Source organism: Pelomonas sp. V22 (assembly GCF_030014915.1).
Taxonomy (GTDB): domain Bacteria; phylum Pseudomonadota; class Gammaproteobacteria; order Burkholderiales; family Burkholderiaceae_C; genus JAUASW01.
The window spans coordinates 167,625-222,724 of record NZ_JAGIXS010000008.1 but is presented as its reverse complement, the minus strand read 5'-3'; the positions used below and the strand labels follow the sequence as shown (position 1 = coordinate 222,724).

50 protein-coding genes (2 of these 50 cut by a window edge) are annotated in these 55,100 nt (G+C 68.9%); 25 read left to right on the top strand and 25 right to left on the bottom strand.

Features of this window, described 5'->3' with window-relative positions; all coding sequences use genetic code 11:
* The 4 genes from J7U46_RS21940 to J7U46_RS21925 all read right to left on the bottom strand — a co-directional run.
* A protein-coding gene (locus J7U46_RS21940; protein WP_282829364.1) for an ABC transporter permease crosses the window boundary here: on the bottom strand, positions 1–1,163 show its 5' portion. 25 nt of this gene lie to the left of the window's left edge; 1,163 of the gene's 1,188 nt are visible here — the first part of the coding sequence; it begins with the start codon at positions 1,161–1,163; the stop codon falls past the left edge of the window.
* Positions 1,160–1,945, bottom strand: a complete 786-nt coding sequence (locus tag J7U46_RS21935) for an ATP-binding cassette domain-containing protein (protein ID WP_282829363.1) — start codon at positions 1,943–1,945, stop codon at positions 1,160–1,162. Before J7U46_RS21935 ends, J7U46_RS21940 begins: the two co-directional genes overlap by 4 nt.
* Entirely contained in the window at positions 1,942–3,441 is a 1,500-nt protein-coding gene (locus J7U46_RS21930; RefSeq protein WP_282829362.1) for an alpha/beta hydrolase, read from the bottom strand. Before J7U46_RS21930 ends, J7U46_RS21935 begins: the two co-directional genes overlap by 4 nt.
* A 129-nt stretch (positions 3,442–3,570) precedes the next feature.
* A complete protein-coding gene (locus J7U46_RS21925; protein WP_282829361.1) occupies positions 3,571–4,032 on the bottom strand; it encodes a MaoC family dehydratase in 462 nt (153 codons plus the stop codon).
* Between the two features lie 169 nt (positions 4,033–4,201).
* Between J7U46_RS21925 and gstA the strand changes: the two genes are divergently transcribed.
* The 4 genes from gstA (at position 4,202) to J7U46_RS21905 (ending at position 9,252) form a co-directional block, all read left to right on the top strand.
* Positions 4,202–4,810, top strand: coding sequence for a glutathione transferase GstA (gene gstA, locus J7U46_RS21920; RefSeq protein ID WP_282829360.1), 609 nt, complete (start codon positions 4,202–4,204; stop codon positions 4,808–4,810).
* A 328-nt stretch (positions 4,811–5,138) separates the two neighbouring features.
* Complete coding sequence (locus tag J7U46_RS21915; protein ID WP_282829359.1) at positions 5,139–5,834, top strand: Crp/Fnr family transcriptional regulator; 696 nt, start codon at positions 5,139–5,141, stop codon at positions 5,832–5,834.
* 126 nt (positions 5,835–5,960) lie between these two features.
* Positions 5,961–7,499, top strand: a complete 1,539-nt coding sequence (locus J7U46_RS21910) for a methyl-accepting chemotaxis protein (RefSeq protein ID WP_282829358.1) — start codon at positions 5,961–5,963, stop codon at positions 7,497–7,499.
* The gene (locus tag J7U46_RS21905; protein ID WP_282829357.1) at positions 7,492–9,252 is read left to right on the top strand and encodes an EAL domain-containing protein; all 1,761 of its coding nucleotides are present in this window, start codon (positions 7,492–7,494) and stop codon (positions 9,250–9,252) included. The genes J7U46_RS21910 and J7U46_RS21905 overlap by 8 nt, the downstream gene beginning before the upstream one ends.
* Before the next feature lie 13 nt (positions 9,253–9,265).
* Here J7U46_RS21905 and J7U46_RS21900 read toward each other — a convergent pair whose 3' ends face one another.
* The 4 genes from J7U46_RS21900 to J7U46_RS21885 all read right to left on the bottom strand — a co-directional run bounded on the left by J7U46_RS21900 (position 9,266) and on the right by J7U46_RS21885 (position 15,974).
* Positions 9,266–10,852, bottom strand: coding sequence for a thioredoxin fold domain-containing protein (locus J7U46_RS21900; protein WP_282829356.1), 1,587 nt, complete (start codon positions 10,850–10,852; stop codon positions 9,266–9,268).
* Between the two features lie 100 nt (positions 10,853–10,952).
* Positions 10,953–12,380 (bottom strand): DUF3999 family protein, encoded by a 1,428-nt coding sequence (locus J7U46_RS21895; protein ID WP_282829355.1) that lies wholly within the window; start codon positions 12,378–12,380, stop codon positions 10,953–10,955.
* Positions 12,377–15,187 (bottom strand): DUF2339 domain-containing protein, encoded by a 2,811-nt coding sequence (locus tag J7U46_RS21890; protein WP_282829354.1) that lies wholly within the window; start codon positions 15,185–15,187, stop codon positions 12,377–12,379. Before J7U46_RS21890 ends, J7U46_RS21895 begins: the two co-directional genes overlap by 4 nt.
* Positions 15,188–15,221: 34 nt before the next feature.
* The gene (locus tag J7U46_RS21885; RefSeq protein ID WP_282829353.1) at positions 15,222–15,974 is read right to left on the bottom strand and encodes a helix-turn-helix transcriptional regulator; all 753 of its coding nucleotides are present in this window, start codon (positions 15,972–15,974) and stop codon (positions 15,222–15,224) included.
* A 118-nt stretch (positions 15,975–16,092) separates the two neighbouring features.
* On the opposite strand from J7U46_RS21885, the gene J7U46_RS21880 reads away from it, so the two are divergent.
* Genes J7U46_RS21880 through J7U46_RS21870 form a run of 3 tightly spaced genes read left to right on the top strand, consistent with a single transcriptional unit; the run spans position 16,093 to position 19,688 of the window.
* Positions 16,093–17,340, top strand: coding sequence for an amidohydrolase family protein (locus J7U46_RS21880; protein ID WP_282829352.1), 1,248 nt, complete (start codon positions 16,093–16,095; stop codon positions 17,338–17,340).
* A 6-nt stretch (positions 17,341–17,346) separates the two neighbouring features.
* Complete coding sequence (locus J7U46_RS21875; RefSeq protein WP_282829351.1) at positions 17,347–19,245, top strand: MFS transporter; 1,899 nt, start codon at positions 17,347–17,349, stop codon at positions 19,243–19,245.
* Positions 19,239–19,688, top strand: a complete 450-nt coding sequence (locus tag J7U46_RS21870) for a hypothetical protein (protein ID WP_282829350.1) — start codon at positions 19,239–19,241, stop codon at positions 19,686–19,688. The genes J7U46_RS21875 and J7U46_RS21870 overlap by 7 nt, the downstream gene beginning before the upstream one ends.
* 15 nt (positions 19,689–19,703) lie before the next feature.
* Here J7U46_RS21870 and J7U46_RS21865 read toward each other — a convergent pair whose 3' ends face one another.
* Together J7U46_RS21865 and tgt are read right to left on the bottom strand one after the other, a co-directional pair.
* A complete protein-coding gene (locus J7U46_RS21865) occupies positions 19,704–20,210 on the bottom strand; it encodes a hypothetical protein (protein WP_282829349.1) in 507 nt (168 codons plus the stop codon).
* 36 nt (positions 20,211–20,246) lie between these two features.
* A complete protein-coding gene (gene tgt, locus J7U46_RS21860; protein WP_282829348.1) occupies positions 20,247–21,374 on the bottom strand; it encodes a tRNA guanosine(34) transglycosylase Tgt in 1,128 nt (375 codons plus the stop codon).
* Positions 21,375–21,438: 64 nt separating this feature from the next.
* Between tgt and J7U46_RS21855 the strand changes: the two genes are divergently transcribed.
* The 4 genes from J7U46_RS21855 (at position 21,439) to J7U46_RS21840 (ending at position 24,531) form a co-directional block, all read left to right on the top strand.
* A complete protein-coding gene (locus tag J7U46_RS21855) occupies positions 21,439–22,245 on the top strand; it encodes a transporter substrate-binding domain-containing protein (protein ID WP_282829347.1) in 807 nt (268 codons plus the stop codon).
* A gap of 10 nt (positions 22,246–22,255) precedes the next feature.
* The gene (locus J7U46_RS21850; protein WP_282829346.1) at positions 22,256–23,005 is read left to right on the top strand and encodes a transporter substrate-binding domain-containing protein; all 750 of its coding nucleotides are present in this window, start codon (positions 22,256–22,258) and stop codon (positions 23,003–23,005) included.
* A gap of 91 nt (positions 23,006–23,096) precedes the next feature.
* The gene (locus J7U46_RS21845) at positions 23,097–23,900 is read left to right on the top strand and encodes a transporter substrate-binding domain-containing protein (RefSeq protein WP_282829345.1); all 804 of its coding nucleotides are present in this window, start codon (positions 23,097–23,099) and stop codon (positions 23,898–23,900) included.
* A 37-nt stretch (positions 23,901–23,937) separates the two neighbouring features.
* Entirely contained in the window at positions 23,938–24,531 is a 594-nt protein-coding gene (locus tag J7U46_RS21840) for a YigZ family protein (RefSeq protein ID WP_282829344.1), read from the top strand.
* Here J7U46_RS21840 and J7U46_RS21835 read toward each other — a convergent pair.
* Together J7U46_RS21835 and queA are read right to left on the bottom strand one after the other, a co-directional pair.
* A complete protein-coding gene (locus tag J7U46_RS21835; RefSeq protein ID WP_282829343.1) occupies positions 24,495–26,804 on the bottom strand; it encodes a hybrid sensor histidine kinase/response regulator in 2,310 nt (769 codons plus the stop codon). The genes J7U46_RS21840 and J7U46_RS21835 overlap by 37 nt on opposite strands.
* An 8-nt stretch (positions 26,805–26,812) precedes the next feature.
* Positions 26,813–27,862, bottom strand: coding sequence for a tRNA preQ1(34) S-adenosylmethionine ribosyltransferase-isomerase QueA (gene queA / locus J7U46_RS21830; RefSeq protein ID WP_282829342.1), 1,050 nt, complete (start codon positions 27,860–27,862; stop codon positions 26,813–26,815).
* A gap of 140 nt (positions 27,863–28,002) precedes the next feature.
* Here queA and J7U46_RS21825 point away from each other — a divergent pair, with 140 nt between their 5' ends.
* Positions 28,003–28,383 carry a hypothetical protein gene (locus J7U46_RS21825; protein WP_282829341.1) on the top strand — a complete coding sequence of 127 codons (381 nt, stop codon included), beginning with the start codon at positions 28,003–28,005 and terminating at the stop codon, positions 28,381–28,383.
* A 48-nt stretch (positions 28,384–28,431) separates the two neighbouring features.
* Positions 28,432–30,495: an ATP-dependent DNA helicase RecG gene (gene recG / locus J7U46_RS21820; protein ID WP_282829340.1), complete on the top strand. Its 2,064-nt coding sequence runs from the start codon at positions 28,432–28,434 to the stop codon at positions 30,493–30,495.
* Here recG and J7U46_RS21815 read toward each other — a convergent pair.
* Positions 30,485–31,429, bottom strand: coding sequence for an alpha/beta hydrolase (locus J7U46_RS21815; protein ID WP_282829339.1), 945 nt, complete (start codon positions 31,427–31,429; stop codon positions 30,485–30,487). The genes recG and J7U46_RS21815 overlap by 11 nt on opposite strands.
* Before the next feature lie 140 nt (positions 31,430–31,569).
* Positions 31,570–32,838 carry a cytochrome c peroxidase gene (locus J7U46_RS21810; RefSeq protein ID WP_282829337.1) on the bottom strand — a complete coding sequence of 423 codons (1,269 nt, stop codon included), beginning with the start codon at positions 32,836–32,838 and terminating at the stop codon, positions 31,570–31,572.
* 87 nt (positions 32,839–32,925) lie between these two features.
* Here J7U46_RS21810 and J7U46_RS21805 point away from each other — a divergent pair, with 87 nt between their 5' ends.
* Positions 32,926–34,578 (top strand): hypothetical protein, encoded by a 1,653-nt coding sequence (locus tag J7U46_RS21805; RefSeq protein WP_282829336.1) that lies wholly within the window; start codon positions 32,926–32,928, stop codon positions 34,576–34,578.
* 15 nt (positions 34,579–34,593) lie between these two features.
* On the opposite strand, the gene J7U46_RS21800 is transcribed toward J7U46_RS21805, so the two are convergent.
* The 5 genes from J7U46_RS21800 to panB form a co-directional block, all read right to left on the bottom strand.
* Positions 34,594–35,217: an ATP-binding cassette domain-containing protein gene (locus J7U46_RS21800; protein ID WP_282829335.1), complete on the bottom strand. Its 624-nt coding sequence runs from the start codon at positions 35,215–35,217 to the stop codon at positions 34,594–34,596.
* A 5-nt stretch (positions 35,218–35,222) separates the two neighbouring features.
* Complete coding sequence (locus tag J7U46_RS21795) at positions 35,223–36,293, bottom strand: hypothetical protein (protein ID WP_282829334.1); 1,071 nt, start codon at positions 36,291–36,293, stop codon at positions 35,223–35,225.
* A 12-nt stretch (positions 36,294–36,305) separates the two neighbouring features.
* Entirely contained in the window at positions 36,306–37,013 is a 708-nt protein-coding gene (locus J7U46_RS21790) for a peptidylprolyl isomerase (protein WP_282829333.1), read from the bottom strand.
* 36 nt (positions 37,014–37,049) lie between these two features.
* Entirely contained in the window at positions 37,050–37,877 is an 828-nt protein-coding gene (gene panC / locus J7U46_RS21785; RefSeq protein ID WP_282829332.1) for a pantoate--beta-alanine ligase, read from the bottom strand.
* A gap of 142 nt (positions 37,878–38,019) precedes the next feature.
* Complete coding sequence (gene panB, locus J7U46_RS21780) at positions 38,020–38,835, bottom strand: 3-methyl-2-oxobutanoate hydroxymethyltransferase (RefSeq protein ID WP_282829331.1); 816 nt, start codon at positions 38,833–38,835, stop codon at positions 38,020–38,022.
* Between the two features lie 119 nt (positions 38,836–38,954).
* Here panB and J7U46_RS21775 point away from each other — a divergent pair, with 119 nt between their 5' ends.
* The 4 genes from J7U46_RS21775 (at position 38,955) to J7U46_RS21760 (ending at position 44,062) form a co-directional block, all read left to right on the top strand.
* Positions 38,955–39,875, top strand: a complete 921-nt coding sequence (locus J7U46_RS21775; protein WP_282829330.1) for a hydrogen peroxide-inducible genes activator — start codon at positions 38,955–38,957, stop codon at positions 39,873–39,875.
* Between the two features lie 189 nt (positions 39,876–40,064).
* Positions 40,065–41,213 (top strand): trypsin-like serine protease, encoded by a 1,149-nt coding sequence (locus J7U46_RS21770; RefSeq protein WP_282829329.1) that lies wholly within the window; start codon positions 40,065–40,067, stop codon positions 41,211–41,213.
* 156 nt (positions 41,214–41,369) lie between these two features.
* Positions 41,370–43,523 carry a catalase/peroxidase HPI gene (gene katG / locus J7U46_RS21765; RefSeq protein ID WP_282829328.1) on the top strand — a complete coding sequence of 718 codons (2,154 nt, stop codon included), beginning with the start codon at positions 41,370–41,372 and terminating at the stop codon, positions 43,521–43,523.
* Between the two features lie 38 nt (positions 43,524–43,561).
* Positions 43,562–44,062, top strand: a complete 501-nt coding sequence (locus J7U46_RS21760) for a Dps family protein (protein ID WP_282829327.1) — start codon at positions 43,562–43,564, stop codon at positions 44,060–44,062.
* A gap of 6 nt (positions 44,063–44,068) precedes the next feature.
* Here the strand turns inward: J7U46_RS21760 and J7U46_RS21755 are convergent, their stop codons facing one another.
* A complete protein-coding gene (locus J7U46_RS21755; protein ID WP_282829326.1) occupies positions 44,069–44,722 on the bottom strand; it encodes a LysE family translocator in 654 nt (217 codons plus the stop codon).
* A gap of 84 nt (positions 44,723–44,806) precedes the next feature.
* On the opposite strand from J7U46_RS21755, the gene J7U46_RS21750 reads away from it, so the two are divergent.
* A complete protein-coding gene (locus tag J7U46_RS21750; RefSeq protein WP_282829325.1) occupies positions 44,807–45,778 on the top strand; it encodes a YafY family protein in 972 nt (323 codons plus the stop codon).
* Between the two features lie 101 nt (positions 45,779–45,879).
* Positions 45,880–46,359: a nuclear transport factor 2 family protein gene (locus tag J7U46_RS21745; protein WP_282829324.1), complete on the top strand. Its 480-nt coding sequence runs from the start codon at positions 45,880–45,882 to the stop codon at positions 46,357–46,359.
* Between the two features lie 3 nt (positions 46,360–46,362).
* Here J7U46_RS21745 and J7U46_RS21740 read toward each other — a convergent pair whose 3' ends face one another.
* Together J7U46_RS21740 and J7U46_RS21735 are read right to left on the bottom strand one after the other, a co-directional pair.
* On the bottom strand, positions 46,363–46,767 hold the full coding sequence (locus J7U46_RS21740) for a tetratricopeptide repeat protein (RefSeq protein WP_282829323.1): 405 nt from the start codon (positions 46,765–46,767) through the stop codon (positions 46,363–46,365).
* Positions 46,764–48,611, bottom strand: a complete 1,848-nt coding sequence (locus J7U46_RS21735; protein WP_282829322.1) for an OPT/YSL family transporter — start codon at positions 48,609–48,611, stop codon at positions 46,764–46,766. The genes J7U46_RS21740 and J7U46_RS21735 overlap by 4 nt, the downstream gene beginning before the upstream one ends.
* Positions 48,612–48,694: 83 nt before the next feature.
* On the opposite strand from J7U46_RS21735, the gene J7U46_RS21730 reads away from it, so the two are divergent.
* From J7U46_RS21730 to J7U46_RS21710, 5 genes are all read left to right on the top strand, one after another.
* A complete protein-coding gene (locus tag J7U46_RS21730) occupies positions 48,695–49,318 on the top strand; it encodes a DJ-1/PfpI family protein (protein ID WP_282829321.1) in 624 nt (207 codons plus the stop codon).
* 103 nt (positions 49,319–49,421) lie between these two features.
* The gene (locus J7U46_RS21725) at positions 49,422–50,546 is read left to right on the top strand and encodes a hypothetical protein (protein ID WP_282829320.1); all 1,125 of its coding nucleotides are present in this window, start codon (positions 49,422–49,424) and stop codon (positions 50,544–50,546) included.
* Between the two features lie 17 nt (positions 50,547–50,563).
* The gene (locus J7U46_RS21720) at positions 50,564–50,977 is read left to right on the top strand and encodes a hypothetical protein (protein ID WP_282829319.1); all 414 of its coding nucleotides are present in this window, start codon (positions 50,564–50,566) and stop codon (positions 50,975–50,977) included.
* Between the two features lie 106 nt (positions 50,978–51,083).
* Positions 51,084–52,736: a peptide chain release factor 3 gene (locus J7U46_RS21715; protein ID WP_282829318.1), complete on the top strand. Its 1,653-nt coding sequence runs from the start codon at positions 51,084–51,086 to the stop codon at positions 52,734–52,736.
* Positions 52,737–52,882: 146 nt separating this feature from the next.
* On the top strand, positions 52,883–53,608 hold the full coding sequence (locus J7U46_RS21710) for a hypothetical protein (protein ID WP_282829317.1): 726 nt from the start codon (positions 52,883–52,885) through the stop codon (positions 53,606–53,608).
* Between the two features lie 52 nt (positions 53,609–53,660).
* Here J7U46_RS21710 and J7U46_RS21705 read toward each other — a convergent pair whose 3' ends face one another.
* From J7U46_RS21705 to J7U46_RS21695, 3 genes are all read right to left on the bottom strand, one after another.
* Complete coding sequence (locus tag J7U46_RS21705; protein WP_282829316.1) at positions 53,661–54,209, bottom strand: outer membrane beta-barrel protein; 549 nt, start codon at positions 54,207–54,209, stop codon at positions 53,661–53,663.
* A gap of 88 nt (positions 54,210–54,297) precedes the next feature.
* Entirely contained in the window at positions 54,298–54,669 is a 372-nt protein-coding gene (locus J7U46_RS21700) for a hypothetical protein (RefSeq protein WP_282829315.1), read from the bottom strand.
* Positions 54,670–54,776: 107 nt separating this feature from the next.
* Positions 54,777–55,100 carry the end of a transporter substrate-binding domain-containing protein gene (locus tag J7U46_RS21695; RefSeq protein ID WP_282829314.1) on the bottom strand. 438 nt of this gene lie beyond the right edge of the window, so the window shows 324 of its 762 coding nt (coding positions 439–762); its start codon lies off the right edge, out of view; its stop codon occupies positions 54,777–54,779.

The following is a 55,100-nucleotide window of genomic DNA, read 5'->3' as shown; positions in this document are numbered from 1 at the left end:
GAGCGTGCCACGTCCAGCAGGCAGACCACCGTCAGCACGAGGCCCACGATCACGGGCTGGGCGAATTGCCACAGCGTCGGCAGCTCGCCCTTGAGCATGTGCGTCATCAGCGTGTTCTGCGCGAGGCCCGGCATCCACAGGTACCAGGGAGCCTCGGCGCCCGGGTTGAACAGGGTCACCATAGGCGCCATGCTGATCACCATGATCACGAGGGTGCTGCTGGCCTGCGCCTCCTTGAAGGTCTTGGAGCGGATCGCGATCGCCATCAAGAGGGCGCCCATGCTGGCGGCCAGCGGCAGCTGCAGCAGCAGGAAGGCCACGACCTCGCGAGGACCGAAGCTGAACATGGCCTGCAGGCTGTCACTCTGCAGCATCAGCTGAGCCGGGATGAAGCTCAGGTCCGAGAGCAGGGCCACGGCCATGCCGAGCAAGGCCACGGCGCCCCACTTGCCCATCACGGTCGACATCGGCGAGACCGGGTTCATCATCAGCGGCTCCAGCGAGCCACGTTCGCGCTCGCCGGCCGTGCTGTCCAGCGCGGCGGTCAGCGCGCCGTAGAGCACGGCCATGATGATGAACATCGGCACCATGCCGGTCAGCTGGGCCACGCGGGCCTGCGGATTGGCCAGGTCGCGCTCCTCGCTGCGCACCGGCACCAGCTGGTCGGCTGGCATGCCACGCAGGGCGAGTTGCAGCGAGGCACGCTCCATGCCGAAGCCGCGCACCACGCGCTCGAGGTTGCGCACGCCGGCGTTGGCCCGCTGGTTGGCCGAGTCGCTGACGATCTCGACCACCGGTTGCTCGCCGTTCAGCAGCTCTTCCTCGAAGGTCTTGGGCACCACCAGCACCGGCTGGGTGAGCTTGCTGCTGCGCAACAGCTTCTCGTAGTCGGCTGGTGGGGCCTGGATGGTGTAGGTCTGGCGCTCCAGGAAGTTGCGCAGCGTCGGTGCATGGTCGATGCCCTCCACCATGATTTCGCGCTTGGCCGCCTGTTCCTGGAAGGAGGCGATCAGGCCCGACAGTGCGGTCAGCATCAGCGGCCCCATCAGCACTGCGGGGATCAGCAGGCGGGCGAGGGTGCGGCGGTCGCGCAGGCCGTCCATCAGCTCCTTGAGAAAGACCACCCAGGCGGCGCTGAAGAGGTCGTGGGTCTTGCGGCTCATGCTTGTTCTCCCTGCTTGGCTTCGGCGCTGAAGGCCAGCTTGACGAAGGCGTCCTCGAAGCGCTGCTCGCCGGCCGCGGCCAGCAGTTCCGGCACCGTGCCCTCGGCCACACTGCGGCCGGCGGCCACGATGATCACGTGGTCACAGAGTTGCTCCACCTCTTGCATGATGTGCGTCGAGAACACGATGCACTTGCCGCCGCCCTCGGCCGAGCGCAGGAAGCGCAGCGATTCACGCAGCGAGCGGGTGGCCAGCACATCGAGGCCGTTGGTGGGCTCGTCGAGCACGATGTTGGCCGGGTCGTGCACCAGGGCGCGGGCCAGTGAGGTCTTCATGCGCTCGCCCTGGCTGAAGCCGTCGGTGCGGCGGTCCATCAGCTTCTTCAGGTCCAGCATGTCGGCCAGCAGCTCGGCGCGCTGTTCGGCGGCCTCGCGCGTCATGCCTTGCAGGCGGCCGAAGTAGACGATGTTCTCGCGGGCGCTGAGCCGCGGGTAGAGGCCATGCGCGTCGCTGAGGATGCCCATGCGGGCCAGCGCGGCCTGGCCGACCGGCAGGCCGTCGACCTGGATCGAGCCGGCATCCGGTGCGAACAGGCCGCCCAGCATGCGCAGCGTCGTGGTCTTGCCGGCGCCGTTGGGGCCCAGCAGGCCGGTGATGCGTCCGTCTGTGGCCTTCACGCTGATGCCTTGCACGGCCTTGACCTGCTGCTTGGCACCGCGCTTGAAGGTCGAGCCGGCGGCGCGGGTCTGGAAGGTCTTGTGAACCTGGTCGATGTGGATCATGGCTGGGCCTCCCGGGGGGCGTCAGGGATGGGCAGGAAGAACGTGGGGCGCGGGATCTTGGCGGCGCAGCTGGTGTCCGTCTTGAGTGCTTCGGCGTCCTGCTTGGCGTCAATGAAGCGGAACACCACGTCGCGCATGCAGGCCAGGGCCATCACGCCGTGGCCGGTGGCGGGCACGACCACGTGCAGGGCCTGGTCGCCCAGGGCCTTGGCCACATGCTCGCCGTGGCGGGGCGGCGTCACCGGGTCGATGGCACCACTCATCAGGAGCACCGGGGCCGGGGCCTTGGGGATGCTGTAGAAGGCCTCCGGCACGCTGCCGCGCGGCCAGTTCTTGCAGGCGCTCAGATAGAACTGCGCATCGGTGTCGCCGAAGTCGGCACCGGGCTTGTCGGTGCTGATTGAGAGGCGTGGCACGTCCTCGGCGCAGACCACCGAAAAGTGCATGCCCATGGCCAGGCCCATGCCCTTGCGCGGCGTGCCGCCCGAGCTCAGGCCGATGAGGCCTTCGAAGCGGCCTTCAGCGGCTGCCGCAATCGCGGCCGGCAGGGCCGAGGCCATGGCCGGGTTGTAGAGCGGGCCGCGCAGGGCGCTCAACAGCATGCGGCGGCTCAGCACGAAATGGTCAGGACGGCCGGTGACCGGATGCGTGACCTGGACCGTGCGCGGCACGCTCTTCAAGAGGCCGGCCCATTGCTCGCGCAGCTTGGGGAAGGCCTTGCTGCAGGCGGCATCCTTCGCGCAGTCGTCGAACAGGGCATCGCCGGCGGCCTGGGTGTCGGTGGAGAACGAGGCGGGCAGGATCATGTCCGGCGGCGCCAGGCCGTCGATCAGCAGGCGGCGGATGGTCTGCGGGAACTGGCGCTGCAATTCCAGCGCGGCGCGCGTGCCGTAGGAGCCGCCGATCACGTTCCATTGGTTGGCGCCGAGGGCCTGGCGGACCGCGTCCACGTCCTGCATGGCAATCGTGGTGGTGAAGAAGCGCAGGTCGCCATAGGGCAGCTTCTGCAGGTTGTCGCGGCATTGCTCCAGCTCCTTGAGCTGGCGGTCGTTGTCGGCCATCTCGGCGAGCGGCCGCCGGCCGGGGTCCGGGCATTCCAGCGGTGCGGACTTGCCGGTGCCACGCTGGTCCACGAAGACCAAGTCGCGGCGGTTGTTCAGCCGCGAGAAGCGCGACAGCACGGCGGACGCCACATTGATCGAGCTCTGGCCCGGGCCGCCGGCCAGGAACAGCACCGGGTCGGGCAGCTTGTTGCGGGCCAGGGCCGGCAGCACCACGTAGTGCACCTCGATCTGGGCGCCCTCGGGCTTGGCCGGGTCCAGCGCTCGCTTGACCGAGCCGCATTGCAGCTCATTGGGCAGGCCGCTGAGACGGCAGGGCTGGGTGGGGGTGGGGGCCGGCATGTCAGCGGCCTGGGCCCAGGCCGACAAGGCCATCAGGGCCGTGGCGGCGAGCGCCAGGCGGACCGGCTGTCTCCTCGTTGATGGGGGATGCATGGCTCCGTTCTCCTCTTGGTTTTGAACGGGGCGGATTATGGAGACCGGCACGGGCCCGGGCGACCGGATTTGCGGCCGATGGCGGGCTCAGGCGGCGAATGGCGGGAAGCCGGGGCTCAGCGGTCGTTCTCAGCGCTCATTGCCGGCCTCGCGCCGGCCGAACATGCCCCAGCCCTCCATGCTCAGCACCGGCTCGCCCTGCTGGTTGTGCACCAGCCACTCGGAGCGCACCAGGCCGATGGCTGGCCGGCTCTGGCTGACGCGTGCCTCCTTCACCACCATGCGGACATGGAGCCTGTCGCCCGGCCGCACCGGCCTGAGCCAGCGCAGGTTCTCGATGCCGGGAGAGCCCTGGCTGGTCGAATCGAGCAGGTAGGCGTCGCACATCAGGCGCATGACCATGGCGCAGGTATGCCAGCCGCTGACCGAAAGGCCGCCCAGCACCGAGGCGTTCGCGGCCTCCTCGTCCAGGTGCAGCGGCTGCGGGTCGTAGGCGGCGGCGAAGCGCAGGCCCTCCTCGCGGTCGACCAGGCGGCTGCCGCAGTCCAGTTCAAGGCCGACCGGGAAATCTTCGAAGGCGTAGCGAGGCATGGGCGTTCCGGAGTGTTCTGCAGGGACATTCATTGGCTCATTGCGCTTTAAGTCGTGATCGCCTGGGAGGCTGTCGTTGTCCGCGAACCTGACGCAATGAACCAGCGCGCAATAAGCCTAATCATTCAGCCGTATGGTTTCAGCTTTGTCCACCCTGAAAGCCCTGACCATGAAGCTCTACTACAGCCCTGGCGCCTGCTCCCTGTCCCCGCACATCGTGCTGCGCGAGGCGGGCCTGGACGTCCAGCTGGTGCTGGCCAGCACCAAGACCAAGAAGCTGCAGGACGGCAGCGACTTCTATGCGATCAACCCCAAGGGCTCGGTGCCCGTGCTGGAGCTGGACAGCGGCGAGCGCCTGACCGAAGGCCCGGCCATCGTGCAGTACATCGCCGACCAGGTGCCGGCCAAGGAACTGGCGCCGGCCAACGGCAGCTGGGCGCGTTACCGCCTGCAGGAGTGGCTGAACTTCATCACCAGCGAGCTGCACAAGGGCTTCTCGCCGCTGTTCAACCCGGCCATCCCGGAAGAATCCAAGGCCGTGTCGCGCGCCAAGCTGGTCGAGCGCCTGACCTGGGTCAACGAGCAGCTGGAAGGCAGGCAATTCCTGATGGGTGATCAGTTCACGGTGGCGGATGCCTATCTGTTCACCGTCAGCAACTGGGCTTCGCTGGTGGGTGTGGACATCACCGGCCTGGCCACCTTGGCTGCCTACCGCGCGCGCGTGGGCGCCCGCCCGGCCGTGGTCGAGGCGATGAAAGCCGAAGGCTTGTTGAAGTAAGCAGGATGACCCGGCCGCCCCAGTAACATCGTGAAGACGCGTCCCATTGCACCCAGGATTTCCTCAAGGTGATTGCCGCATAAGCCAGGCTTATCGGCTGACGCGATGCTGTCGGACGGGCGGCGGCGGCGGCCGCCTCGGCTTGTCCCCTGCTTAGGGGGGATGCAGGCGCCCTGCGCGCGGGCGCGGGGCGGCCTGTGATCCAGGTCACAGCCGTGCGTGCCCCTGCTACCCACAATGCTGCGCCGGTGATGGTCACGGGCAGTCGAGGTTGTGACGTGGTGACAGCGAGGCAGCAGTTGGCGTGGGCAAGACGGAGGCGGGAGGCGTGAGCCATCGTGTGCCGCCTTGCGCTCAATGCGTGGTGGCCGGCCAATGCCCGATAGCGGGCTATGGAGAGCTGATGCGGCCCGAGCGCATTGGCGAGGTGGTGGCGCGCAGCTACCGGCGCGGCACGCTGATGCAGCGCGAGGGTGAGCATGCGCCGTGGCTCAGCTATGTGAAGTCAGGCCTGCTGGCGGTGCGCCAGTCCGATCTCGAGGGCCGCGAGCCCGCCATCGCCTGCATAGGCCATGGCAATCTGCTGGGGCAGTCCGGGCTGCAGGGCCAGGCCTCGGTGTTCACCGTCGAGGCGCTGACGCCAGTGTCGGTGTGCGAGTTCCCGGTGCAACTGCTGGAAGAGGTCTGCGCGCTGCGAGGGCCCTCGGCCCTGCCAGGTCTGGTGGCCCAGCACTCGCGCCTTGTCGTGGCCACGCTGGCGGCCTGGAGTCGCCTGGTGCGCCTGCCCGGGCTCGATCAACGCCTGGCCATGGCCCTGCAACTGCTCGCCGAGATGCAGCCAGCGCGCTCCATGCAGCTGCCGGCCCAGGGCGCTCTGGCCGAGCTGCTCAATGTGACGCGCGAAAGCGTGAACCGGACCTGGCGCGCCTTCGTGTCCCAGGGCATCGTGCGGCGCCCGCATCACCACGGCGTTGAGCTCGATCTGAGCCGGCTCGAACGCCTGCTGGCGCCGCCCGAGGCTTGAGTCGCAGCCTGCCTGTGCGCCGGCTCACAGTGGCGGTTGATCCAGCGCAAACCGCAGCCGGGGCGACCGACAGAATCGGCCTCGCCAAGGTGGCAACGGCGCTGCCTGGCGACAAGGGAGTCAAGAATGCATGTGACCCAGCGGGAGTTCAGTTACGCCCCCGATGCCACCTTGATGTCGACCACGGATGAGCACAGCCACATCCAATATGCCAATGCGGCCTTCGTGGCCGTCAGCGGCTATGCCGCCGACGCGCTGATGGGCCAGCCGCACAAGCTGGTGCGCCATCCTGACATGCCGCGCCAGGCCTTTGCCGACATGTGGGCCACCTTGCGCCGCGACCAGGCCTGGACCGGCCTCGTGAAGAACCGCCGCAGCGATGGCGATCACTACTGGGTGCGTGCCAACGTGGCGCCGGTGGTGCGCGGCGGCCGCGTCTCTGGCTACATCTCGGTGCGCACCCATCCCACGCGCGAGGAGATCGGCAGCGCCGAGACGATCTACCAGCGCTTCCGCGAGGGGCAGGCCGGGCGCCTGTACTTCCACCGTGGCCTGGTGCTGCGCAAGGGCTGGCATGCGCTGGGCGACCGGCTCAAGACGCTGTCGGTGGCCGGGCGCATCCGCCTCGCGCTGTGGCCGCTGTGGCCCTTGCTGCTGGGCCTGGCCTGGCTGGCCGGTCTGAGCGAGTTGCCGCTCGCCGGTGCCGCGCTTGCCGTGGCAGCGGCCCTGGCTCTGGTGGATGCCTGCCTGCAGCAGCAAGTGGTGCAGCCGCTGCGCCAGGTGGCACGCCAGGCCGCCAACGTGGCGGCCGGCCACTTCGATGCCAATGTGCGCATGGAGCGGGTCGACGACATCGGCCTGCTGCTGCGCTCGATCAACCAGGCGGGCCTGAACGTGCGCGCCCTGGTGGCCGATGTGGGCGAGCAGACCAGCGGCCTGCAAGCGGCGGCACAGCAGGTCGAGGCGGCCAGTGCCGACCTGGGCGCGCGCACCGAGCAGAGCTCCGCCAGCCTCGCCGAAACGGCGGCCGCGCTGACCGAGCTGAGCGGCAGCGTGGGGCAGAACGCGCAGACGGCGGCCCAGGCCAGCCAGGCCGCCGAGGCGATGGCAGGTTCGGTGGCTGCGGTGGGCCGCAGCGTGGTCGACGTGGAAGCGACGATGCAGCAGATCAACCAGGCCAGCACGCGCATCGGCGACATCATCGGCGTGATCGACGGCATAGCCTTCCAGACCAATCTGCTGGCGCTCAATGCCGCCGTTGAAGCGGCGCGGGCGGGCGAACAGGGGCGCGGTTTCGCGGTCGTGGCTGCCGAGGTGCGTGGGCTGGCCCAGCGCAGCCAGCAGGCGGCACGCGAGATCAAGGCCTTGATCGAGAACAGCGGCGAGCGCGTGGCCGCCGGCACGGTGCTGGTGGCGGCCTCGCGCCAGGCCATGGAGGGTCTGATCGCCCAGGTGCGCGATGCAGCCGGCCTTATCGGCAGCATCAGCGTGGCCAACAGCGAGCAGGCCGAGGGCGTGCAGCAGCTCAATCAGCGCGTGGAGGAGCTGGACCGCATGACGCAGCAGAACGCCGCCATGGCCGAGCAGTCGATCGCGGCCGCGCAGCTGATGCGGGCCCAGTCGGACCGCCTGGTGCAGGCCGTCGGCGTGTTCCGCCATGCTTGACATGGCGTCGGGCCGCTCCTTGCCCTGGGAACAGGTGGTGCACCTGCTGGGCCTGATTCCCGACGGCGTGCTGATCATCGATGAGCAGGGCTCTATCCTCAGTGCCAACCAGGCCTTGCTGGACCTGGCTGGCTACGGCCTCGAGGAGCTCGTTGGCGAACCGCTGTCGCTGTTGTTGCCGCCGGCGGCGCGCGAGGGCCATCAGGCGCAGCTGGAGCAATTCTTCGCCGCACCGCGTGGCCGCGCCATGGGCCGCGTGCCCGACCTCAACCTCTGGCACCGCGACGGCCATGCGGTGGCGGTGGGCATCAGCCTCGGCCTGGTGCGCCGGGGCGACGACGCGCTGGCCCTGGCCGTGGTGCGAGACATGCGCGAGCTGCGCGCCATGCACGAGCGCATGCAGTACCTGGCGATGCACGACGAGCTCACCGGGCTCTACAGCCGCCACATGTTCGGCGAGCTGCTCAGCCAGTCGCTGGTGCAGACGCGGCGCAGCGGCCAGCTGCTCGCCCTGCTGCTGATCGACCTGGACGACTTCAAGTCCGTCAACGACGGCCATGGCCACCATGTGGGCGACCGTCTCTTGCAGGAGGTGGCGCAGCGCATGCGCGGTGCCTTGCGCGGCAGCGACTCGCTGGCACGCCTCGGTGGCGACGAGTTCGCCGTGCTGCTGCACGACCCGGCCGACCTGGCCTCGGCGCAGCGCGTGGCGGCCAAGCTGCTGGCGGCGATCTGCCGACCCTGGCGCCATGGCCATCACGACGCCTCGCCGGGCGCCAGCATCGGCCTCGTGTTTGCACCGGCCGATGGCGAGGACGCCGACACCCTGATGCGCCATGCCGACATGGCCATGTACCGCGCCAAGGAGGCGGGCCGTGGCACCTATGCGGTCTTCGACACCGGCATGGCGCGCCAGATCGAGGAGAAGGCCTTGCTGCAGGGCCGCCTCAAGCGCGCCATCGAGGGCGGTGCGCTGCGGCTGCACTACCAGCCGCAGTTGTGCGCGCGCAGCGGGCGGGTGCTGGGCGTCGAGGCCTTGCTGCGCTGGAAGGACGGCGAGCTCGGCGAGGTGCCGCCGGCGCGCTTCGTGGCTGTGGCCGAGAGCTCGGGCCTCGTTCACGGCCTCGGTGAATGGGTGGTCGACGCGGCCTGCCGCCAGATCATGCAATGGCGCTCCGAGGGCCTGGCGCTGCGCGTGGCGATCAATGTGTCGGTGCACCAGCTGCGCCAGCCCAGTTTTGCCGAGCGCTTGCTCAAGACGCTGGCGCGCTGGCAAGTGCCGCCCGCGCTGCTGGAGCTGGAGATCACCGAGACCGCCGCCATGACCCATGTGGAGCAGACGCAGGCGCTCTTGCAGCAGCTGGCGGCCCATGGCGTGCAGCTGGCGCTGGACGATTTCGGCATGGGCTATTCATCGCTCGGGCATCTGCGCGACATGCCGGTGTCGCGGCTCAAGATGGACCGCAGCTACATCCAGGGCATCACCGAGCATGCGCAGGATGCGGTGCTGGCGCGCGCCATCATCGGCCTGGCCAAGACACTCGGGAAAATCGTCGTGGCCGAGGGCGTGGAGACCGAGGCGCAGCGCGCCTTGCTGCAGCAGGAGGGCTGCGACGAGCTGCAGGGCTGGCTGTTCGGCCGCGCCGTGCCGGCCGACGAGATCCCGGCCCTGCTGGCGCGCATCGAGCGGCAGGCGGCCCAGCCCAGCCTGTGGGGGCCGCGTCGCCGCTCGCCGGCCGCGCTGAGTTCTTGATCCAGCGCTGGGATCAGCCCTTGACGCTGGCCTTCAGCACGCTGCTGCAGTTGGTGCGGTCCGCCGCCTCGACCTTGGCGCAAACGCCGTCCAGCTGGCCCTTCAGGCGCGCCAGCACGGGGTCGTATTGGCCCATCACGTTCCAGTTGACCAGCAGGGTGCCGACCTTCTTCAGCGAGCGGGCGCTGCGCTCGTGGAAGGAGCCCTTGTCCTCGCCAGCTTCCTTGAACAGCTGGGTGGCGATCTTCTCGATGCGGGCGGCGTCATTGGGCGTCAGCTCCACGAGGGCGGTGAAGTAGTTCGAGCCCCATTGCAGGCGCGTGGCCGGGCCCTCGCTCTTGTTGAAGGCCTCCTCGTACCAGCGCAGCGCTTCCTCGGTGCGGCCCTGCTTGCGGGCATTGCCGCCCAGTTGGCTCATCAGGTAGTAAGGCGAATGGCTCTTGGCGAGGCTGCTCTTCAGCAGCGCGTCGCTGTCTTGCCAGAGACCGGCCTGGCCCAGCATGTAGGCGGTCTCGGTGATCACGGCCTGGCGTTCGTAGCCGTCGGTGATCTCGCGGTCATTGCGGGCCGCGTGGGCCTGCGCTTCCTTCAAGAGCGGCGCCGGGATCTTGGGATGCACCTCGGTCTTGGGCTGGTCCAGGCGCGCCAGCTTCACGCGGGCGGTGATGGCCATCAGCCGGTCCATGCGCGACAGCGCGGCGTCGTTCTCCAGGCGCTTGAGTGCTGGTTCGAAGGCGGCCAGCAGCTTGCTGCGTTCCGCACCCGGTTCGGGCGCGAGGGTCTTGGCGATGTCGTCGGCGCCATTGGTCAGCACATCGGCCTGGGCGCGGCTTTCGGCCGGGCTGGCCAGCACCTTGGCCACGCGCTCGCGCAGCGCGGCATCGGGCTTCAGGCCCTTGCCTTCGTCGCTGGCGGCCAGGGCCTTGAGCCACAGGCGCGTGGTGGTCTCGGCATCGACGCCATTGCTGGCCACGGCCAGCTGGGCGAGCAGTCCCGGGCGCTCGATGGCCGGCACCAGCTGCTGTTCGTCCGTCTCCCAGGAGTAGAAGCCCAGCATCTTCCATTCATTGGCGCTGAGCTTCTTGCCCGCGCGGGCCTCGGCCAGCACGGTCTTGACCGGGCGGCCACCGGCCAAACCCAGCTGCAGCACCTTCATCACCTGCGCGGCATCGGCCTCGCCGGGCAGGCGGGTGATCTCGCTGCCCTCGGGGTTGAACAAGATCATCGTCGGATAGCCACGCACCTTGAAGCGGCTGCCGAGCTTCTGTGCACCGGGCAGGTCGCCGTCGATGTGCACGGCCACGAAGGCCTTGGACTGCTCGATGAAATCGGCCCGGTTGAACAGCGTGGCCTTCAGCTGGTTGCAGGGCGGGCACCACTTGGCGCCCCAGTACAGCAGCACCGGCTTCTTCTCGCTGCGCGCCTGGGTGAAGGCCTTCTCGATGTCGGCATCGGCGGCCGCCGGCTGCCAGGCCACGGTGGCCGTGCTGGTCGTTGCGCTGGCGGCAAGCGCCGGGCTTGGCAGGGCGCCGAGGCTCAGCAGGGCCAGGGCCAGGCTGCAGGCGAGCAGGGTGGGGCGGGCGATCGAGAAAGAGTTCATGCGGTGGCAGCAGCCGGCAGGGCCGCTGGCGTCAACGGTGGATCTGGCGCGGATTGTCAGGCCAGCGGCGAGACCCCGCTTAGACAGGGTATTGCTTTGCTTATTCGCCGCCTGGTGCGCGCGGCGGCTTGCCGAGCTGCCCCAGCAGGCCGCGCGCCATCCAGGCGAGGCCGGCGACGGCGGCGATCAGCACGGCCCACAGCGCCCAGCGGCGGCGCGTGGCCGGGTCGGGGTCGGCGAGGCGCTGCTGCAAGCCGGGCTCGGCCTGGGCCTGCAAGGCGCCCAGGCTGGCCTCGGGCAGCTTGTATTCGTCGCCCGGCCGGTAGCCCGGCATCAGGCCGGCCAAGGTCGAGACCGACGCCGACGCCAGGCCGCTGCGGCCGACCGCCAGGCGGAACCCGCTGCTGCCCTGGCCCTGGGCCAGCAGCACCAGCTGCGGCGGCTGCCACTGCCACAGCGCGGGCAGGGCCTGGCCTTGCAGCGCCGTGGGCGCCTCGGCCACCAGGCGCCAGTAGCGTGCGGGCTCGGCGGCCAGCGGCTGGGCGGGCGAGCGCCCATCGACGCCGCCGCGCTGCATGCGCCAGGCCACGAAGTGGGCCACCGGCCGCCAGGCTTCGCTCTCGGCATTGCGCTGCTCGAGGCGCAGCCTCAGCAGCTGGTTGCCCTCGGGCAGTTGCAGGGCGAGGGCCTGGGGCGCGATCCGGCCTTGCAGGTCGAGCTGCCATTGCGCGGGCTCGCCGGCCACCGGCTCGAAGCGCAGGCTCTGTTGCTGCAGCGGCGTTGTCGTGACGAGGCGCCGGCTGAGCAGCAGCTGTGCGCTCTTCAGGGCGATGGGATCGTCGAAGCGCAGGCGCAGGTAGCGCGGCAGCGGCGCGCTCGAGGCCCATTCGATGCGGTCGATGCGGGGTGGATTGGCGGCCGGTAGTTCGAGCAGCAGTCCCTGGCCGCTGGCACTCCATTGCTGGCCATCGTCGCTGCGCTCGATCTGGACGGCCCTGGCGAGGCCCTTGGCGCTGCTCGGCCAGTCGAACTGCAGGGCGAGGGCGCGCTCGTCTTTCAGGCCCTGCAGGGCGCTCAGGTCCAGCAGCCATTGGCGGGCGCGGCCATCGGCGGTGGGGGCGGGCGCGCGGGCGGCCGGCAGTTGCAGGCTGAGGAGCCTGCCTTCGCTGCTGAGCTGCAGCCGTACCGGTGCGCCGTCGGTGCTCCCGGTGGCGCCTGATTCAGGCCAGGCAAACACCGGCAGGGCGACGTCGCGCTGCTGTTCGCTGGCCGTGACCGGCAGGGCCCAGGCCTGCGGCACCGCGCGGCCTTCGGCATCAAAGATGCGCACATCGGCGAGGCCGCTGCTGCGCGAGGCCTGCAACACGGACCAGGGCAGGGCGAGACGTTGCAGCGCTTCGCCCGGCTTCAGCTGCAAGGGCGCCACGGCCGAGAAGGACTCGGGCCGCGACTCAGGCCGTTCTGGATCGGCGGCAAGACCTGACCCCGCAAACAGCAGGGCCAGCGCCGCCAGCATCAGGCGCTTCATGCGGCCTCCTTCTGCGCCGCCGGCGGCAGCGGCGCGACATAGCCGATCACCAGCATCAGGAGGCCCACCGCCATGAAGGAGACGATGCGCATCAGGCTGGACAGGCTGGACAGGTCGACCAGGAAAAGCTTCAGCACGACAGCGCCCAGCAGCACCGCGCCCACCATCCAGATGGGCCGCGCCTGCGCTGGCGCGGCACGGCGTGTGGCCCAGCTCATCAGCACCAGGGCGGTGAGGGTCCACAGCACGGTCAGGCCGGTCAGCACGAGGCCGGAGGACAGCGCGCCATCCAGCCACAGCGGCGCGCCGCCCCAGTGGTGCAGGCTGCGCACCAGCAGCGAGTTCAGCCACCAGAACACGAGGCCCGGCAGCAGCCAGCGCGGCGCGGCGTTGCCCGTCTCGCGGCCCAGCTTCAGCGCATAGAGCAGGGCGAGGCCATGGCCCAGGTCCAGCGGGTTCAGCAGCGGCAGGTAGGACAGCGGCGCCATCCGTGCATCGCAGACCAGGTTGACTCCGAGCACCCACAGCACCAGCAGCGCGGCCCAGGGGCGCAGCAGCGCGCGGCGGTAGAGCGTGAGCCAGCGCTCATCCAGCAGCGGCCAGCGTGGCGGATCGATGCGGGCGAGCAAGGCGAGGCAGAGCAGCGTGGGCAGCAGGATGGCGGCCGCGGGTGTCCAGCCCTCGTGGCGGGCCACCGCATGGGCGGCCAGGCTGTAGAGCCAGCTGCCGCCATGGATGACCGCGAACCAGGCCAGCGCGATCTGCTCGGCGCCGGCGGCCGGGCCGGCCGAGTCCTCCGCGCTGCGACGCTTTCGCAGCATCCAGCCGCCCAGCAGCAAGAGACCCACCGCCTCGGCCCAGCCCCAGCTCGCCGCATAGCGATGCCAGCCCGAGTCGAAAGACCAGCCAACAAGCCAGCCGGTCAGCGAGGCCAGCAGGGCCGGGAGCATCAGCACCCGCGCCGCGCCCAGCAGGGCCGGCCAGGCGAGGCGCCGGCGCAGCAGCTCGGCTGCGCCCGCCAGCGCGGCCGACCACAGCGCTACCAGGCTGGCTTCATCCAGCGTCTGCTGCTGCCAGTGCAAGAGCTCGGCGATGCCGCCGGCCCAGAGCTGCCCGAGGCCGAGGGTCAGCATCAGCACCTCGGGCATGGGCGTTCCCAGCGGCGGCGGCAAGGTCTCGTCGCCTTGCCGGGCCCGCTGCAACAGCTGCGCGCTGCAGAGGGCCGCCAGCACCGGCAGCAGCAAGGCCAGGAAGCCGCTGTTGAGGAACAGCCAGTGGCCGCCGCTGAAACCGGCCGTTGACCAGAAGCTCAAGCAGGCCAGCCACTGCAGCAGCAGCGCAAGGCCGGCCGCCCACCAGCGGCGCTGGCGCAGCGCCACCCACAGCACGCCGAGGCCCTGCAGGGCCCAGGCGGCGCCGGTCCAGCGAGCGTCGAGGGCCAGCGGCATGACCAGCGCAAGGAACACGAGGCCGAGCGCCGCCAGGCCTTCGATCAGCAGGACCAGGCGCTCACCGACGCGCCGCCACAGCAGCTGGCCGAGGAACAGGTAGAGCCCGGCCAGGGCCGCCGCGCTGAACGCGAGGGCCAGGGGCTGCCCCTTCAGCATGCCGGCCTGCAGGCCGAAGGCGACGATGGGCGTGCCGAACAGCAGGCCGCCATCGACCAGGGGCAGGCCGGGCGCGGCGCGCTCCTCGGTGAGCCGCAGCGCGTACTGCACGGTGATGAACAGGTAGAGCAGGAAGTGCGCGATCAGGAAGGGCTCGACGCTCCAGAACTTCTCATCGCCGTAGCCGCGCAAGCCCCATGCTGAGGCGATGCCAAAGGTGAACAGAAAGCCCTCCAGGTTGAGCAGCTTCCAGGCCTTGCGGCGCGCAATCGCCGCGATGGCCAGATTCAAGAGCAGGTAGTAGCCGAACAGGGCCACATGGCTGCCCTGGCCGGTGGAGGTGAGCACCGGCGCGAGGAAGGCGCCGCCAAAACCCAGCACGGCCAGCGGCAGCGCGTCCTGGCGCAGGGCCAGCACCGTGGTGATCACGGCCATGGCCGCGAGCAGGCCGAAGCTGAGGCCGGACGGCAGCAGCTGGTAGAGCCGGTAGGCCGCGAACAAGGCCAGGTAGACGATGCCGAGGCCCGCGCCCTGCAGGCTGAGGCCATAGCCGCGCCGATTCGGCGTCAGGCGCAGGCCGAGGCCGGTCAGGATAACGCCGCCCAGCACCACACCGGCCAGGCGAACCTCGATCGGCACCGTGACATGCTCGGACGCATAGCGCAGCAGGAAGGCCACGCCGATGAAGAGGATCAGCACGGCCGCCCGCACGATGGTGTTGCCGCCGCGCAGCCAGGCCTGCAGCGAGGCGCCGAGCGAGCTGGTGATGCTGGGCAGATGCTCCTGCTCATCGACCCGGGGCGCGGGCCGTGGCCGCGGGGCGGGTGCTGGCGCCGAGGGCAGTGGCATGGGCACTGTGTCGGGGCCGGTGTCGCCTTCGTTGTGGGCCTGGGCGAGGGCGGCTTCGGGCTCGGACTGGGGCTGCGGCATCGGCACCGATGCCGGCACTGCAGCAGGCACGGGCACCGGCAGCGCCTCGGGTGGACGCTGCATCGTCGCCTCGGGCGGGACCCTCGCCGCGCGCGGCTCCTTCTTCAGCGCCTCCACCTCCTTTTGCAGCGCGGTGACCCGCAGCTGCAAGCGCCCCAGCAAGCCTGCACCGACCGCAGCCAGCACGGCCAGCGCGCCCTCGGTGCTGCCGAACAGGCCCTTGATGAACCAGGCCAGCATGAAGCCGGCCAATCCCCATATCCATGCCATCGAGTCTCTCCCTGCTTGTGTTGTCTTGTGGGTCTCAGCGCCGCATCTTCGCCGCACGCTGCAGATGGCGGAAGTGCTCGAACAGCCAGGAGCGCATGCCCAGCACCAGCGTGTAGGGGCGCTTCTCGGCCTCGGGCAGCTTCTGGTCCAGCAGGTGCTGACGCGCAAAATCCTCGGCCACCTGCTGCAGCCGTGCCGCCAGCTCGCGCGCCATCGCCGGGCTCAGCTGGCCATGGACCAGCATCAGCAGATCGCCGTCGCCGTCGAAGCCGCCCGAGAAGAAATCCAGCATCACCGACTCGCGGAAGAAGTTCATCACCGGCCCCTGCGGCCGCCAGCGGAAGGTCTTGGCCACTTGCAGCTTGTAACGATTCAGCGGCCGCAGCTCGATGATGCCCAGGCGGTCCAGCTGTGCGAGGTAGCGCGTGGCCTCGGCCTCGCTGATCACATAGCTGGCCACGATCTGCTCGAAGGTCCACTGGCTCAGGCAGCAGATCGCCATCAGGAGCAGCTTGGCATCGGCCACCACGGCCTTCTCCTGCGCCAGCGTGAGCTCGCGCCGCAGCGGCTCGGCAGCCGCGACCTTGCGCGAGAGCTCGGCAAAGTCGGTCTTCAAGGCGCGGCAGATCTCGTCCACGCGCGACAGCGGCATCTCGCCGCCGCTGGCGAACATGCGCTTCACGCTGGATTCCGACAGGCCGAGTTCGGCCGCCAGCTGCGCATAGCTGAGGCCGGCGATCTTGAGCTCGGCCTTGATCAGGTCCACCAGGGTCTGGGTGCTTGGCATGGCGCGACGGTAGCGTAAAACGATACCGCCCACCTCGGTGTTTGCTACAGCCGCAAAAGAGCGGCCCTGCCGGCCAGCCCCGCCGCGAGCATCGCGCTCCATCAAGGAGAGCCCTGCGATGCAGACGAGAAGACACCACCTGATGTGCTGCGGCGGCGCGGCAGCCGCCGGCCTGTTCAGCGCCCTCACGGGCCTGGCCGGCACGGCCCGCGCGAGCAGCCTGATCAACCCCTGCCGAGGCACGCTGCCCACCCCACTGCGCGAGCACCCGCTGTTGCAGCGTTGCTGGCAGGGCCTGGACGCGCGGGAACTGTGGGATGTACACGCCCACCTGCTCGGCACCGGCGACTCGGGCTCGGGCTGCCGCATCGATGCGCGCATGACGCAGTGGTGGCATCCGGTGGAGAGCCTGCGCCGCAAAGTCATCCTGGCCGGCGCCTGCGTGCCGCCCGATGCGGTGAGCGTGGACCAGGCCTATGTGCAGCGCCTGCAGCAGCTGGCCGCCGACTTCCCGGCAGGCGCGCGCTGGCTGCTCTATGCCTTCGATGAAGCGCTGGATGGCGAGGGCCAGGCCCGCCCCGAATGGACCAGCTTCCATGTGCCCGACCGCCATGCCGCCCGCGTGGCCGCCGCCACGCCACAGCGCTTTGCCTGGGTCTGTTCTATCCATCCCTACCGCGAGGACGCGCTGGCCCGGCTCGATGCCGCCATCCGCGGCGGCGCGGTGGCGCTGAAGTGGCTGCCGAGCAGCATGAACATCGACCTGCGCGATGCCCGTTTGCGCCCCTTCTACGACCGCCTCGCGGCCGGGCGCCTGCCGCTGATCATTCATTGCGGCGAGGAGAAAGCCGTGCCCGGCGCCGGCCGCGACGAGCTGGGCAATCCGCTGCTGGCCCGACTGCCGCTGTCGCATGGCGTGCGGGTCATCATGGCGCATTGCGCCTCGCTCGGCGACGCGCTGGACCTGGACCAGGCGCGGCCGCGCCTGGTCAGCGCCTTCTCGCTGTTTGCGCGCCTGATGGACGAGCCGGCCTGGCAGGGCTTGCTGCTCGGAGATGTATCGGCCCTGTTTCAGTTCAACCGGCGCCCGGAGGTCTGGCACACGGTGCTGGCCCGGCAGGACTGGCATGGCCGGCTGCTGCATGGCTCGGACTACCCGCTGCCCGGCGTAGGGCCGCTGTACCGACTGGGCGGCCTCGTGAAGGCCGGCTTGCTGGCCGAGTCCGACCACGCGCCGCTGGAGCAGATCCGCGAGCACAACCCGCTGCTGTTCGACCTGGCGCTAAAACGTGTCGTGCGCTGGCAGGGCCAGGTCTTGCGGCCCGAGGTGTTTGCTACCCGTCGTCACTTTCAAGCCGTATCCTGAGGCCCCATGAACCAAGCCCCCCACAGCAACCAGTTCGCCCTGCTGGGCCAGCGCCGTTTCGCGCCGTTCTTCTGGACCCAGTTCCTCGGTGCGGCGAACGACAACCTCTTCAAGTTCGCCTTCACCGTGCTGGTGACCTACCAGCTGAGCGTGGAATGGCTGCCGCGCGCCCAGGCCGGCATGGTGATTGGGGCGGTCTTCATCCTGCCCTATGTGCTGTTCTCGGCCACCAGCGGCCAGCTCGCCGACAAGCACGACAAGACGCGCCTGATCCGCTTCATCAAGTCGCTGGAGATTGCCATCATGGCCATCGCTGCCTGGGGCTTCTTCGCGGTGAACGTGCCGGCCCTGCTGGCCTGTGTGCTGCTGATGGGCCTGCACTCCACGCTGTTCGGCCCGGTCAAGTACGCCTACCTGCCGCAGCAGCTCAGCGAGCGCGAGCTGACCGGCGGCAACGGCATGGTCGAGATGGGCACCTTCGTGGCCATCCTGCTCGGCAATGTGGCGGGCGGCCTGCTGATCGCCACGCCAGGGGTGGGCGCGCAGCATGTGGCCATCGCCTGCCTGGGTCTCGCCGTGTTGGGCCGGCTCAGCGCTCAAGCCATACCGGCCAGCCCCGCCGCCGACCCCGGGCTCAAGATCAACTGGAACCCGGTCAGCGAGACCTGGCGCAACCTGAAGCTGGCCCATGAGCAGCTGGCCGTGTTCCGCTCGCTGCTGGGCATCTCCTGGATGTGGTTCTTCGGCGCGGTCTTCCTGTCCAACTTCCCGGCCTTCGCCAAGGACGTGCTGCATGGCGACGAGCAGGTGGCCTCACTCCTCCTGGTGGTGTTCTCGGTGGGCATAGGCGTGGGCTCGCTGCTGTGCGAGCTGATCTCGCGCCGCCATGTGGAGATCGGCCCGGTGCCGCTGGGCGCCATCGGCATGAGCGTCTTCGCCATCGACCTGTACTTTGCCTCGCGTGGCCTGGCGCCCGCTTCCTCGCTGACGCTGGCGCAGTTCCTGGCCGATCACGCGCACTGGCGCGTGCTGGCCGACCTGTGCCTGCTGGCCCTGTTCGCCGGCCTCTACAGCGTGCCCATGTATGCGCTGATACAGCTGCGCGCCCAGCCCTCGCACCGGGCCCGCATCATCGCGGCCAACAACATCCTGAACGCGATCTTCATGATCGCCAGCTCGCTGCTGGCGGGCGCGCTGCTGGGCCAGGGCCTGACGATCCCGCAGCTGTTCCTGGTCGTGGGCCTCGCGAATGCAGTGGTGGCGGCCTACATCTTCCTGATCGTGCCCGAGTACCTCCTGCGCTTCGTGGCCTTCGTGGTCTCGCGCCTGGTCTACCGCTTCAAGGTCACGGGCGACGAGCACATCCCCACCAAGGGCGCGGCCGTGCTGGTCTGCAACCATGTGAGCTTCATCGACGCGGTGCTGGTGATGGCCGCTTCTCCGAGGCCGATCCGCTTCCTGATGGACCACCGCATCTTTGCCCTGCCGCTCTTGGGCTGGCTGTTCAAGCTCGGCAAAGCCATCCCCATCGCGCCGCAGAAGGAAGACCCCGCCACCTACGAGGCCGCCTTCGCCCAGGCCCGTGCCGTGCTGGACGACGGCGAGCTGCTGTGCATCTTCCCGGAAGGCGGCATCACGCGCGACGGCCAGCTGCAACCGTTCAAGGGCGGCGTGATGAAGCTGCTGGAAGGCCGCGAGACCCTGCCGGTCGTGCCCCTGGCCCTGACCGACCTCTGGGGTTCGTTCTTCTCGCGCATCGAGCGCGGCGAAGCCATGGTCAGGCCCTTCAGGCGTGGGCTGTGGAGCCGCGTGGGCCTGGTGGCCAGCGCGCCGCTGGTGGCGAGCGAGGTGTCGCCGGAACTGCTGCAGGCCAGGGTGCAAGACCTGCTGGATAGGCCGTGCTGAGCGCGGGTGAGCATCGCCGCGCGGCCGTCCGTGGTCTGCGCCGGGGCGTGCTGCTGCTGGGGCTTTCCATGCTGGTGGCCTGGGGGCTGCTCAAAGGCGCGGAGGCGGTGATCATGGCCGGCAAGGTCAACACGGCGGACCATGCCGTGGCGCGCGAGGTGTCCGAGCGCGCCTGTGATCCCGACCTCTGCCCGACACGGCGTGCCGAGCTCGGCTCACCCGAGCGTCCTAGGCTGTACTTCAATCCACGCAAGAACCGTGTCGAGCTGATCGCCTATGGCCTGCTCGACGTCGCCGCACAGCAGCGCGTCATCGACCGGCTGCGCGCTCCCTTGCCGAGGCCGGTGCTGCTGCGCTTCTACGAGCGCGAGATCATGGTGGCCGCCCAAGGCGGCTACATGCACGGCAAGGAGCGCCTGCTCCGCGAAGTCGAGCTGCGCTGATCGCGCCGGCGGGTCTCAGGCCGCGCCTGAGGCAAACATCCGCTTCAGCGCCCGCCGCACCCGCAGGCGTATCGCCCGCGCCAGGCGCCAGGCGCTGCTCGCGCGCACCCAGGCGAGCAGGCCCTCTTTCCAGGTGGTCCAACGCGCATAGAGCCGGGCGAACCAGGGCAGGCTCATCAGGGCCGGCTGGGTCAACGCAAAGAGGCGCGCGACGATGGCTGTGCCGATGACCTTGGCCAGCACGATGACCGCGAGGCCGAGGCCGGCGCGGCCCAGGCTGATCAGCCAGACCGCAAACAGCTTGACCGGCAGGAGCAGCAGCCCCGGCAGGAAGAAGACCACCAGAGCCGCATAGGGCGGCAGCCGCTTGATCAAGGCCTCCAGCTGGCGCAGCACCGGCAACTGGCCAAGCCAGGCCATCGCCCGCTGCAGCGGCGCCCAGCCCCATTCCTCGAACAGGATCAGCAGGGCCAGGACGAGGCGGAAGGCCCAGCGCAGCGGCTTGAGCAGCGTCTTCAACATGTCGCGATCATGCCTCGCCGCAATACCCCTGCCGGATTACACCCCGCGCGCGCGGTCCGCGTGGAACTGCAGCCGCCAGGCATCGAGCCCGCCCGCATCCAGCGCCTCGCGCTGCTCCTTCATCAGGTTGAGGAAGTAGTGCAGGTTGTGGATGCTGGTCAGCATCGGGCCCAGCATCTCGCCGCAGCGGTCGAGGTGGTGCAGGTAGGCGCGGCTGAAACTCTTGCAGCAGTAGCAAGTGCAGGTTTCGTCCACCGGCCGCTCGTCGGTCTTGTAGCGGGCATTGCGCAGGCGCAGGTCGCCGAAGCGGGTGAACAGATGGCCGTTGCGCGCATTGCGGGTGGGCATCACGCAGTCGAACATGTCGATGCCCTGGCGCACACCTTCCACCAGGTCTTCCGGCGTGCCCACGCCCATCAGGTAGCGCGGCTTGTTGGCCGGCAGCTGGTGGCCGATGTGGTCGAGCACGCGCAGCATGTCTTCCTTGGGCTCGCCGACCGAGAGGCCGCCGATGGCATAGCCGGGCAGGTCGAGCGCGGCAAGGCCGGCCAGCGAATGGTCGCGCAGGTTCTCGAACATGCCGCCCTGCACGATGCCGAACAGCGCATTGGGGTTCTGCAGCTTCTCGAATTCGTCCTGGCAGCGCTTGGCCCAGCGCAGGCTCATTTCCATCGAGGCGCGGGCCTCGCGCTCGGTGGTCAGCTTGCCCTTGCTTTCGTAGGGCGTGCATTCGTCGAACTGCATGACGATGTCGCTGTTCAGCACGGTCTGGATCTGCATCGAGATCTCGGGCGTGAGGAAGAGCTTGTCGCCATTGACCGGCGAGGCGAACTTGACGCCTTCCTCGCTGATCTTGCGCATGTCGCCGAGCGACCAGACCTGGAAGCCGCCGCTGTCCGTGAGGATGGGCTTGTCCCAGCTCTCGAAGCGATGCAGGCCGCCGAACTGCTTCATGATGTCGAGGCCGGGCCGCATCCACAGGTGGAAGGTGTTGCCGAGGATGATCTGGGCGCCCATCTCCTCCAGCGAGCGCGGCATCACGCCCTTGACCGTGCCATAGGTGCCCACCGGCATGAAGATCGGCGTCTGCACGACGCCGTGGTTGAGGGTGAGCGTGCCGCGGCGGGCGCGGCCTTCGGTCTTGAGCAGGTCGAACTTCAGCATGATGGGCCGGATTGTCGCAGCCCTCGCCGCGCGCCTACACTGGGCCGCAATGAGGTTCCCGGCGATGTCCCTGCTGCGCTCCTTGCGAATCGGCCTGTGCTGCCTGGGCCTGTTGCCCACCGTCGCCGAGGCCTGCGGGCCTTACCGCCTGGCCTTCTACGAATACGCATCGCTCTATCACCGGGAGGCCGACGGCCAGTACCGTGGCATCGACAAGGACCTGGTCGAGGAGCTCGCGCGGCGCACGGGCTGCCGTTTCGAGACGACGCTGGAGTCACGCGCCCGTACCTGGGCGCTGATGGCCTCGGGCGGTCTCGACCTGACGGTCTCCGCCCTGATCACCCTCGAGCGTGAACGGCAGTTCGAGATGCTGCCCTATCTGCAGTCGCGCCGGGTCGTGCTGCTGCAGTACCGCGCCGTGCCGGCCACGGCCGAGGCCTTTCTGGCCGACCCGACGCGCCGACTGCTGATGGTGCGATCGGCCCGCGATGGCCCGCAGATGGAGGCCCTGCTGGCGCCGTTGAGGCAGCAGGGCCGCATCGTCGAGGCACCCGACCAGCCCAGCGCGATCCGTGCCTTCAAGGCCGGCCGCGCCGACGCCCTGCTGATAGGCGCCACCAGCCTGGCTCTGCTGCGCCAGCAGGATCCTGACTTCAGGAGCTACGAGACGGCCGTCTGGGCGCCCGCGGAGCGCGTGGTCGCTGCGCTGGCGATCTCCCGCGAGCGGGTCAGCGAGGCCGATCGCACGCGCTTGCGCGCCGCGCTGCTGGCCATGCGCCGTGACGGTGGCCTGGACGCCATCGTGCGCCGCCATCTGGGCGACAAGCTGGCCCAGGCCATCCACCTGCTCGAAGGCGAGGCGGAGCGGTGAGCCGATCGGAATGCTGAGCCGCCGCCCCCTGCTTGCTCTCGCCGCCGCGCTGCCGCTGGCTGCGCGGGCTGCCCGTCCGCAGCTGTCGGCTTTCGGTCACGCGCTGCCTCCGCTGGCCTTCGAGCAGGACGGCAAGCCCAGCGGCCTGGCCGTTGAGCTGCTGAAGGAGATGGCCGCCCTGGCCGGCATGAACCTGGAGCTGGCCCTGCAGCCGCGACTGCGCGCCGAGAAGTCCTTCCTGGAAACGCCCGACAGCCTGCTGTTCCCGCTGGCCCGTCTGCCCGAACGCGAGCAGCGCTTTCGCTGGGTCGGTCCGATGCTGCCGCGCCGGGTGGCTGTCTACGCACTGGCCGGCCGAAGCGACATCCGCTGGCGAGGCTTCCGCCAGCTTGAGGGCCTGCGTCTCGGTGCCACGGCCGGCACGGCCACGCTGGAGCAGCTGCTGGCCGATGGACTCAAGCCTGGCAAGGAGCTGGAGGTTTCGCCCAGCTACGAGGCCAGCGTGCGCAAGCTGCTGGCCGGCCGCATGGAGCTGCTGGTGATCGGCGACATCAACCTCTACTGGCAGCTGCGCCAGCTGCAGGAGCCGCCCGAACGCGTTCGCGAGGTGGCCGTGCTCGATGCCTCGACCGACTACTGCTTCGGCCTGCGCCTCGAGAGCCTGCCGGCGCAGGCCGAGGCCTTGCAACGTGCGCTGGAGCAAGTGCGCCGCAGTGGTCTGCTGGACAAGCTCAGGCGCAGCTACGGGCTGCCCGGCTAGCCGTGGCGGCAGCGGTCTACACTCGGCCGCAGGGAGCTTCAGCCAGAACCCGCTCAGCGGGCGGTTGATCCAGACGAGCAAGGAGCGGCACATGCCGGCCTTTCGCCGACGCCTCGCCTTCCGGGCCTTGGCCCTGATGCTGTGCGCCCTGCCGGGCGCTGGCGCGCTGGCTTGCGGTCCCTACCAGGTGGGCATCGTCGAGCATGGACGTGCCGCCTACCGCGATGCCGCGGGCCGGCCTGTGGGCGTGGACCATGACCTGGTCGAGCAGTTGGCCCGGCGCAGTGGTTGCGCGCTGAACGTCAGCCTGGAGTCGCCGGCCCGCATCTGGGACCAGTTCACCAAGCAGGGCATCGCCCTCGCCACGTCCATCATCGTCACGCCGGAGCGGGCCCGGCTGGGCGAGATCTGGCCCTATGCCCAGGCGCGCAACCATGCGCTGCTGCAGAAAGACCTGGCCGAGCGCGTGAACGGCCCCGAGGCCTTCCTGGCCGACCCTCGGCTGCGGGCGGTGGTGGTGCGTGCCAATCGCCATGGCCCGCAGATCGACGGCTGGATCGTGACGCTGCGCGCCCAGGGCCGTGTGCATGAGGTGGCCGACTACGCCTCGGCCCTGCGCACGTTCAAGGCGCGTCGCGCGGAGCTGATGTTCATCACGCCCGGCAGCTTGCGCACCGACCTCTACCCCTGGCTGGCCGAGATGAGCCTGCAGGACTGGGCGCCGCAGGACGATGTGCGTGTGGGCCTCCTGGTGGCGCGCGACAGCGTCAACCCGGCCGACCATCAGCAGCTTCAGCAGGCCTTCAAGGCGATGCGCCGCGATGGCAGCGTCGACGCCATCCTGCGGCGCCACATGGGCGAGGCGCTGGCCCGCCGCGTCAGGCTCGACGAGTGATGAAGGAGAAGGAGGGCCTGGGCCGACAATCGCGCCCATGCCCGCCTGCCTTGCCGCTCCCGTCCACAGCGAACTGATCATCAAGAAGAGCCGCTTCATCGGCTGCGTGGAGCCCTGTGCGGGCCGCGAGGCGGCGCTGGTCCGGGTGGCGGCCTTGCGCGAGCAGCATCCTGGCGCCGCCCATGTCTGCTGGGCCTTGCTGGCCGGCGGTCAGTCGGCCGCCAATGACGATGGCGAGCCCGGCGGCACGGCCGGCCGCCCGATGCTGGAGGTGCTGCGCCATCAAGACCTGGAGCTGGTGCTGGCCACCGTGGTGCGCTATTGGGGCGGCATCCGCCTCGGCGCCGGCGGCCTGGTGCGGGCCTACACCGATGCCGTGGCCCAGGCGCTGCTGACGGCCGAGAAGATTCCGCTGGTGAAGCAGGCACTGCTGCGCTGCACCTTGCCCTATGCGCAGGAGGGCCTGATGCGGCGCGAGCTGGAGCTGGCGCGGGCCCAGCTGGGCGAGGTGCTGCATGGCACGCAGGTGGAGTTCAGCTTCAGCCTGCCGGAGCCGACGGCCGCCAGCTTCGTGGCGCGGCTGAACGAGGCCACTCAGGGCCGGGTCGGCTGGCTCAAGTCGGACGGCTGAGGCGCCAGCAGGCGCTCCAGCGCCGCCATCAGCGCCTCGGCGCGGAAGGGCTTGTGCAGCACAGGCACGCCGCTGGCTTGCAGCTTGGCCAGTTGTTCGGGGGCCGTGTCGCCGGTGATCAGGAGGGCAGGCAGGTAGCCGCAGCGCTCGCGCGCGGCCTGCACCAGGGCGATGCCGGTGATGTCGGGCAGCCGCTGGTCGCTGATCAAGAGGTCGGCAAACAAGCCCGCTTTCTCGGGGTCGTGGGGTACGGCGGCCAGCAGGTGCTGGCCGCTGTCGTAGGCCAGCACCGTGGCGCCCCAGGCCTGCAGCCGCGCCTTCAGGCTGGCGCGCACCGCGTCGTCGTCCTCGACCAGCAGCACCCGCATGCCCACCAGACTGAGCGGCAGCGGCTCGGGCTTGGGCGGGGCCGGCGTCTGCACGGGGCCGGCGCAAGGCAGCCACAGGCTGAAGCAGCTGCCCGAGCCCAGCCGCGAGCTGAGGCTCAGGCGATGCTCCAGCAGCGTGGCACTGCGCCGCACGATGGCGAGGCCGAGGCCCATGCCGCCTTCGGGCCGGCGCTGGCGGGCCGGGTTGTCGACCTGCACGAACTCTTCAAAGATCACTGCCTGGTCGCCCGGGGCGATGCCCACGCCGGTGTCCCAGACCTGCAGCAGCACGCCGCCCTGACGCCGGCGCGCCGCCACCAGCACACCGCCCCAGCGCGTGTAGCGCAGCCCGTTGCTGACCAGGTTGCGCAGGATCTGCTCCAGCAGCACGGGGTCGGAGCGGACGGCGAGATCGGTCGGCCGGAAGCGCAGGCGCAGGCCGCGGCTGCGCGCGTGGTCGGCCTCGTGCACCGCGATGGCGTCGAAGATCGGCTGCAGGCGCAGCGGCTGCACCGAGGTGCGCGTGGTGCCGGCATCCAGCCGCGAGAGGTCCAGCAGGCCGATCAGCAGGCGCTCCAGCGAGCCTACGGCCTCGATGATCTGGTCCAGCATGCGGCGCTGCGGCACCGCCTCGATCTGCTCGCGCAGCAGGCCCACCGACAGGCCGATGGCCACCACCGGCTGGCGCAGGTCGTGGCTGGCGCTGGAGAGGAAGCGGCTCTTGGCCGCGTTGGCCAGCTCGAGGGCCCGCGTGCGCTGGGCCACGCGCAGCTCCAGGTCGCTGTTGAGCTGCTGCACCTCGGCCATGGCATTGATCATCCGGGTGATCAGGGTCCAGCCGAACAGGCCCAGCACCACCGGCATCAGCATGGGCATCCAGTAGCGGTCCATCACCGAGGTGTAGCCCTGGTGATAGAAGTAGTCGTGCACGCTGGCGGCCAGGGTCAGGGCCAGGCCCACGGCAAAGGCGCGGTAGGACTGCCAGCCCTGGTCGCGCCCGTGGCGCAGCACCAGCGGCAGGGCCGGCAGCGAGACGGCCAGCATCAGCGGGAAGGACCAGGCGCGCATCCACTGCAGCAGGTTCCAGGGCAACAGCACGGCGGCCAGCACCGGCAGCCCCACAGCCGTGGCGTACAGCAGGCGGCGCCACCAGCGCAGCTGCCGGTTGGCCAGGGCCATGACCAGCTCGCCCAGCAGCAGGGTGGAGACGGCAAACGAAGTGAAGTACAGCCAGTCCGCGAACGCATGGCTGTTCATCGGGTTGTGCGTGAAGTAGCTGTAGTTGCGCACCGAGGACAGCAGCCACAGCGCGCCCACGCAGCCGATGGCCACCTCGGAACGACGCCGCCACCAGATCAGGAGCATGAAGGCCGACAGCGCGGCGCCGCCGATGTTGAGCCAGCGCGGCAGGTCGGCCCACATCATCTCGGCGCGCTCGAACTGGCCGGCCATCTCGTCGGCCGGCCCCAGGTTCAGCACCGAGAGGCCGGCGCGCGGGCCGTTGTCCACGCGCAGCTCCAGCGTGTTGATGCCGGGCCTCAGCATCATCGGCGGGATGCCTATCCACAGCGTCTGCATGCGGCCGCGCTGCTGCAGCGCGTCCTGGCCCAGGTCGCCGCTCAGGTGCTGGCCGTTGATCCACAGCTCATGGGCGTTGGACAGCCGCTCGGCCCACAGCGCCCAGGGCAGCTGCGGCCGCGCCTGCAGCTCGAACTCGAAGCGGTAGATACCGCGGCTGCCGGTCGCGAGCCCGCGCTGCACCCAGCTGTCGGGCAGTTGCACGGTCTTCCAGGGGCCGTCGACGCTGGTGGCGAACTCGGCCAGCGTCAACCGGGTCACCGCCTCATGCTGAGCCCCAGCCGGCAAGGCCAGGCACAGCAGCAGGGCGAACAGCCAGGCACGCATGGCGGGCTTCAGTCGCTGCGGCGGCTCAGCAGCATCGCGTCGCCGTAGCTGAAGAAGCGGTAGCGCTCGGCGATCGCGTGGCGATACAGCCTGCGCACGGTGTCGTAGCCGGCCAACGCGCTGACCAGCATCATCAGCGTGCTCTTGGGCAGATGGAAGTTGGTCAAGAGGCCGTCCACCACGCGGAACTGGAAGCCCGGCGTGATGAAGATCTCGGTCTCGCTGGCGCCGGCCTGCAGCGTGCCGCCGCGTGCCGCCGACTCCAACGCCCGCAGGCTCGTGGTGCCCACCGAGATCACGCGGCCGCCGGCAGCACGCGTGGCGGCAATCGCCTCGACCGTGGCGGCCGGCACCTCGAACCACTCGCTGTGCATCTTGTGATCGGCGATGCTCTCCACCCGCACCGGCTGGAAGGTGCCGGCGCCAACATGCAGAGTCACGCTGGCGGTCTGCACGCCGCGCGCGGCCAGGGCCGCCAGCACGCCTTCATCGAAATGCAGGGCGGCGGTCGGTGCCGCCACGGCACCTGGGTTGCGGGCAAAGACGGTCTGATAACGCCGCACATCATCGGCCGAGTCCTCATGCTCGATGTAGGGCGGCAGCGGCACATGCCCATGGGCTTCGAGCAGCTGGAACGGATCGGCCGAGAAGCGCAGGTGGAACATGCCGTTGTCCGGCCCGCAGCGGCCCAGCACCTCGGCGTCGAAGGCCTCGGCAAACCGGACCGTCGAACCCGGCTTCGGAGACTTGCTGGCGCGCACATGGGCCCAGACCTCGTGCGTGCCCGGCAGCACGCGCTCGACCAGTGCCTCGACCGCGCCGCCACTGGCCTTGTGGCCGTAGAGCCGGGCCTTGATCACCTGCGTGTCGTTGAAGACCAGCAGGTCGCCGGGATTCAGCAGACTGGGCAGATCGCGGAACACGCGATCCACCGGCTCGGCCGTGCGGCCATCGAGAAGGCGCGAGCCACTGCGCTCGGCCGCCGGATGCTGGGCAATCAGTTCAGGCGGCAGCTCGAAATCGAAATCGGCGACCGTGTAGGAGCGGGGCAGGGACATGGGATTGAGGGCCGGACGGACCCGTACCAATGGGGTTGGGCCGCGATTCTCCCATGCGCAGGCTGCTTGAGCCTGCTCAAGGAAACCCGCCCCGCCCGGTGAGAGCATGGACCTATCGACCCACTCAGCAAGGAGATTCCATGTCGCTGTTCCACGCCGTCGCCTGGCTCGATCACCAGCAGGCCGAGGTCCATCAGTTCGACGACAGCCACGTCGAGAGCGAGAAGATCAAGGCCCGTTCCCAGCATTCGCGCAGACACGGCAGCGCGGTTCGCACCGAGCACGAGTTCTATGCCGAGGTCTGCACCGCGCTGGAGGGCATTGCCGAGGTCCTGGTGTGCGGCAACAGCACCAGCCTCAGCGATTTCCGTCACTACGTCGTCAAGCACCGGCCGTCGCTGCAGGAGCACATCGTCGGCTTCGAGCCGGTGGACAAGCCCAGCGACGGCCAGTTGCTTGCTGCGGCCCGGCGCTACTTTCGCAAGCATGACCGGATGGCAGGTACGCCGGCGCCGGTCTGAGTCGGCAGGGCGCTCTCGGGCCGCCCGCGCTGCGGCGAGAATCCGCCCATGCCCGAGGCTCCCGCATCTGTCAGCGCCACCGCCAGCAAGCCCAAGTCCGCGCCGCGCAAGGCCATGGAGCGGCTGGGCCTCGTCCGCGACATCGACCTGGCCCTGCACTTGCCGCTGCGCTACGAGGACGAAACCCAGCTGACGCGCATAGCCGCGGCACGCGAGGGCGACACGGTGCAGTGCGAGGGTGAGGTGATCGCCTCGCGCATCGAGCTGCGTGGCCGGCGCCAGCTGCTCGTGACCATAGAAGACGAGAGTGGCGAGCTGCTGCTGCGCTTCCTGAACTTTTATCCGTCCCAGCAGAAGCAGATGGCGCAAGGCCAGCGGCTGCGCGTGCGTGGCGAGCTGCGGGGCGGCTTTTTCGGGCGCGAGATGGTGCATCCGGTGGTCAAGGCGGTGGACGATGACACGCCGCTGGCGCAAGCCCTGACCCCCGTCTACCCGGCCGGCGCGGGCCTGCCGCAGAGCTATCTGCGCAAAGCCATCGAGGCGTCGCTGAAGCGCGCGCCGCTGGAAGAGCTGCTGCCCCCCCGCACCGTGCCGCCGCAGCTGCCGGCGCTGCGCGAGGCGCTGCATTTCCTGCACCACCCACCGCCGCGCGTGCCGCTGAGCACGCTGGAGGACCACACGCACCCAGCCTGGCAGCGGCTCAAGTTCGAGGAGCTCCTGGCCCAGCAGCTGAGCCAGCTCAAGGCCCAGCGCGAGCGCGCCCACCTGAAGGCGCCGGCCCTGCGCGCGCGCCGCGAAGGCCTGCCCGAGCAACTGCTGCGCCATCTGCCTTTCCAGCTCACAGGCGCGCAGCAGCGTGTGGTCGAGGAGGTGGCGCAAGACCTGGCACTGCCGCAGCCCATGCACCGCCTGCTGCAGGGCGACGTGGGCTCGGGCAAGACCGTGGTGGCGGCGCTGGCGGCGGCAGTCTGCATGGACGCCGGCTGGCAATGCGCGCTGATGGCGCCGACCGAAATCCTCGCCGAGCAGCATTTCCGCAAGCTGATCGCCTGGCTGGAGCCGCTCGGTATCCAGGTGGCCTGGCTGACCGGCTCGGTCAAGGGCAAGGCGCGCCAGAAGATGCTGGACGCCGTGGCTTCTGGCGAGGCCAACCTGGTGGTGGGCACGCATGCGGTGATCGAGGACAAGGTCTCGTTCGCCAAGCTGGGCCTCGCGGTGGTCGACGAGCAGCACCGCTTCGGCGTGGCCCAGCGCCTGGCCTTGCGCAAGAAGCTCGCCTCGCAGGCGCTGGAGCCGCATCTCTTGATGATGAGCGCCACGCCGATACCGCGGACGCTGGCGATGACCTACTTCGCCGACCTCGACGTGAGCACCATCGACGAGCTGCCGCCCGGCCGCAGCCCCATCGTCACCAAGGTGTTCGGCGACGCCAAGCGCGACGAGGTGATCGCCAAGATCCGCGATGCGGTGGAGCAGGGGCGGCAGGTCTACTGGGTCTGCCCGCTGATCGAGGAATCGGAGGCGCTGGACCTGAAGAACGCGACCGACACGCATGCCGAGCTCTCGGCGGCGCTGGCCGGCCAACCGGTGGGCCTCTTGCACGGCCGCATGCCGCCGGGCGAGAAGGCCGCCGTGATGGCGCAGTTCAGCGAAGGTGCGACGAAGGTGCTGGTGGCGACCACGGTGATCGAGGTCGGCGTCGATGTGCCGAACGCGAGCCTGATGGTGGTGGAGCATGCCGAGCGCTTCGGCCTCTCACAGCTGCACCAGCTCCGCGGCCGCGTGGGCCGGGGCGCGGTGGCCAGCGTCTGCGTGCTGCTCTACACCGGGCCCTTGTCGGACACCGGCAAGTCGCGGCTCAAGGCCATGGCCGAGACCACCGACGGTTTCGAGATCGCGCGCCGCGATCTCGACATCCGCGGGCCCGGTGAGTTCATGGGCACGCGTCAGAGCGGTGCCGAGCTCTTGCGCTTTGCCGACCTGCAGGAAGACGCGCCGCTATTGAAAGCGGCGCGGGCCCTGGCACCGCGCCTCTTGGATGAGCATCCGGAAGCGGCCCGCCGCCAGGTCGAACGCTGGCTGGGCGGCAAGGCCGAGTTCCTCAAAGCTTGATGAAGTTTTTGACTTCCTTGATGAGCCAGTCGGCGTCGTCCCACATCAGGAAGTGGTAGCCGGCTTCGCTCAGCTTGATGTCCACGCCTTTCAGGTTGGCGTACTGGGTTTCAAAGATCTGGCGCGTGCTTTCCTTGGTGGCGCCCATGGGCTGGTAGGCGGCCCAGGAGCCGAGCAGCAGCGTCGGCACCTGGATCTTCTTGAGGGCGGGGCGCAGGTCCGTGCCCCACAGCTCGGTCATCGATTGAGCTGTCGTGGCTCGGTCGCTGGCCAGGCCCCATTCGGTGATGCGCTCGGCACCCTTGGTGCTGCGCGTCATGCCGGGCGCCATCATGCGGATCTGGTTGGCGCTTTGCTCTTCGCTGGCCGCCAGCATCTGCTGACGCATGGCCTGCAGCATGGGCTTGACGCTCGCTTCCGTGGCATTCGGGTCGCGCGCCGCGCCCATGAAGGCCAGGGAATCGACGATCACCAGGCGCTCGAAGCGCGTTGGCGCCTCGCTGCCCAGCATCAGGGCCAGGGCGCCGCCGAGGCTGTGACCCATCACCACCGGCTGTGCCAGTTTCTTGTCGTCCACATAGGCCAGCAGCTCGTCGCGCATCGTGCTCAGCCATTGCTCCTTCTGCACCGGCTTGGCGCCGGCGAAGCCCGGCAGCTGGACGATGTGGCATTGCACTTGCGGCTGCAGGGCGGCGCAGGTCTCGGTCCAGACCGAGGCGGCGCTGTTCAGGCCCGGGATCATCAGCACCGGCTTGCCCGTGCCGACCACCTGCACCTGCAGGTCGCGGAAGCTGGTGGCCGGCGCAGCTTCCGGCGTGGCCGCCTGGCTGCGGCCGCTGCTGATGCCGGTGATGATGGCGATGGCCAGGATGAACCAGGGGGCGCGGGTCTTGAAACCGGTCTTGAGGCTGGCCTTGAGCGGGGTCTTCTGCATGATGTTTTCTCCTCCTGTGGGTTGACAGTGGAGCGGACTGTGCCGGGCCGCCTGCCGGCCAGCCGCCGGCCTGCGACGAATGGCAAGCGCGTGCGATCAATGGCGGATGGCAGGGGCGATCGGCAGGCAGCCCCTGCGGGTCAGCGACAGAGGCTGCTGGCCGGCGGCGTGCCGGTCACATGGCCGTCGCTGAGCGTGCGCAGGAAGCACTCCAGGTCCTGCAGGTCCAGCGCGGTCATGGGCGGCTTGTCACCGGGCTTGTGGCCGTTGAAGGGCGCCTTGGTCGAGAGGTTGGCGCGGTAGCGCGGCGGCAGGTCGTCGAACTTCCGCACCTGGCCGGCCTGGCTCGGGTACCAGCGCTCGGGCTGGGTGTCGCGCGTGTTGTAGAAGTCCAGCACCTGGGCCAGCGTGCTGAAGATGCCGTTGTGAAAGAACACGGGCCGCTGCGCCACGTTGCGCAGGCCCGGCGTGCGGAACAGGCCGCAGAGGTCGTCGCGCTGGGCCAGGTCCGTGCGCTGCGGGCCGCAGAGGCCGAGGTCGAAATAGGCCGGGTTCTCGTTGGCCGGGATGCTGGCATTGCGTGGCACGCCGAGGGCGGCATAGCCGAAGTTGGTGAACAGTGGCGGCTTGCCGCCGACCGGCGTGTCGTCATGGCAGGCGACGCAGGCGCCGCGTGCCGGGTCGCGGAACACCTGCTGACCGCGCAGCTCGGGCGCCGTAAAACGCTCGCGGCCGGACTGCACCTGGTCGAACTTGCTGTCGTAGGGATGCAGGCGCGGGTCTTCCTGCTGGAAGGCCTGCAGCGCCTGCTCCAACTGCGCCACGGTGGTGGCTGCGTCGGCCGTGCTGCCGAACACGGCATTGAAACGGGGCGCGATCACCGAGGCGCGGATGCGCCGGCCCAGCTGATCGGCATTGGCGTTGTCGAACTCGCGCAGGTTGAACAGCACGCCATGCGATTGCGCTGCCAGCGAGTCTTCGCGGCCGTCGGCGGTCAGGCCGCCACTGAGCGTGCTGATCTCGAAGACCGGCTGGCGCTCCAGGTAGCGGATCGAGGGGGACGAGCGCAGGCCGAACTCGGTCTCGAACTGGCCGCCAATCTGCACGGCCAGCGCATTCGGTGGGCCATGAGCGAAAGCCGGGTCGTGGCAGGTGGCGCAAGACATGCGGCCCGAGCCCGACAGGGTGCGGTCGTTGAAGGCGGCTTCGCCCAGCTGCGCCAAGGCACTGAGCGCGGGCGGCGGGGCGGGTGCCGGTGTCGGGGCCGGCGCGGGAGCTGGCGATGGCGCCGGGCTGGGCGCGGCGCTGCCGCCTCCACCGCCGCAGGCCGACAGTGCCAGCAGCCCAGCGAGCAAGCCGACTTGCAGGCCGGCTGGCCGACCCTGGTGTTTGTGCGATCTGCATTTCATGGCGGGCCGATGCTACCCTCTGCCGCCCCAAGTCCGTGCCTCGACGCGCGGCGGCTTGATCAAGCATTCAGATGGAGGAGACGCGCCTTGAACGAAGCGATGAAGACCCGCCGCGAACTGCTGGCCCTGGGCTTGCCCGTGTTGCTGGCCGGCTGCGGCGGTGGAGGCGGCAGCGCCGCGCCGACGCCCGCACCCGCACCCGCACCCGCACCCGCACCCACGCCGGCACCCACGCCTACTCCCACGCCGGCACCCACGCCCGCTCCCAGCCCCACCCCCGTCGCCCCGGCCTGGGCCGGCTATGCCGGCAACGCCCAGCACCAGGCGCTCAGCAGCGTCGCCAGCCAGCCGCTCAAGCGCATCGTCTGGAGCAAGCCGGTTGACCTGGCGCCGCCCTATCGCACCGGTGGTGCGCTGCTGATCCACTACGGCTCGCCCGCCATCTCGGCCGCCAACACGGTGCTGCTGCCGGTCAAGACCAGCACGGCCGGCGACTTCCAGGTGCGGGCCTACCTGGGCAGCAATGGCACGGAGCTGTGGACGCAGGCCACCGCCTATTCGCTGCCTGCCAGCAGTTGGACGCCCAGCTTCAACATCGCGCTGGACCGCAGCAAGCGCGTCTACATGCCCGAGTCCGGCGGACGCCTGCTGCGCCGCGACGACGTGGACCTGGCCACCGGCGCCGTCACCCGCATCGCCTTCTACGGCAATGCGGTCTACACGGCCAATGCAGCGGCCCTGGATGTGCAGGTCAAGATCAACACGCCGCTGACGGTGGACGACGCCGGCAATGTCTTCTTCGGCTTCATCGCCACGGCCGGCAACCCGGCCAACTTGAGCAGCGGCTTTGCGCGCGTTGCGGCCGATGGCACGGGCCTGTGGATGGGCGCGGCCGCGCTGGCCGGCGACAACGCCATCTCCAAGCCGGCGATGAATGCGGCGCCGGCCCTGTCGCTGGACCAGAAGACGCTGTACGCGGTGGTCAACACCGCGCCGGTGAGCGGCCAGATCCAGACCGGCTACTTGCTGGCCCTGGATGCCACCACGCTCACGCTGAAAGCCAAGCAGGCGCTGCGCGAGCCGCGCAACAGCGGCCTGGCCTACATCATCGACAGCTCCACCGCCTCGCCCATGGTCGGCCCGGATGGCGACGTCTACTACGGCGTGCAGGACGGCGTGCGCCAGGACCACAACAGCCGCGGCTGGCTGCTGCACTTCGACGCGCTGCTGGCCACCGCCAAGATCCCCGGCTCCTTCGGCTGGGACGACACGCCCGCTATCGTGCCGGCCAGCGTGGTCACGAGCTACGCCGGCAGCTCCAGCTACCTGTTGCTGGTCAAGTACAACAACTACTTCGGCATCGGCAGCGGCGATGGCCAGAACCAGATGGCGGTGATCGACCCCTTTGCCTCGCAGGCCGACCGCTTCGTCGTCGGCGCGCCCGGCGTGCAGGTGATGAAGGAGATCCTGCTGGTCACCGGCCCGACGCTGGATGCCGACACCCCGGGCGGCGTGCGCGAATGGTGCGTCAACACGGCCGTGGTCGACCCGAAGACCGGCTCGGCCCTGGTCAACAACGAGGACGGCCGCATCTACCGCTGGGACCTGCGGACCAACCAGCTGACCGAGGCCGTCAAGATGAACGACGGCATAGGCCAGGCCTACACGCCGAGCCTGATAGGTCCGGACGGCCTGGTCTACGCGATCAACAACGCCCAGCTGCACGCGATCGGCAGCTGAGCGATCGCTCGGCGCTCAGCTCGCGGCGATCTCGATCACGGCGCTGGGCTCCACGCCCAGGGCCTCGTGACTGACCACCAGGCAGAGTCGCTCGCTCCAGCGGGCGGCCTCGGCCAGTGCCTCGCGCAGATGGGCGTGTGAGGCGGCATCGAGCGCGATCAGCGGTTCGTCCAGCAGCAGCACCCGCGTGCCCAGTGCCAGCGCTGCCGCGAGCGCGGCCTTGTGCTGCGTGCCGGTGGACAGGTTGCGCAGCGGCTGATTCAGGAAGGGCTGCAGGCTGAAGCCCTCGACATGGCGTTGCCAGGCAGACGCGTCGGCATGCGGGTAGAGGCGGGCCAGGAAGCCGAAGCGCTCGGCCGGGCTCAGGTGCTCGAACGGCGGCGGTTCGGCGGCGACGAAAAAGACCTGGCGGCGGTAGTCCTGCGGCTGCTTCACAAGGTCGATGCCGGCAATGCAGGCCGTGCCCCATTGCGGCTGCAGCGCACCGGCCAGCAGCTTGAGCCGCGTCGACTTGCCCGTGCCATTGGGGCCGCGCAGCCAGCAGAGGCCGGGGCCGAAATCCTGGCTCCACAGGTCGACGATGCGGCGCCGCTCGTAGGCAAAGCTGAGCGAGGTGGTGGACAGCAGCGGGGTGTTCATCAGCATCAGCCCTTCAGGCATTCGGTGGCCAGCACGATCCAGACGGTGAGGAAGAGCAGCCAGCGGGCGGCGCGGACCTCGTCGCCGGCGCGGCCGGCGGCAGCGGGCAGGTAAAGCGTCAGCGCCGGCGCCAGCAAGCCCGCCGCGAGAAACAGCGGGCCGGCCAGCGGCGCGAGCGACCAGGGGCCGCACATCAGCATCGCCACGAGCAGCGGCCAGGCCAGCAGGGCCGGGCTCAGGGCCAGCAGGTGCTGGGCGTGATGCCATGCCTTGGCGGGCAAAGGCAGAGGCAGACTGGCGTCGGCCAGCGCCTGCAGATCGCGCCGGGCCAGGGTCATGCCGCGGCTGGCGCTCAGCAGGGCGATGCCGGCATAGGCGGCCAGCCACCAGCGCAAGTGCTCCGGCACCAGCCAGGCTTGTTGCAGGCACAGCAGCAGGGCGGTGAAGCAGGCCACGAGCCACAGGCCGAGGGCCCGGGCGGGGCCGCGCCACAGCGGTATCAGCAGCAGGGCGACCCAGACACGCGGTTGCCTGGACGCGGCCGTCCCGATGGTCAGCAGCTGTCCACGCCAGCGCCGCGGCTGGCGGCGCCAGCGCAGCAACAGCACGCCGAGCACCAGGCCGAGCAGCAGCGAAGCGAGCAGGGCCAGGGCGGAGCCGAGCCAGAGGCCGCGCATCCAGGCCGGCGCATGGAGGCGCCAACTGATCCAGGAGGCGAGGTAGAGAAAGGCCAGCGGTGCCTGCGTCAGCGCCACCACGGCGGCATCGGCCGTCCAGGCCGCGGTTCGTGCCAAGGGCAGGGCGCGCTCCGCCTCCATCCAGCGCCGGGGCAGCAGGGCCTCGCGCAAGGCCCAGGCCAGCAGCGTGGCGATCAGCGCATGGCCCGCCACGACGGCCATGCCAGGCAGGGCAGTCAGGCTGACCGCCCAGAACAAAGGCAGGGCCGGCCAACCAATGGCCTGGCCGGCGTAGTTGCCGAGCAAGGCCGCGAACACGGCCACGAAGGCGCCCCAGCGGCGCGCCAGGGCCCACAGCGCCGCCGCGCTGTAGCGCACGCGCATGTGGGCCGGGCTCATCTCAGAGCCTCATCACTTCAGCTGCTGGGCCCAGTACAGCAGCACCTCGGTGGCGGGCACTTCGGCGTTCGACACCCAGCGTGCCTCGACATTGATGGCGTCGATGGTGGGCAGGCCCGAGATCACCTTGCCGAACACGGCGTAGCCATTGCCGGTGCTGTCGCAGATCAGCTTGCCGAAGTCCAGGCAGCTGCTGTTGTCCACGGTGTTGAAGAAGAACTGCGAGGTGGCGGAGTTGGGCAGGTCGGTGCGGGCCATGGCGATGGTGCCGCGCACGTTGGACAGGCCCTTGTTGCTCTCCAGCACGATGGGGTTGTAGGTCGCCGTCTTGGCGTAGCCGCCGGTGATGAAGCCACCGCCCTGCACGACGAAGTCGCGCGGCACGCGGTGGAACACCGTGTTGTTGTAGAAGCCGTCCCGCACATACTTGAGGAAGTTGGCGACGGTGGCCGGCGCCTTGTCGGCGTAGAGCTCGATCACGACTTCGCCATCGCTGGTCAGCATGCAGACGGTGGCCGAGGCGGTGCTGGCGTTGGAGGCCGCAATGCCGGCGGCGCTGCAGGCCGTGGTGGGTGCCGTGGGCTTGGGATTGGGCTTGACGGCCACCGGCGTGGTCGTGCCGCCGCCGTCGCTGCCACCACCACCGCCGCAGGCGGACAAAACGAGGGCAGCAGCCAGCGCGACCGCCGAGGCGGCCAGGGTCTTCTTGTCGAAACTCATGGGATGGGAAGAAATCCGTTAGCAGGAAGCCCGACTTCAGGCTTCGATGTTGTCGATCAGGCGCGTGGCGCCCAGCTTGGCTGCCGCCAGGGCGACCAGCGGCTCACCCTCAACGGGACTGCCGAGGTCGCGTTGACGGCGCAGCACCACATAGTCGGGTTGCCAGCCATGTGCGGACAAGTGTCGCAGGGCATCCGCCTCGAGCTGGGCGAGATCGCGCTCGCCGCCTTGCCAGCGTGCGATCAGCGCGCGCAGCGTGGCTGATAGGCGCAAGGCCTCGGCCTTCTCGGCATCGCTCAGGTAGCCGTTGCGGGATGACAGGGCGAGACCCTGCTCGCTGCGGCAGGTCTCGCCGCCAATGATCTCGATCGGCAGGGCCATCTGCGCCACCATGCGGCGGATGACCATCAGCTGTTGGTAGTCCTTCTTGCCGAACACGGCGATCTGCGGCTGCACGATGTTGAACAGCTTGTGGACCACGGTGCTGACACCGGTGAAGAAGCCGGGCCGGAAATGGCCTTCCAGCATGTCGGCGAGCTCGGCCGGCGGCTGCACCTTGTAGCCTTGTTGCTCGGGATACAGCTCGCGCTCATCCGGCGCGAACACGTAATCGCAGCCGGCACCCTCCAGCAACCGGCAGTCGTTCTCCAGCGTGCGCGGATAACGGTCGAAGTCCTCGTGCGGCAGGAACTGCAGGCGGTTGACGAAGATGCTGGCGATGACCGGGCCTGGGGTCGCGGCACGCGCCTGGCGCACCAGGGCCAGATGGCCCTCATGCAGATTGCCCATGGTCGGCACGAAGGCGCGGCCGGTCTTGCCTGCAAGCTCGGCGCGCAGCTCCGCGATGGTGTGGACGATTTTCATCAAAGAGTTCCGTATCGATACGCTCGATCAGCGATCGCAGGGGCAGCGCCGAGCCAAGCGGCACCCATGGAACCGGCTTTGCCGGGCCATCGGGTGCGCCCCCTTGAGGGGGTGGCGCGTGAGCGCCTCGGGGGTGGTCATGTCAATACCCGTGCAGGTCGTCTTGAGGGAAGGTCTGGGCCTTCACTTCCGACACATAGCGGCGCACCGCGTCCTGCACGGACGAGGCGCCCTGCATGAAGTTCTTGACGAAGCGGGGGCGGCGGCCGGGCGTGATGTCCAGCATGTCGTGCAGCACCAGCACCTGGCCCGAGCAGCCGACGCCGGCGCCTATGCCAATCACCGGGATCTGCAGCTCGGCCGTCAGTTCGGCGGCGAGCGTGGCCGGCACCATTTCCAGCACCAGCATCTGCGCGCCGGCGGCGGCCAATTCATGGGCCTGCTTCTTGAGAAGAGCGGCGCCGGCTTCGTCGCGACCCTGCACCTTGTAGCCGCCGAGGGCGGTGACCGTCTGCGGCGTGAAGCCGAGGTGGGCGCAGACCGGGATGCCGCGCTCGACCAGGAAGCGCACGGTCTCCGCCGTCCAGCCGCCGCCTTCGAGCTTGACCATGTGGGCGCCGGCCTTGACCAGGGCGGCGGCGCTCTTCCAGGCTTCGGCCGTGGAGGCCTGGTAGCTGTCGAACGGCAGGTCGCCGATCACCCAGGCGCTTCTGCGGCCCCGGGCCACGCTGGCCGTGTGATAGACCATCTCGGCAAGGCTGACCGGCACGGTGCTGCTCTGGCCTTGCAAGACGTTGCCCAGCGAGTCTCCGACCAGCAGCACGTCGACGCCGGCCTCGTCCAGCAGGCTGGCGAAGGCGGCGTCATAGCAGGTCAGCATGGCGATCTTGTCGCTGTTCGCATGCATGTCCAGCAGGCGTTGCAGCGTGACCGGCTTTCTCTCGGATGTCGTGTTCATGGGCGCTGGGCGCCCGAAAGGGGCGCGGGATGACAGGCGGGCGCAGTGTAGCGGGGGCACTCCGGGTTTGCACGGAGGGGCGCTCGGGTTAGGCTGCGCCCTCAAGACGTGGAGCCTGCATGACCCTGACCGAGTTGCGTTACATCGTCGCGGTGGCCCGCGAGCGGCATTTCGGCCGCGCGGCCGAGGCCTGCTTCGTGTCGCAGCCGACGCTGAGCGTGGCGATCAAGAAGCTGGAAGAGGAGCTGGACGTCAAGATCTTCGAGCGCGGCGCGGCCGAGGTCTCGGTGACGCCGCTCGGTGAGGAGATCGTGCGCCAGGCCCAGTCGGTCATCGAGCAGGCCAGCGCGATCAAGGAGATCGCCAAGCGCGGCAAGGACCCGCTGGCCGGCGCCTTGCGCCTCGGCATCATCTACACCATCGGCCCCTACCTGCTGCCGGCCCTGGTCAAGCACAGCATCGAGCTCTATCCGCAGATGCCGCTGATGCTGCAGGAGAACTTCACCGTCAAGCTGCTGGAGATGCTGCGCACCGGCGAGCTGGACTGCGCCATCATGGCCGAGCCCTTCCCGGACACGGGCCTCGCCATCGCGCCGCTGTACGACGAGCCCTTCGTCGTGGCCGTGCCGGCCACGCATCCGTTTGCCGAGCTCAAGAGCATCAGCGCCGCCGAGCTGAAGAAGGAAACCATGCTGCTGCTCGGCACCGGCCACTGCTTCCGCGACCATGTGCTGGAGGTCTGCCCCGAGTTCGCGCGCTTCTCGTCCGACGCCGAGGGCATACGCAAGAGCTTCGAGGGCAGCTCGCTGGAGACCATCAAGCACATGGTGGCCTCGGGCATGGGGGTAACGGTCGTGCCGAGCTTGAGCGTGCCGCGTGACCCTTCGCCGCATCTGCGCTTCATCCCCTTCGAGGCGCCGATCCCGAGCCGCCGCGTGGTACTGGCCTGGCGCCGCACCTTCACGCGCTACGAGGCCATCGCCGCGCTGCGCAACGCGATCTACGCCTGCGAGCTGAGCGGCGTCGAGCGCCTGTCCTGAGCGGCGAAAATACGGGCAAACCCGGCCCTCCATTTGCGGGCATGGCGGGCGCAAGTCGCACCAATCGCCCTTATGCTGCGCCCGCACCGTCAGCGGTCGAGCATTAATGCACAGAACCGCCGCGGCGTCGGTCGCCGGCCAGCCCGGCCGATCGTCCAGCAACAAGACTGAATCCGAGGGATCACCACCATGATCAAGAACCGTACCGCCCTGGTGGCGGCACTGGCAGCCGCTGCATTTGCAGCCGCCAACCCCGCCCTGGCCCTGGACACCCGCACCGTTTCCGGCAGCTATGGCGACCTGAGCTGGACCGCCCAGAGCAACATCGTCGGCGTGACCTCCACGGCCACCGGCGCCGCCGGTGGTGATCCGCGCTACTTCGCCGCGATGCCGCAGTACAGCGGCGTGGCCACCCTGATCATGAATTACGGCGCGGGTGGTTCCTTCATCTGCACCGGCTCGCTGATGGCCGACCGTCGCACCATCCTGACCGCCGCGCACTGCGTCAGCAACGGCACGGCCGAGCGTCCGCTGAGCACCAGCGTCTATTTCTACAACGGCAGCAACCCGGACACCTTCCCGTCCTCCACGCCCAGCTTCAGCTACGGCGTCAGCAACTACACGGTGCACTCGGCCTACACCGGCCATGTGATCGACCAGAACGACATCGCCATGCTGACCCTGGACAACTGGGTCGACTCGTCGATCAGCACCTACGACCTGTACACCGGCGACCTGACCGGCCAGGGCTACAACATCGCCGGCTACGGTGGCCGCTCCGACACCGGCGGCAACGCCGGCGCCAACCTCGGCACGGGCCGCCTGCGCCAGGGCGACAACCGCTACGACTTCCGCATGGGCGATGCCGACTTCCTGTATCCGGATGGCCGCACCGTCTGGAGCGACGTGCTGGGCGAGCCCTCGTCGCAGATCGAGTACACCTACCTGGCTGACTTCGACAACGGCAAGAGCGCCAACGATGCCAGCTGCCGCACCGTGGTGCTGGGCCTCGGCGTGCCGGCCTCGAGCAAGTACTGCGACCTGGGCGTGGGCGCCGACGAAGTGTCCAGTGCCGGTGGCGACTCCGGCGGCCCCGAGTTCGTCGACGGCAAGATCGCCTCGGTGACCTCGTTCGGCCTGAGCTTCGGCAGCTACTACGGCGATATCAAGTCTGGCCTGAACAGCAGCTTCGGCGAGTTCAACGGCTTTGTGCCGACCTCCATCCATGCCGACTTCATCCGCTCCAGCTTCGTGCCGGAGCCGGCCAGCCTGGCGCTGGTGGGCCTCGGCCTGCTGGGCCTGGGCGTGAGCCGCCGCAAGAAGCAACAGCAGGGCTAAGCGCTCGTTGTCCTGCGAATCGGGGCCGCCTCCAGGCTGGAGGCGGCCCCTTCTTTTTGCCTATCGCGGCGGTTGAGGCATTCAAATTGCCAGGTCTCCGGCCCTCCAATATCGTTCCTGCCATCGCAGCCCGTCTGCATCCCGCGGAGAGAACGAATGAGCAAGACCGAAGCCCAATCCGAAAGCAAGTGCCCCTTCCACCACGCAGCCGGTGGCGGCACCACCAACAAGGACTGGTGGCCGAACCAGCTGCGCGTGGACCTGCTGAACCAGCATTCCAGCAAGTCCAACCCGCTGGGTGAAGGCTTCAATTACGCCGAGGAATTCAAGAAGCTGGACTACAAGGCCCTGAAGGCCGACCTGGTCAAGCTGATGACCGACAGCCAGGACTGGTGGCCGGCCGACTTCGGCCACTACGGCCCGCAGATGGTGCGCATGGCCTGGCATGCCGCCGGCACCTACCGCACCCTGGACGGTCGCGGCGGTGGCGGCCGTGGCCAGCAGCGTTTTGCGCCGCTGAACTCCTGGCCCGACAACGTCAACATCGACAAGAGCCGCCGCCTGCTCTGGCCGATCAAGCAGAAGTACGGCCAGAAGATCTCCTGGGCCGACCTCTTCATCCTCGCCGGCAACGTGGCGCTGGAGAGCATGGGCTTCCGCACCTTCGGCTTTGCCGGCGGCCGGGAAGACGTGTGGGAACCCGATATGGACGTCAACTTCGGTGCCGAAACGAGCTGGCTCGCGACCGACAAGCGCTTCCATGGCGATAGGGACCTCGACAAGAACCTCGCGGCCACCCACATGGGCCTGATCTACGTGAACCCGGAAGGCCCTAACGCCAGCGGCGACTACCTGGCGGCGGCCAAGGACATCCGCGCCACCTTCAACAACATGGCCATGGACGACGAGGAAATCGTCGCCCTGATCGCCGGTGGCCACACCTTTGGCAAGGCCCATGGCGCCGCGCCCGAGCACCACAAGGGCCCCGAGCCGGAGGGCGCCGCGATCCACGAGCAAGGCCTCGGCTGGACCAGCAACTTCGGCAGCGGCCACGGCAAGGACACGGTGTCGAGCGGCCTCGAAGTCACCTGGACCAAGACCCCGGCGCTGTGGAGCAACAACTTCTTCGAGAACCTGTTCAAGTACGAATGGGAGATGGTCAAGTCGCCGGCCGGCGCCAAGCAATGGGTGGCCAAGGATGCCGAGGAGGTGATCCCCGATGCGCATGTGAAGGGCAAGTTCCACAAGCCCACCATGCTGACCACCGACCTGACGCTGCGCTTCGACCCTGAATTCGGCAAGATCTCCCAGCGCTTCCTCGAAGACCCGCAGGCCTTTGCCGAAGCCTTTGCCCGCGCCTGGTTCAAGCTGACCCACCGCGACATGGGCCCCAAGGCCCGCTACCTGGGCCCCGAGGTCCCGAAAGAAGAGCTGCTGTGGCAGGACCCGCTGCCGGCGGCCACGCTCAAGCCCACGGCGGTTGATATCGCCGATGCCAAGGCGCGTATCGCGGCCTCGGGCCTGTCGGTGTCCGAACTGGTCTCGGTGGCCTGGGCCTCGGCCTCCACCTTCCGGGGCGGCGACAAGCGCGGTGGCGCCAATGGCGCGCGCCTGGCCCTGGCGCCGCAGAAAGACTGGGCGGTCAACCAGGGTGTCGCCAAGGCCGTCGCTACGCTCAAGGGCATCGCCGGCAAGCTCTCGCTGGCCGATGTGATCGTGCTGGCCGGTGGTGTCGGCATCGAGCAGGCCGCCAAGGCGGCGGGTGTGTCGCTGGACGTGCCGTTCGCGCCGGGCCGCGTGGATGCCACGCAGGCGCAGACCGATGTCGAGTCCTTTGCCGTGCTGGAGCCGGTGGTGGACGGCTTCCGCAACTACGGGGCCGGCAAGCTCGGCGCGGCCACCGAAGCCCTGCTGATCGACCGCGCCCAGCTGCTGACGCTCACCGCACCGGAGCTGACTGCCTTGGTCGGGGGCCTGCGCGTGCTGGGCACCAACGCCGATAGCAGCGCGAACGGTCAGTTCACCAGCAAGCTCGGCACGCTCAGCAACGACTTCTTCGTCAACCTGCTGGACATGGCCACGGTCTGGATGCCCAAGGGCGGAGACACGGAGCTGTTCGAGGGCCGCGACCGCAAGACCGGCGCTGTGAAGTACACCGCCACGCGCGCCGACCTGGTGTTCGGCTCCAACTCGGTGCTGCGCGCTTATGCCGAGGTCTATGCCAGCGCGGACGGCAAGGACAAGCTGGTGCGCGATTTCGTCGCGGCCTGGGTCAAGGTGATGAACCTTGATCGCTTTGACTTGGCCTGATGGCAAGATCTGAGCCCATCGCAACCCGGAGTCGCCCCATGGCCAAGAAGCCCGCAGCAAGCATCAGCAGCATCAACATCGGCATCAGCGAGAAGGACCGCGCCGCCATCGCGGCCGGCCTGTCCAAGCTGCTGGCCGACACCTACACGCTCTACCTGACCACGCACAACTTCCACTGGAACGTGACTGGGCCCATGTTCAATTCGCTGCATGCGATGTTCATGGCCCAGTACACCGAGCTGTGGAACGCCGTGGACCCGGTGGCCGAACGCATCCGCTCGCTGGGCCATGTGGCGCCGGGCTCCTACGCCCAGTTCGCCAAGCTTTCCAGCCTGAAGGATGCACCGGCCACGCCACCCAAGGCGCTGGAGATGGTGCGCATCCTGATGCAAGGCCATGAGGGCGTGGCCCGTACGGCGCGCAGCCTGTTCCCGGCGGTGGAGAAGGCCTCGGACGAGCCGACGGCGGACCTCTTGACGCAGCGCATTACCGTCCACGAACAGACTGCCTGGATGCTGCGCAGCCTGCTCGAGGAGTAAGCCGACTCACGGCCGCCAGGCGCCCCACAGCGTCAGCGCGGCCGCAATGATCAGCGTCGCTCCCACGACCAGCGACAAGCCCCGTTGTGCGCCGGCCCCCGGCCCGGCCCAGCGCTGGGCGCCCGTCGCCAGCAAGGCCACGCCGCCGTAGATCATGAGCTGGTTGCCGGCAATGCTGGCGCTCAGCAGCAAGGCCTGCTGGCTCATGCTGCGCTCGGGCGTCTGCAGGAAGGCCGGGAACACGGCCAGCATGAAGGCATAGGCCTTGGGATTGAGCAGGCAGTTCAGCACGCCGCGGGCGAACACGCCGCCGCGCTGCGGCTCGGCGGGCAGTGATGACGACGCAGGCTCGGCGGCGCTCCGCGCAAACGCCGAGGCCGCAATGCCCCAGCCTATCCAGGCCATGTAGGCCGCGCCGGCCACCAGCAGCGCGTTGAAGGCGCCGGGCCACATCAGCATCAGGGCGGCGAGGCCGGTCACGTTCACGAGCACGTGCACCAGGCCGCCGGCCATGATGCCGGCCACGGCCAGCAGGCCGCCGCGCAGGCCGCGGGTGAGGGCGCTGCCGGCCACATAGGCCATGTCCAGGCCCGGCAGCAGGATCACGCCGAAGGTCAGCAGGAAGAACAGCCAGAGGCTGTGCGGGGTGGTGGCGTCCATGGGCGGGTTTCCGTTTGAAGAATGGCGGCCAGTCTAGGAAGCAAAGAGGACAAAATCGGTCCGCTATCAAACCACCGCCTCGTCATGAGCAAAGCCCCGTCCAAACCCACCGGCCGCGTGCTGGCCCTGCTGGAGATCCTGCAGTCGCAGCGCCAGGCCACGGGCCCCGAGCTGGCCGCGCGCCTCGGCGTGGAGCCACGCACCGTGCGGCGCTATGTGGGCCATCTGCTGGACCTGGGTGTGCCGGTGGAGACGCTGCGGGGCCGCGATGGCGGCTATGCGCTGGCAGCCGGTCACAAGCTGCCGCCGCTGATGTTCAGCCCCGAGGAGGCGCTGGCCCTGGCCATGGGCCTGCGTGCGGCGCGGGAGCTGGGGCTCGCTGGCATCCTGCCGGCCATCAGCAGCAGCCAGGCCAAGCTGGAGCGGGTGTTGCCGGTACCGGTCCGAAAGCGCATCGGCGATATCGATGCCGTGGTGGCGCTGGACCTGACGCGTCCGGCCCCGGTCGCCGGCGCAGGCATCGAGCTGTTGGCGCTGAGCGCCGCCGCGCGGGCCTGCCAGCGCGTGCGCATCGCCTATCTGGACGCCGCCCAGCTCGCCACCGAGCGCGACTTCGACTGCTATGGCCTGGCCTACCGCGGCGGCGCCTGGTATGCCGTGGGCCACTGCCACCTGCGCCGGGACCTGCGCTCGTTCCGGCTCGACCGCGTGCAATCGGTCGAGGCCCTGCCGGCCAGCTTTGGCCGGCCCGAGGGCTTCGACGTGCTGGCCTGGCTGCGCGAGTCCATCGCCACGCTGCCGCGCAGCCACGCGATCGAGCTGCTGCTGCAGACCGACCTGGCCACGGCGCGCCGCGCCCTGCCCTATCCGGAGCTGGGTGTGCTGAGTGAAGCGCGTGGTGGTGTGCGCCTGCGGGGCCAGGCCGATGACCTGGCCTCGATGGCGCGTTCACTGGCCGGCCTGCCGTTTGCGTTCCGCATCCTCAAGCCAGTGGCCTTGCGCCGGGCGCTGGCCGAGCACGCACGGGAGCTGCTGGCCTGCAACTCGTCGGACTGATTCGACGCTTGGTCGGCCCCTCGCTTGCCAATTGCCGGCCGCCCGGCATCATGCGCCGCACGCCACGCATCCCGCGTGGAAAACCGGATGGAAAGCCTCCCATGAACGCTTCTTCTCTGTGGACGCGCAGCCTCGCCGCGGCGGCCTTGGTGCTGGGCAGCGCCGCCGCCGTGGCGGCCGAGCCCAGCCGGGCCGAGCTGACCCGCCAGGTCGAGGCGCTGGACCAGGCCTTCTTCGACGCCTTCAACAACTGCAAGCTCGACAAGCTCAAGGACATGGTGGCCGAGGACCTGGAGTTCTTCCACGACAAGAACGGTCTGATGCGCTCGCGCCAGGCCTTCATCACTGCGGTCAAGAACAATGTCTGTGGCAAGTTCCGCCGCGAGCCCATCGCCGGCACCATGGTGGTCTATCCGCTGGAGAACTTCGGCGCCATCCAGATGGGCGACCACAAGTTCTGCACGCCAGACGGCAGCCGCTGCGAAGGCAAGGGCAAGTACGTGAACGTGTGGCAGCGCAAGGGCGAGCGCTGGGAAATGATGCGGGTGCTCAGCTACGAGCACCTGCCGCTGAGCGAGTGAAACTCAGGCGCGGGGCCGCGCCTTGAGGAAGTCCAGGTACTTCGGATCCTCGACCTCGAAGGCCTTGGCGCCGCCGCTCTTGTGGGCGGCCGCCAGCCATTCGGCCGCACCGGCTTCGTCGCCCAGCTCCAGCAGCGATTGCCCCAAGCGCAGCTGCACCAGCAGCTCGTCGCCAGCCTCCTCGAAGCTGTTGACGGCGGCCTGGAAGGTCTCGCGGGCCGACTCGTAGTCGTCGAGCAGGAACTGCATGTCGGCGATGGAGATCAGCAGGGCGAGTGCCTCGTCATGCTCGTCCCAGGGCTCGGGCACCAGGTCCAGGGCCTGCTCGAACAGGTCCAGCGCCGCCTCGAAGTCGCCTTCGTCGGCGTGGCTGTCGGCCTGCTCGACCAGCTTCTGAATAGCACTCACAAGACCGCCAGCAGGCCGACGATGCCGATACCGAGGGCGGCCAGCGCGTCGCCGGCGATCAGGCCACCGCCGACCAGGGAGGTCGGCTTCATGTCATCGGGCAGGGCTGCCTCGCTGGCCTTGGGCTTGGGTGTCAGCGCCTGGATCAGGCTGGCGACGATGCCGCCGGTGCCGAACCAGACGGCCGTCGGCCAGTTGACGAAGCCGCCGAAGGACGAGGCATAGGGGCTGGGCAGCAGCATGGTGTCGACGACGAAGTCCACCGCGAAGCCCGGCTTGCCGCTGGCCGCGAACTGCTGGTAGGCCTTGCGGCTGCGGATGAACTTGCGCAGGAACTCGGTCAGGATGCCGAGGGCGATGCCGATCAGGATGGCTTGCGTCTGGTAGGGCTTGGGGTCGGTGATGGAGCGCAGCGCCCCGACGAACTTGTAGGTCATGGCCGAGGTCCATTGCGAAGGCGCTTCCGAGGCGCTCATCACCGTCTGGTCCAGGCGCAGGATCGGATGGGCGGCCATGAAGAACTCAGCGATGGCCACCGTCATCACCGCGCCCAGTACGAGGCCAATGGCCTGGAAGCGGAACTGCAGCGCGCGGTTGGAACCGAGGCGCCAGCCGGTGGAGCGGTCCTGCTGCATGTCGCCGGCCACGCTGCAGGAGACGAAGACCACAGTCGCGCCCATCAGCGCGAGGATGGGGTCGTGCAGGCCCAGCGTGGCCATCAGGAGTACGGTCACGACGAAGGCAGAGGAGATCGGGTTCCAGTCGGTGAGGCCCAGCGAGATGCCGTTGACCAGGGCGAACAGGAAGACCAGCAGCACGGCGAACACCATGTAGCCGAAGGAGAGGTGGAAGAACTGCATGCCGGCGACCACCGTGGCCACGGTCCAGAAACCCACCCAGGCCAGCAGGCGCGGGATGCTGGCCTTGGGGCCGGTGCGTTGTTCGTCGGGCACCTGGACGCGCTCGCCCGGCTGGGCCAGCTGCTTGGCGATGCGCCAGAAGATCAGCGCGAGGTCGATGATGGCGGCGCCCAGCACCATGCCGAGGGCGATCAGGAAGGCGATCTTGCGGGTGGGCTCGTTCTCCTTGAGCCAGCCGATGGAGATGAAGTAGGGCGTCAGCGCCCAGAAGGCGCCAGCGCCGACGATGGCCGGCACGCCCACGCGGGCGCCGACGATCAGACCAGCGCCGAAGGTGGAGCAGCCGAACTCGCTCTTGGCGATCAGCTCCATCTTCTCGGGCGCAATGCCGAGGACGCGACCCACGACATCCAGCTTGTTCATGAACAAGCCGCCGAGCACCCCGAGGCCCATGCCGCCGAACAGGCGCGAGACCGAGCGGCGCAGCAGCTCCGGGTCGGTCAGCGCGCGCAGGATGTTGGCCACGGCGAGGCCGGAGGGGAAGGTCAGCTGCATGCGCTCCACCAGGATGGGCGTGTACAGCATGCCGATGCCGGCCGCCATCATGGCGATGCACATCAGGTAGCCCATCAGCTGCCAGTTGGGCACGGCCGGCATGCCCATCCAGACCATGGCCTGGATCAGGGCGCTCATGGCCATCATGCCGGCCACCGAGGCGGCCGTGGTCTGGATGTAGTTGGCGCCGTGGCGGCCCTCGGCGCCATAGCCATAGGTGACCACCGAGCCGAGGATGCCGGCGAGCACCTGGCCACCGACGAAGAAGCCGATCGAGAAGTTCATGAAGGCGGCCGTGATGCCGCCCAGCGGGCCCAGGATGAACATGCCAACGCAGGCCAGCAGGGTGTAGTAACCCCAGCTGCCGACGGGCGGCAGCCAGGCCCAGCGCCGGGTATCTCCGGCTGGGGCGATAGCAATGGAGGTCATGGGAGCCCAGGAAAACCCGAAATTTGCGATGGCGCGCATGATGCGCGTCCGCGCGGCCCGGATCGCTCCACAATTACCCCACCATGCCGGCCGCCACCCGCATCGCCATCCTGACGTTCGATGGCTTCAACGAGATCGACAGCTTTGTCGCGCTCGGCCTGATCGGGCGGCTGCGCGCCCAGGGCTTCCAGCCCGAGCTCTGCGGCCCTGGTGGCAGCGCCACCTCGATGAATGGCGTCCAGGTCCAGCTGCAGCGCCCGGTGGACTGGGCCAACGAGGCCGAGGTCGTGCTGTTCGGCTCCGGGCTCTACAGCCGCGCCATCGCCGAGAACTCGGCGCTGCTGGACCGCCTGCAGCTCGACCCGGTGCAGCAACTGATCGGTGCGCAATGCTCTGGCGTGCTCTTGCTGGCCCGCCTGGGCTTGCTCGGAGGTGCCCCGGCCTGCACCGACAGCACGACCCGGCCCTTCCTCATCGAAGCCGGCGTGCGCGTGCTCGAGGACGAGGCCTTCCATGCGCGGGGGCCCGTGGCTACCGCCGGGGGCTGCCTCGCGGCGCCCTACCTGGCGGCCTGGGTGATGTATGTCAAGGCGGGCGAAGCCCTGGCGCGGGAGGCGCTGGGGCGCTCGGCCCCGGTGGGCGAGCAGGCGGCCTATGTGGAGCGCCTGCTGGGCAAGATCCGACCCTTTGTGCCGGCGTCGGCCTGACGCCACGGCGCACAAGTGGGCGCTTGCCGCCCAAATTGCCCGGGAGCATCATGGTCCGGCCCACCTGCTTTTCTTTCAACTAGCTTTTTCGTTGGGAGTCGTCATGCATCCATTTGCTAATGGTTCTGGGTTTCAAACGGGCCTGCGGTCCTCGTGTCTTGGGCTGGCGCTGCTCGGCGCCGCAGCGGCGGCCACGGCCGGCGAGCTCAGCTTCACGGGCTTTGGCACCATCGGCGTCGGCAAGGCTTTCTCCGGGCCGCAGCAGCGCTACTTCGGTTTCGACTGTCCCTGTTACATCGCCAACTACCCGGACGTTGGCGTCTATGAAGACAAGTTCTCGCTCAAACCCGACACGCGCCTCGGCCTGCAGGCCAACTACCGGCTTGACGGGGGGCTGAGCTTCACCGGCCAGGTCACCGGCCATGGCGGCAACGACATGAAGCCGGCCGTCGACTGGGCCTACGGCTCCTACGCGCTGACCGATTCGCTGACGCTGCAGGCCGGCCGCAAGCGCCTGCCGCTGTTCGGCTACTCGGACTTCTTCCAGGTCGGCTATGCCTACCCCTGGATACGCCCGCCGGGCGACCTCTACGGCTGGCAGATCGTGGCTTACAACGGCGCCAACCTGCTGTTCCGCAAGAACTACGGCAGCCTCTCGGTGACGGCCAATGTCTGGGCCGGCAGCGAGAGTGACAAGGACAACCGCATGCTCGGCAAGATCTACTACGACGACCGCGTCAACGAGAAGTGGAAGAGCATCCTCGGCGGCTACGTGGAGCTGGGCACCGACTGGGGCACGGCCCGCTTCGTGATGATGACCAACAAGCTCGATCGCCTGGTCGGCGGCGCGGTCAACAAGAGCGGCGTGAAGCAGAACTTCTATGGCTTCACCTTCAACGTGGACCAGAACGACTGGGTGCTGCGCACCGAGATCAACCGCTTCGTGCGGCCCGATGCGCCCAAGGACATCTACAACGTCTACTTCGTCGGCGCTGGCCGCCGCTTTGGCGACTGGCTGCCCATGCTGACCTACTCGCGCTTCACCGAGGACTTCAAGGACGACCCCACGTCCAACGAGAAGCACAACACCCTGGCGGCCACGCTGCGCTGGGACTTCCGCGACAACATGGCCTTGAAGTTCGAGTACGACGTGTTCAAGGACAAGTCGGCCTTCCCCTTCATCGGGAACTCCAAGGCCCTGGCGGTCTCGCTGGACTTCACCTTCTGAGCGGCGAGGGCAAGATCATGAAGCACACACGCATACTCACGATCCTTTGCGCCTCGCTGATCGCTGGCCTCGTCAGTGCCGGCCCGGTCGTCGTGGCCAACCCCGGCATGGCCGGCAAGCCAGGGGCCGACGACATCAAGGCCGTCTTCCTGGGGCAGTCGAGCGCCCTGCCAGGCGTAGGCGCGGTTCAACCCGGCCTGCCCAAGGAGGGCAAGCTGCGCGAAGACTTTCTCTCCAGCTACGTCGGCAAGAGCAACCAGCAGTACAAGGCTGTCTGGACCCAGCTGATCTTCACCGGCAAGGCGCAGGCGCCCAAGCAGTTCGAGAACGAGGACGAGCTGAAGAAATGGATCGCCAGCACTCCCAATGGCATCGGCGTGCTGGACAGTAGCAAGGTGGATGGCTCGGTCAAGGTCATTGGCGGCCAATGAGGTCAGGCGCAGGGCCACGAGGCCAGACCTGAGGCTGCGGGGATAATCCGGGGTTCGCTCGCTTGTTTGCCCGTTTCGCGAGCCACCCGAATAAGACCTCAGCCTCATGTCCACCGATCTCGCCACCCGCATCGACGGCGAAGTGCGGCGCCGCCGCACCTTCGCCATCATTTCCCACCCCGACGCGGGCAAGACCACGCTGACCGAGAAGCTGCTGCTGTTCTCGGGCGCGATCCAGATCGCCGGCTCGGTGAAGGCGCGCAAGGCCTCGCGCCATGCGACCTCCGACTGGATGGAAATCGAAAAGCAGCGCGGCATCTCGGTCGCCTCCTCGGTCATGCAGATGGAGTACCGCGACTGCGTGATCAACCTGCTCGACACGCCGGGCCACCAGGACTTCTCGGAAGACACCTACCGCGTGCTGACCGCCGTGGATGCAGCCTTGATGGTGATCGACGCAGCCAACGGCGTGGAGCCGCAGACCCGCCGCCTCTTGCAGGTTTGCCGAGCCCGCAACACGCCCATCCTCACCTTCGTCAACAAGATGGACCGCGAGGTGCAGGACCCGCTCGCGCTGATGGACGAGATCGAGCGCGAGCTCGGCATGACTGTCGTGCCCTTCACCTGGCCGGTGGGCATGGGCAAGCAGTTCCATGGCGTGATGGACCTGCGCCTGCAGCGCATGCGCGTGTTCGCGCCGGGTGAAGACCGCGCGGCCGGCACCGAGGAAGTGCTGGAGGGCCTGGACAACCCGGCCTACGCCGAGCGCTTCGGCATGCAGTACGACAACGCGCAGGGCGAGATCGAGCTGGTGCGCGAGGCGGCGCCCGAGTTCAGTCTGGAGGACTTCCTTTCGGGCAAGCAGACGCCGATGTTCTTCGGCTCGGCCGTCAACAACTTCGGCGTGCAGGAAGTGCTGGACGCTCTCGTCGAACTGGCCCCGGCACCGGGCGAGCGCGCCGCCATGCAGCGCGTGGTCCAGCCCGAGGAGCCCAAGTTCACCGGCGTGGTGTTCAAGATCCAGGCCAATATGGACCCGGCCCACCGCGACCGCATCGCCTTCCTGCGCGTGGCCTCGGGCCATTTCGAGCGCGGCATGCGCCTGAAGGTCGTGCGCTCGGGCAAGGAGCTGCGGCCCAATACCGTGGTGAGCTTCCTGTCACAGCGCCGCGAGCTGCTGGACGAGGCCTTTGCCGGCGACATCATCGGCATCCCCAACCACGGCGTGCTGCAACTCGGCGACACCATCACCGAAGGCGAGGCCCTGCAGTACACCGGCCTGCCGTTCTTCGCGCCAGAAATGTTCCGCTCGGTGGAAGTGGCCGATCCGCTCAAGACCAAGCAGCTGCGCGAGGGCCTGCGCCAGCTTGGCGAGGAGGGTGCGATCCAGGTGTTCCGCCCCGAGGCCGGCAGCGTGCTGCTGCTCGGCGCCGTGGGCCAGCTGCAGTTCGAAGTGGTGGCCCACCGGCTCGAGCATGAATACGGCGTCAAGGCCCGCATCACGGCGGCCCGCTACAACGTGGCGCGCTGGGTCACCTGTGACGACATCGAAGGCCAGGGTGGCAGCGGCGAGAAGGAGCTGCGCCGCTTCATCGACCACAACGCCCACCGCGTGGCCTGGGACGCCGTCAATGCGCCCACCGTGCTGCTCGAGTACGCCGGCGAGCTGCGCGCCATGCAGGAGAACTGGCCGCGCATCCGCTTCCACGCGCTGCGCGAGCACGCGGGCCTCGTGTTCCAGCAGCGGATGGATGGCTGAGGCCGGCCCGGCCCGGACGCCCCCCGACCTGAGGGGGTGAGAACCACGGCCGGCCCCCTGATGTTTTGCTTCCCGCCCGCTTCCAAGGCAGGAGGAGTACCGCCCCTGGTCCTCCCCGCAACCCAATAGCTGGTGAGGAAGCCGCAATGCGCAAGCTCATTTCTCTGGCCGCCCTGGCGGTCCTGTCGCCGTCCGCCCATGCGACGCCCATCGAATACCGAGGCTACAGCCGCGACAGCGGCAGCCAGGTCATCAGCGGCGGCGGCCGCGAATGGCTGATGTGGACCGAAACCCTGGGCAAGTCGGTCGAATGGTTCCAGCTGGACCCGGCCGCCCAGGGCCTGCGCGATGCGGGCTGGCGTCTGGCCGGGCGGGAGCAGATGAACACCCTGTTCACCGACTTCGAGTTCGTCAAGGGCCACGCCTATGAGCGCTCCGACCTGTCCGAGGACTACGACATCGTGTTCTATGAGCGCAGCCAACGGCTGCTGGGCGAGCCCTTCCGTGCCTTCGTCGGCCTGTTTGGCGACACTTATGCTGCCTCGGGCCTAACGGCCGGCCCGCTGTGGACGACCCACATTGACCTGTCGTGGGCCTTGTATGAAACCAGTCTCGAAGGCCAAGCCGACACCCGCTTCGTGGGCTGGGTCTCAGACTGGCACTACAACGGTGAGCGGGCCGAGTTCCGGGCCGATGCCTCCATCAGCGATATGCCCGCGACCGTGCTCCCGATGCAGGTGGCCTATTTCGGCTCCCCGGGCCTGAGCCTGTATCGCGACGCCGCCCTGACCGTGCCCCTTCCAGGCAGCCTGCCCTTGTGCCTGCTGGGCCTGGCCGGGCTGAGGGTCGCCAGCAAGCGCCGCAGGGCCTGAGCCGGCGCGGCCGTCGACAGCGCCGTGGGTTGCGGGCTGGGAGCTCAAGCGCTCAAAAACGCCACTCGGCGCCCAGGCTCACCGAGTTGGTATGGGCGCGTGTGTAGCGCAGCGCCTCCAGCTTGATGCCGAACATCGGCCCGAAGTCGTAGGCCAGGCCGGCCCCCAGCGTGGCCTCGGTCTCACGGGCGGCGTGGGTGTTGCCGATGCCGCGTGCGTACTTGGTGCGGCCCAGCCCCAGGCGACCCATGGCCTTGAAGTTGCCATTGACCAGCGGCAGATAACCCAGGGCCGCCACGCCGGTGTGCGTGTCGGCCTGGGCAAAGTCCTTGCCCTGGAACAGGCCGCAAAACACGCCGCACAGGTCGCGGGCAAACAGCTCGACACCGAACTGCGGGTTGATGCGGTAGCCCAGCGTCGGGTCGGCAATCAGCGAGTTGTCGCGGTAGCGGGCATCGGGCCCGCGTACCCAGCTCTCGGTGACGCCGATGTAGACGCCCTGGTTGACCGTCACCCGGTCCTCGGCCTGGGCGGAACCCAGCAGCGTCATCGCTGCTACGAGGACCAGGGCGGCGCGCCCCTTGTCGTGCTTCTTGGACATGATCTCCCCTCCCGGTGAATCTTGGAGGGGAAATGTTAACCACCTTTTGGCGCGTCAAGCTTTGGGTTTGCCAAAGCTGAGGTCTTGATCAGCGGCGATGCGGGTTGTAAGGGCGGCGGTCGTAGCGGTCGGGCACGCCATCGCGGTCACTGTCGGGCTCGCAGCGCTCCAAGCGCTCGTGGCGGTGATGGTGGTGGCGCGAGCGGTATTCATAGCGGTCGGGGATGCCATCGGCATCGCGGTCCCAGCGTGTGGGTTCGCGGTAGACCGGGTAGCCGTAGCGATCGACCACCGGCACCGAAACGGCGCCGTAACCCCGGTTGGAGGCGACCTGCACCGCGACCGGCGGCGCGTTGACGCTGACGGCCCAGCGCACGTCGGGATGAGCCGCTGCCGCGCCGGCCGACAGTGCGCCGGCGGCTGCAATCAGGGCGAGGGCGAGATGACGGTTCAGGCTCATGACGGGCTCCTTGTCGTTGAACCGGTGCCACCCGCAGTGACACCGTAGCTAGCCAACGAGGCACGCCGGTGATTGGCCGACGTGACAAGGTGTAAAAGCCGCCCGCTCTACCTCATCGCGCGCAGGTAGCGGCCGCGCAGGGCCTTCAGCTCGCCCTCGGCGCGCAGCGCTTCAAAGGCCTTGGCAAAGCGCTCGAACAGCCGGGCATCGACGGCCGGGTTGAAGGCGTAGTAGCAGCCATGGCCCTTTTGCAGCTGATGGATGACGTTCAGCTGCGCGCCATCGAGGCCGAGGCGCCCGGCCTGGTTGGCATAGGGCAGGACCAGGCCGGCAATCATGTCCAGGTGGCCGGCGTAGAGCATCTTGGTCGAGGTCTCGCTGCCCGGCGTGATGTAGATGGCGCGCTCGGGCAGGCCGGCATCGCGCAGCAG

Excerpts from the sequence above, each read along its gene's own strand:
- panB (WP_282829331.1), bottom strand. The coding sequence starts at position 38,835 with ATGAACACGACATCCGAGAGAAAGCCGGTCACGCTGCAACGCCTGCTG.
- J7U46_RS21910 (WP_282829358.1), top strand. The coding sequence starts at position 5,961 with ATGCATGTGACCCAGCGGGAGTTCAGTTACGCCCCCGATGCCACCTTG.
- J7U46_RS21800 (WP_282829335.1), bottom strand. The coding sequence starts at position 35,217 with ATGAACACCCCGCTGCTGTCCACCACCTCGCTCAGCTTTGCCTACGAG.
- J7U46_RS21825 (WP_282829341.1), top strand. The coding sequence starts at position 28,003 with ATGTCGCTGTTCCACGCCGTCGCCTGGCTCGATCACCAGCAGGCCGAG.
- J7U46_RS21700 (WP_282829315.1), bottom strand. The coding sequence starts at position 54,669 with ATGAGCCTGAACCGTCATCTCGCCCTCGCCCTGATTGCAGCCGCCGGC.
- tgt (WP_282829348.1), bottom strand. The coding sequence starts at position 21,374 with ATGCTGAAGTTCGACCTGCTCAAGACCGAAGGCCGCGCCCGCCGCGGC.
- J7U46_RS21730 (WP_282829321.1), top strand. The coding sequence starts at position 48,695 with ATGCCGGCCGCCACCCGCATCGCCATCCTGACGTTCGATGGCTTCAAC.
- J7U46_RS21790 (WP_282829333.1), bottom strand. The coding sequence starts at position 37,013 with ATGAGTTTCGACAAGAAGACCCTGGCCGCCTCGGCGGTCGCGCTGGCT.
- J7U46_RS21760 (WP_282829327.1), top strand. The coding sequence starts at position 43,562 with ATGGCCAAGAAGCCCGCAGCAAGCATCAGCAGCATCAACATCGGCATC.
- J7U46_RS21735 (WP_282829322.1), bottom strand. The coding sequence starts at position 48,611 with ATGACCTCCATTGCTATCGCCCCAGCCGGAGATACCCGGCGCTGGGCC.
- J7U46_RS21835 (WP_282829343.1), bottom strand. The coding sequence starts at position 26,804 with ATGCGTGCCTGGCTGTTCGCCCTGCTGCTGTGCCTGGCCTTGCCGGCT.
- J7U46_RS21840 (WP_282829344.1), top strand. The coding sequence starts at position 23,938 with ATGCCCGCCTGCCTTGCCGCTCCCGTCCACAGCGAACTGATCATCAAG.
- recG (WP_282829340.1), top strand. The coding sequence starts at position 28,432 with ATGCCCGAGGCTCCCGCATCTGTCAGCGCCACCGCCAGCAAGCCCAAG.
- katG (WP_282829328.1), top strand. The coding sequence starts at position 41,370 with ATGAGCAAGACCGAAGCCCAATCCGAAAGCAAGTGCCCCTTCCACCAC.
- J7U46_RS21750 (WP_282829325.1), top strand. The coding sequence starts at position 44,807 with ATGAGCAAAGCCCCGTCCAAACCCACCGGCCGCGTGCTGGCCCTGCTG.
- J7U46_RS21775 (WP_282829330.1), top strand. The coding sequence starts at position 38,955 with ATGACCCTGACCGAGTTGCGTTACATCGTCGCGGTGGCCCGCGAGCGG.
- J7U46_RS21705 (WP_282829316.1), bottom strand. The coding sequence starts at position 54,209 with ATGTCCAAGAAGCACGACAAGGGGCGCGCCGCCCTGGTCCTCGTAGCA.
- J7U46_RS21795 (WP_282829334.1), bottom strand. The coding sequence starts at position 36,293 with ATGAGCCCGGCCCACATGCGCGTGCGCTACAGCGCGGCGGCGCTGTGG.
- gstA (WP_282829360.1), top strand. The coding sequence starts at position 4,202 with ATGAAGCTCTACTACAGCCCTGGCGCCTGCTCCCTGTCCCCGCACATC.
- J7U46_RS21850 (WP_282829346.1), top strand. The coding sequence starts at position 22,256 with ATGCTGAGCCGCCGCCCCCTGCTTGCTCTCGCCGCCGCGCTGCCGCTG.
- J7U46_RS21720 (WP_282829319.1), top strand. The coding sequence starts at position 50,564 with ATGAAGCACACACGCATACTCACGATCCTTTGCGCCTCGCTGATCGCT.
- J7U46_RS21925 (WP_282829361.1), bottom strand. The coding sequence starts at position 4,032 with ATGCCTCGCTACGCCTTCGAAGATTTCCCGGTCGGCCTTGAACTGGAC.
- J7U46_RS21935 (WP_282829363.1), bottom strand. The coding sequence starts at position 1,945 with ATGATCCACATCGACCAGGTTCACAAGACCTTCCAGACCCGCGCCGCC.
- J7U46_RS21930 (WP_282829362.1), bottom strand. The coding sequence starts at position 3,441 with ATGCATCCCCCATCAACGAGGAGACAGCCGGTCCGCCTGGCGCTCGCC.
- J7U46_RS21810 (WP_282829337.1), bottom strand. The coding sequence starts at position 32,838 with ATGAAATGCAGATCGCACAAACACCAGGGTCGGCCAGCCGGCCTGCAA.
- J7U46_RS21895 (WP_282829355.1), bottom strand. The coding sequence starts at position 12,380 with ATGAAGCGCCTGATGCTGGCGGCGCTGGCCCTGCTGTTTGCGGGGTCA.
- J7U46_RS21880 (WP_282829352.1), top strand. The coding sequence starts at position 16,093 with ATGCAGACGAGAAGACACCACCTGATGTGCTGCGGCGGCGCGGCAGCC.
- J7U46_RS21845 (WP_282829345.1), top strand. The coding sequence starts at position 23,097 with ATGCCGGCCTTTCGCCGACGCCTCGCCTTCCGGGCCTTGGCCCTGATG.
- J7U46_RS21885 (WP_282829353.1), bottom strand. The coding sequence starts at position 15,974 with ATGCCAAGCACCCAGACCCTGGTGGACCTGATCAAGGCCGAGCTCAAG.
- J7U46_RS21905 (WP_282829357.1), top strand. The coding sequence starts at position 7,492 with ATGCTTGACATGGCGTCGGGCCGCTCCTTGCCCTGGGAACAGGTGGTG.
- J7U46_RS21755 (WP_282829326.1), bottom strand. The coding sequence starts at position 44,722 with ATGGACGCCACCACCCCGCACAGCCTCTGGCTGTTCTTCCTGCTGACC.
- J7U46_RS21715 (WP_282829318.1), top strand. The coding sequence starts at position 51,084 with ATGTCCACCGATCTCGCCACCCGCATCGACGGCGAAGTGCGGCGCCGC.
- J7U46_RS21710 (WP_282829317.1), top strand. The coding sequence starts at position 52,883 with ATGCGCAAGCTCATTTCTCTGGCCGCCCTGGCGGTCCTGTCGCCGTCC.
- J7U46_RS21875 (WP_282829351.1), top strand. The coding sequence starts at position 17,347 with ATGAACCAAGCCCCCCACAGCAACCAGTTCGCCCTGCTGGGCCAGCGC.
- J7U46_RS21815 (WP_282829339.1), bottom strand. The coding sequence starts at position 31,429 with ATGCAGAAGACCCCGCTCAAGGCCAGCCTCAAGACCGGTTTCAAGACC.
- J7U46_RS21855 (WP_282829347.1), top strand. The coding sequence starts at position 21,439 with ATGTCCCTGCTGCGCTCCTTGCGAATCGGCCTGTGCTGCCTGGGCCTG.
- J7U46_RS21890 (WP_282829354.1), bottom strand. The coding sequence starts at position 15,187 with ATGGCATGGATATGGGGATTGGCCGGCTTCATGCTGGCCTGGTTCATC.
- queA (WP_282829342.1), bottom strand. The coding sequence starts at position 27,862 with ATGTCCCTGCCCCGCTCCTACACGGTCGCCGATTTCGATTTCGAGCTG.
- panC (WP_282829332.1), bottom strand. The coding sequence starts at position 37,877 with ATGAAAATCGTCCACACCATCGCGGAGCTGCGCGCCGAGCTTGCAGGC.
- J7U46_RS21865 (WP_282829349.1), bottom strand. The coding sequence starts at position 20,210 with ATGTTGAAGACGCTGCTCAAGCCGCTGCGCTGGGCCTTCCGCCTCGTC.
- J7U46_RS21770 (WP_282829329.1), top strand. The coding sequence starts at position 40,065 with ATGATCAAGAACCGTACCGCCCTGGTGGCGGCACTGGCAGCCGCTGCA.
- J7U46_RS21900 (WP_282829356.1), bottom strand. The coding sequence starts at position 10,852 with ATGAACTCTTTCTCGATCGCCCGCCCCACCCTGCTCGCCTGCAGCCTG.
- J7U46_RS21745 (WP_282829324.1), top strand. The coding sequence starts at position 45,880 with ATGAACGCTTCTTCTCTGTGGACGCGCAGCCTCGCCGCGGCGGCCTTG.
- J7U46_RS21725 (WP_282829320.1), top strand. The coding sequence starts at position 49,422 with ATGCATCCATTTGCTAATGGTTCTGGGTTTCAAACGGGCCTGCGGTCC.